The sequence below is a fragment of the Dyella sp. genome (assembly GCF_035685885.1).
Lineage (GTDB): Bacteria > Pseudomonadota > Gammaproteobacteria > Xanthomonadales > Rhodanobacteraceae > Dyella.
In genome coordinates this window covers 1-48,240 of sequence record NZ_DASRZX010000140.1, presented here as the reverse complement: position 1 = coordinate 48,240, position 48,240 = coordinate 1, and the positions used below count along the sequence as shown (strand labels likewise).

General features: G+C 65.7%; 43 protein-coding genes and 1 riboswitch. Of the genes, 5 read left to right on the top strand and 38 right to left on the bottom strand.

Translation table 11 applies throughout. The annotated features are described in order from the left end of the window. Positions 1-69: 69 nt before the first annotated feature. The 4 genes from VFG49_RS15725 to VFG49_RS15710 form a co-directional block, all read right to left on the bottom strand. Positions 70-4,203, bottom strand: a complete 4,134-nt coding sequence (locus VFG49_RS15725; RefSeq protein WP_324862200.1) for a hypothetical protein — start codon at positions 4,201-4,203, stop codon at positions 70-72. Between the two features lie 174 nt (positions 4,204-4,377). Beyond that, on the bottom strand, positions 4,378-5,034 hold the full coding sequence (locus tag VFG49_RS15720) for a hypothetical protein (protein ID WP_324862198.1): 657 nt from the start codon (positions 5,032-5,034) through the stop codon (positions 4,378-4,380). A 51-nt stretch (positions 5,035-5,085) separates the two neighbouring features. Further along, positions 5,086-5,628: a lipocalin family protein gene (locus tag VFG49_RS15715; RefSeq protein WP_414649155.1), complete on the bottom strand. Its 543-nt coding sequence runs from the start codon at positions 5,626-5,628 to the stop codon at positions 5,086-5,088. A 135-nt stretch (positions 5,629-5,763) separates the two neighbouring features. Continuing rightward, the gene (locus VFG49_RS15710; RefSeq protein ID WP_324862196.1) at positions 5,764-8,445 is read right to left on the bottom strand and encodes a M1 family metallopeptidase; all 2,682 of its coding nucleotides are present in this window, start codon (positions 8,443-8,445) and stop codon (positions 5,764-5,766) included. A gap of 691 nt (positions 8,446-9,136) precedes the next feature. Here VFG49_RS15710 and oxyR point away from each other — a divergent pair. Together oxyR and VFG49_RS15700 are read left to right on the top strand one after the other, a co-directional pair. Continuing rightward, entirely contained in the window at positions 9,137-10,081 is a 945-nt protein-coding gene (oxyR, locus tag VFG49_RS15705; RefSeq protein ID WP_324862194.1) for a DNA-binding transcriptional regulator OxyR, read from the top strand. Positions 10,082-10,087: 6 nt separating this feature from the next. Beyond that, entirely contained in the window at positions 10,088-10,687 is a 600-nt protein-coding gene (locus VFG49_RS15700; protein ID WP_324862192.1) for a hypothetical protein, read from the top strand. 292 nt (positions 10,688-10,979) lie between these two features. Here VFG49_RS15700 and msrA read toward each other — a convergent pair whose 3' ends face one another. The 23 genes from msrA to VFG49_RS15585 form a co-directional block, all read right to left on the bottom strand. Further along, positions 10,980-11,636 (bottom strand): peptide-methionine (S)-S-oxide reductase MsrA, encoded by a 657-nt coding sequence (msrA, locus tag VFG49_RS15695; protein ID WP_324862190.1) that lies wholly within the window; start codon positions 11,634-11,636, stop codon positions 10,980-10,982. A 75-nt stretch (positions 11,637-11,711) separates the two neighbouring features. Beyond that, positions 11,712-12,242, bottom strand: a complete 531-nt coding sequence (locus VFG49_RS15690) for an adenine phosphoribosyltransferase (RefSeq protein ID WP_414649153.1) — start codon at positions 12,240-12,242, stop codon at positions 11,712-11,714. A 68-nt stretch (positions 12,243-12,310) separates the two neighbouring features. Further along, entirely contained in the window at positions 12,311-12,586 is a 276-nt protein-coding gene (locus VFG49_RS15685) for a DUF2007 domain-containing protein (RefSeq protein WP_324862188.1), read from the bottom strand. 195 nt (positions 12,587-12,781) lie between these two features. Further along, the gene (locus tag VFG49_RS15680; RefSeq protein WP_324862186.1) at positions 12,782-13,228 is read right to left on the bottom strand and encodes an NfeD family protein; all 447 of its coding nucleotides are present in this window, start codon (positions 13,226-13,228) and stop codon (positions 12,782-12,784) included. A gap of 13 nt (positions 13,229-13,241) precedes the next feature. After that, positions 13,242-14,189, bottom strand: coding sequence for an SPFH domain-containing protein (locus VFG49_RS15675; RefSeq protein ID WP_324862184.1), 948 nt, complete (start codon positions 14,187-14,189; stop codon positions 13,242-13,244). Between the two features lie 67 nt (positions 14,190-14,256). After that, positions 14,257-15,639 carry a sensor histidine kinase gene (locus VFG49_RS15670; protein ID WP_324862182.1) on the bottom strand — a complete coding sequence of 461 codons (1,383 nt, stop codon included), beginning with the start codon at positions 15,637-15,639 and terminating at the stop codon, positions 14,257-14,259. Positions 15,640-15,666: 27 nt separating this feature from the next. Continuing rightward, on the bottom strand, positions 15,667-15,975 hold the full coding sequence (locus tag VFG49_RS15665) for a hypothetical protein (RefSeq protein ID WP_324862180.1): 309 nt from the start codon (positions 15,973-15,975) through the stop codon (positions 15,667-15,669). 444 nt (positions 15,976-16,419) lie between these two features. After that, positions 16,420-17,757, bottom strand: coding sequence for a sigma-54 dependent transcriptional regulator (locus VFG49_RS15660; protein ID WP_324862178.1), 1,338 nt, complete (start codon positions 17,755-17,757; stop codon positions 16,420-16,422). Between the two features lie 238 nt (positions 17,758-17,995). Then, positions 17,996-19,798 (bottom strand): DUF885 domain-containing protein, encoded by a 1,803-nt coding sequence (locus VFG49_RS15655; RefSeq protein WP_324862176.1) that lies wholly within the window; start codon positions 19,796-19,798, stop codon positions 17,996-17,998. A 269-nt stretch (positions 19,799-20,067) separates the two neighbouring features. Next, positions 20,068-21,279: an ABC transporter permease gene (locus VFG49_RS15650; protein WP_324862204.1), complete on the bottom strand. Its 1,212-nt coding sequence runs from the start codon at positions 21,277-21,279 to the stop codon at positions 20,068-20,070. A 10-nt stretch (positions 21,280-21,289) separates the two neighbouring features. Then, positions 21,290-22,612 carry an ABC transporter permease gene (locus VFG49_RS15645; protein WP_324862174.1) on the bottom strand — a complete coding sequence of 441 codons (1,323 nt, stop codon included), beginning with the start codon at positions 22,610-22,612 and terminating at the stop codon, positions 21,290-21,292. 42 nt (positions 22,613-22,654) lie between these two features. Continuing rightward, the gene (locus tag VFG49_RS15640) at positions 22,655-23,878 is read right to left on the bottom strand and encodes an ABC transporter permease (protein WP_324862172.1); all 1,224 of its coding nucleotides are present in this window, start codon (positions 23,876-23,878) and stop codon (positions 22,655-22,657) included. 2 nt (positions 23,879-23,880) lie between these two features. Next, positions 23,881-25,185 carry an ABC transporter permease gene (locus VFG49_RS15635; protein ID WP_324862170.1) on the bottom strand — a complete coding sequence of 435 codons (1,305 nt, stop codon included), beginning with the start codon at positions 25,183-25,185 and terminating at the stop codon, positions 23,881-23,883. 34 nt (positions 25,186-25,219) lie between these two features. Then, the gene (locus VFG49_RS15630) at positions 25,220-26,449 is read right to left on the bottom strand and encodes an ABC transporter permease (RefSeq protein WP_324862168.1); all 1,230 of its coding nucleotides are present in this window, start codon (positions 26,447-26,449) and stop codon (positions 25,220-25,222) included. Positions 26,450-26,459: 10 nt separating this feature from the next. Beyond that, positions 26,460-27,773 carry an ABC transporter permease gene (locus VFG49_RS15625; protein ID WP_324862202.1) on the bottom strand — a complete coding sequence of 438 codons (1,314 nt, stop codon included), beginning with the start codon at positions 27,771-27,773 and terminating at the stop codon, positions 26,460-26,462. Between the two features lie 72 nt (positions 27,774-27,845). Then, positions 27,846-29,081 (bottom strand): ABC transporter permease, encoded by a 1,236-nt coding sequence (locus VFG49_RS15620; protein WP_324862165.1) that lies wholly within the window; start codon positions 29,079-29,081, stop codon positions 27,846-27,848. Positions 29,082-29,091: 10 nt separating this feature from the next. After that, positions 29,092-30,405 carry an ABC transporter permease gene (locus VFG49_RS15615; RefSeq protein ID WP_324862163.1) on the bottom strand — a complete coding sequence of 438 codons (1,314 nt, stop codon included), beginning with the start codon at positions 30,403-30,405 and terminating at the stop codon, positions 29,092-29,094. Positions 30,406-30,469: 64 nt separating this feature from the next. Further along, a complete protein-coding gene (locus tag VFG49_RS15610) occupies positions 30,470-31,192 on the bottom strand; it encodes an ABC transporter ATP-binding protein (protein ID WP_130619520.1) in 723 nt (240 codons plus the stop codon). Positions 31,193-31,224: 32 nt separating this feature from the next. After that, a complete protein-coding gene (locus tag VFG49_RS15605; protein WP_324862158.1) occupies positions 31,225-32,496 on the bottom strand; it encodes an efflux RND transporter periplasmic adaptor subunit in 1,272 nt (423 codons plus the stop codon). A 179-nt stretch (positions 32,497-32,675) separates the two neighbouring features. Further along, complete coding sequence (locus tag VFG49_RS15600; protein ID WP_324862156.1) at positions 32,676-33,260, bottom strand: hypothetical protein; 585 nt, start codon at positions 33,258-33,260, stop codon at positions 32,676-32,678. A 136-nt stretch (positions 33,261-33,396) separates the two neighbouring features. Continuing rightward, the gene (gene hemP / locus VFG49_RS15595) at positions 33,397-33,618 is read right to left on the bottom strand and encodes a hemin uptake protein HemP (RefSeq protein ID WP_324862154.1); all 222 of its coding nucleotides are present in this window, start codon (positions 33,616-33,618) and stop codon (positions 33,397-33,399) included. A 90-nt stretch (positions 33,619-33,708) separates the two neighbouring features. Then, positions 33,709-34,602 (bottom strand): subclass B3 metallo-beta-lactamase, encoded by an 894-nt coding sequence (gene bla, locus VFG49_RS15590; RefSeq protein WP_324862152.1) that lies wholly within the window; start codon positions 34,600-34,602, stop codon positions 33,709-33,711. 345 nt (positions 34,603-34,947) lie between these two features. Beyond that, a complete protein-coding gene (locus tag VFG49_RS15585) occupies positions 34,948-35,916 on the bottom strand; it encodes an aldo/keto reductase (protein ID WP_324862150.1) in 969 nt (322 codons plus the stop codon). Positions 35,917-36,059: 143 nt separating this feature from the next. On the opposite strand from VFG49_RS15585, the gene ahr reads away from it, so the two are divergent. Together ahr and VFG49_RS15575 are read left to right on the top strand one after the other, a co-directional pair. Beyond that, positions 36,060-37,079: an NADPH-dependent aldehyde reductase Ahr gene (ahr, locus tag VFG49_RS15580; protein WP_324862148.1), complete on the top strand. Its 1,020-nt coding sequence runs from the start codon at positions 36,060-36,062 to the stop codon at positions 37,077-37,079. Positions 37,080-37,105: 26 nt separating this feature from the next. Further along, a complete protein-coding gene (locus VFG49_RS15575; RefSeq protein WP_324862146.1) occupies positions 37,106-37,363 on the top strand; it encodes a DUF6868 family protein in 258 nt (85 codons plus the stop codon). Positions 37,364-37,414: 51 nt separating this feature from the next. Here the strand turns inward: VFG49_RS15575 and VFG49_RS15570 are convergent, their stop codons facing one another. From VFG49_RS15570 to VFG49_RS15525, 10 genes are all read right to left on the bottom strand, one after another. Beyond that, the gene (locus tag VFG49_RS15570) at positions 37,415-37,984 is read right to left on the bottom strand and encodes a hypothetical protein (RefSeq protein ID WP_324862143.1); all 570 of its coding nucleotides are present in this window, start codon (positions 37,982-37,984) and stop codon (positions 37,415-37,417) included. A 440-nt stretch (positions 37,985-38,424) separates the two neighbouring features. Continuing rightward, positions 38,425-38,919, bottom strand: coding sequence for a phosphatidylglycerophosphatase A (locus tag VFG49_RS15565; protein ID WP_324862141.1), 495 nt, complete (start codon positions 38,917-38,919; stop codon positions 38,425-38,427). Then, positions 38,916-39,893, bottom strand: a complete 978-nt coding sequence (thiL, locus tag VFG49_RS15560) for a thiamine-phosphate kinase (RefSeq protein ID WP_324862139.1) — start codon at positions 39,891-39,893, stop codon at positions 38,916-38,918. The genes VFG49_RS15565 and thiL overlap by 4 nt, the downstream gene beginning before the upstream one ends. A 37-nt stretch (positions 39,894-39,930) precedes the next feature. Beyond that, positions 39,931-40,470: a GNAT family N-acetyltransferase gene (locus VFG49_RS15555; protein ID WP_324862137.1), complete on the bottom strand. Its 540-nt coding sequence runs from the start codon at positions 40,468-40,470 to the stop codon at positions 39,931-39,933. Beyond that, a complete protein-coding gene (gene nusB, locus VFG49_RS15550) occupies positions 40,470-40,916 on the bottom strand; it encodes a transcription antitermination factor NusB (protein ID WP_324862135.1) in 447 nt (148 codons plus the stop codon). The genes VFG49_RS15555 and nusB overlap by 1 nt, the downstream gene beginning before the upstream one ends. Continuing rightward, positions 40,916-41,377: a 6,7-dimethyl-8-ribityllumazine synthase gene (gene ribE, locus VFG49_RS15545; RefSeq protein ID WP_324862133.1), complete on the bottom strand. Its 462-nt coding sequence runs from the start codon at positions 41,375-41,377 to the stop codon at positions 40,916-40,918. Before ribE ends, nusB begins: the two co-directional genes overlap by 1 nt. A 342-nt stretch (positions 41,378-41,719) precedes the next feature. Then, positions 41,720-42,676, bottom strand: a complete 957-nt coding sequence (gene ldcA / locus VFG49_RS15540) for a muramoyltetrapeptide carboxypeptidase (protein WP_324862131.1) — start codon at positions 42,674-42,676, stop codon at positions 41,720-41,722. Between the two features lie 183 nt (positions 42,677-42,859). Then, positions 42,860-43,951: a bifunctional 3,4-dihydroxy-2-butanone-4-phosphate synthase/GTP cyclohydrolase II gene (ribBA, locus tag VFG49_RS15535; protein WP_324862129.1), complete on the bottom strand. Its 1,092-nt coding sequence runs from the start codon at positions 43,949-43,951 to the stop codon at positions 42,860-42,862. A gap of 141 nt (positions 43,952-44,092) precedes the next feature. Next, positions 44,093-44,734: a riboflavin synthase gene (locus VFG49_RS15530; RefSeq protein ID WP_324862126.1), complete on the bottom strand. Its 642-nt coding sequence runs from the start codon at positions 44,732-44,734 to the stop codon at positions 44,093-44,095. Between the two features lie 131 nt (positions 44,735-44,865). Beyond that, a riboswitch (FMN riboswitch) is annotated at positions 44,866-45,035 on the bottom strand. A gap of 94 nt (positions 45,036-45,129) precedes the next feature. Further along, entirely contained in the window at positions 45,130-46,041 is a 912-nt protein-coding gene (locus VFG49_RS15525; RefSeq protein WP_324862124.1) for a LysR family transcriptional regulator, read from the bottom strand. Positions 46,042-46,129: 88 nt separating this feature from the next. Here VFG49_RS15525 and VFG49_RS15520 point away from each other — a divergent pair, with 88 nt between their 5' ends. Further along, positions 46,130-47,140: an NAD(P)-dependent alcohol dehydrogenase gene (locus VFG49_RS15520; RefSeq protein WP_324862122.1), complete on the top strand. Its 1,011-nt coding sequence runs from the start codon at positions 46,130-46,132 to the stop codon at positions 47,138-47,140. Between the two features lie 22 nt (positions 47,141-47,162). Here the strand turns inward: VFG49_RS15520 and VFG49_RS15515 are convergent, their stop codons facing one another. Beyond that, a complete protein-coding gene (locus tag VFG49_RS15515; RefSeq protein ID WP_324862120.1) occupies positions 47,163-48,179 on the bottom strand; it encodes a Gfo/Idh/MocA family oxidoreductase in 1,017 nt (338 codons plus the stop codon). Positions 48,180-48,240: the final 61 nt, after the last annotated feature.

Sequence of the window (48,240 nt, the reverse complement as noted above, 5' to 3'; positions counted from 1 at the left end):
GTAGGAGCGCACCCAGTGCGCGACCGCAGCCCACAGAAAAACGCCACGGCTCTCACCGTGGCTTTTTTCTTATTCCGACACCCGCGGTACCGGCGGTGGCTCCACCATCAACTTGGGCTTGCGAGGCCGCCAGTAGCCGCCGTGACTCCATGCTTCGAAGCCCCAGCGCAACCACCCGATCAACGCATTCGCCAGCCATAGTGCCCATAGCAACATGGCGATCTTGTAGACCCAGATCGACACGCTCAGAACGCCTGCGCGTGGCAAGGCGTCGGTGGCCTGGTCGACAAACCATTGCAACCGCCACGCATACGAACCGTTGCCGTCCACGTGCATATCCGGAAGGCCGAGCAATCCCTTCGGCACTGCGGAAACAAGCACGGCCAACGCGGCGAGCGTCACCACAGCCAGCGCGGCCTGACACAGGTTGAAGCGCATGCGGAAACGGTCCGGTGCCACGTGGCGGGCACGCAGTCCCAACAGGATCAGCCACGCCACGACGAAGGCATAGGCTCCCCACGCAAAGGCGGAGAATCCCAGTCCAAGCAGAAGCCACTGATGGAAACGCAGCGGCGCGGGTGCGTAACGCGCGAGCAGCCACGCAGCGACCAGCAGAACGATCAGTTGCGACCAGTACAACACGGCGGGCCCAGCCGCCGGCCCCCAGGTCCACAACACCCAGCGATCCTCCGGCAAGTTGTTGACCAGCGCGATGTTGGCCGCCGGCGCAATCAGCGACAGCGAAGACGTGCGCGTGGCGAGCCCTACGCCGTGTGGTTCACGCAGGCGTATCACGTAGTGGTGCGTTCCCGGCCAGAGCGGCAGGCTGAGCTTGTTGTCACGGATGGCAAGATTGATCGGCGCGCCGTCGCGGCGGGCGTCGAGCAACTCCACGCCCACCGGAAGTGAAATGGCATGCTCACCTCCGCGCGTGCTGCGTGCTGCGAGGTCCAGCTCCGACTCCGTCACGCGATCGCCGGTGTGGCTGACGAGGGTCACCGAGTCGAAGGCAAGACTGTCGCCCGCTACCGCCTTGGGCTGGTTGATTGCAACCTGCAGGTTTTCGCCGGGCAGGGGCTGGAAGCTCAGGCCATCGTCGCTGACGGTGCCGGGCACGCCCTTGGTCTCCACGTGCCACATCGGTGCCGTCTGCAGCACCCACTGTTCCGCGCGACCATCCAGAGATGGTGCACTCAGTGCGAGCTTTTCCGTGCGATCCAGCCGGCTCGTCCAGGTGACCTCGTCCTGATCAGCAGTGAAGGTGATGCCGATGTGGCCGTCGTGCACGCGTGCGTCGTCACCCAGCGGATGCTCGCCCGGAAGCAGGGGAAGTTCGAGGCTGAAGCCGCCCTCCTTCGGTGCCACGCGTTCCACCGCGTTGCGCACCGTCCACTGCGTGCCCAGCTCCAAGGTGCGCGTAAGCCGCACATACGGTGGAAACGTCTGCGCGACGACGTCCACACCCTTGCCATCGGCGGCGGCGCGCACGCGATTCAGTGCAATGCTGTCGCCCAGCAGGCGGCCTTCATCGACGCCATCGGCCTTCCAACCGTCGCCGCTGAACACCACGCGTTGCGGATGCAGCGGAAAGCGCAAACTGGCCGTATCCGCTGAGGTCATGGCGTAGCGCAGCGCAACGCGGTGCACGCCACGATCCAGCTTCACCAGCAGGGTGTCGTTGATGCGCAGCAGTTCGGCGTCACGGCCGTCCACGGCGACCGACTGCAGCGACAACGCGTCATCCACCTGCGGCATCGGCACGCCGATGGGCGCGCCCGTATGGACGTCCAGATCAAGCATCAGTCGATCGCCACTCGCCTGCACCGACGCCTGCGCGGCAGTCGCGCAGTTCGGTGCGCATGGCGCCGCCTCGACAAGGCGTTGTCGATACTGCGCGAGCAGCTCGCTGCCGGGTGTGGACTGCGCCTGCGCGGTGTGCGGCATGAGCATCAACGCCAGAACGGCGACGGCTCCGCCCGCGCGCAGGCCGCGCCATGACGGCTGCCCTGGCTTCATCACATTCAACACGACTCTGGCCAGCAAGGCCGCCAGCATTGCGAGCATGACGACGCGAAGCAGTCGGACCAGCCATGACGGCGCAATTACCAGGCGCGCAGTCTGTTCACTCGTGATGGGACCCGACCAGCCCAGTTCGTAATCGTTATCGGTTTCCCATTGCGGGATGCCAGGTCCGGCCTGGACGAAGCTGTGCGCATCCATCTCCTGTCCGATGGTGTCGGCGGCGGTGATGCGGCTTCCGGTAACAGTGATCGCCCTCAATACCATCGCCGGTGCGGCCGGTGTTTCGGCCTTCTGTTCCGCCTGGGCTTCCTGTTTCAGCTCCGCCGCGCCCTCTTCCTGTGCTTCTGCTGAAGTTGGTAGTCCAGGTGGCGGTGGCGGTAACGGCGCCGGCAACGCATAGGTGTCAGCCTCTGCCATTGCGGGCGCGTTTGAAGAGGCGTCACGCGGTTGTTCCGGGACAAAGGGCGGCATGACCGATTGGCCGTCCTCCTCCAGCTCCGGATGCAGCGCGTAATTCATCTGCGCGCTGGCAAACGGCAGAGCCCACAGCACGGTGAGCGCGAGCAACACCCCGGCACCAGCGCGCGCGAAAACCCGCAGGCGTCCCTCGGGCAAGGCGCGCATCAGCAGCGCCAGTGCGAGTGCTGCGGCCAGCGTCCATCTCGGCGCGTCACCTTCGTGTTGCGACAAGACGAGGAAGCCGAGCGCGACCAGCGCCCACGGCCAACTCGCCAGCCGCCCCGCGAGCAAGGCAATGACCGCCACCACGAACAGATCGAGCAGGCTCCACCGCGCGATCCACGAATTGGGAGAGCGGTCCACGCCCGTCGCGCCGATGAGCCGGTAACCATGCGGCAGATGCAGCTTCACGTCGATGGCTTCCAGCGGTGTCTGCCAGCCACCACTGGGCATGACGCCGCGACCCGGAAAGCGCAGGACAGCCGAAAGTTTCACGGCCGTCTGGCGCAGCTCCAGCCCGGAGGGTGCCTTGTCACTGGAGGTGACCAGCAGCGGCTTACCGCCCTGCGATGCGGTAAGCAGTTGCCACGGCCCTGCGATGTCCAGCCGCTGGCTGCGACGCAGTGTGCCGGTAAGATGATCTAACGCGGTGAAACCCGTGCCGTCGAAATCCAGCCAGAGTTCACGGGCCAGCGTGAGTTGGTCGCCCTGCGCGTCCTCGCCGCCGCGCGTGCCTTGTTCGATGGTCAGGCCATCGCCGTCGTCGAGCACGTAGGCCGGTAGTTGTTCCCATTCGTCCGGCACATCGGCCTGCGAAGCATCGGTGGCGTGGCCCTGCACTCGCGTACCGCGCAATGCCGGGTCGTCCGCGTAACTCCAGATTTCCTGGCGTGGCCACGGCTCGGCGGGCAGGTGCAGCGCAATGCGCGAAAGCACCTCGGTGCCGCGCGCGCCCAAGGTCATCTCCCACTCACCCGGGCGAAGCTGGATGCGCAGGCGTCCGTCGCTTTCCAGGCGCGCCGGCAGATCGCCTTCCAGCGACACGGCGACGAACCCGACCGGCAAGGCCGGTCCCAGCAGAACTTCGCGCGCGCTGCCGGTGACGTTGATCTGCAGGCGTGTCTCCAGTTGCGGTGGCATGCCATCGGCCAGTCGCCGATACACACGCACCGACAGCGCGTCGGCGGCACGCTGGGCGGCGGCCGCTTCGCCCAGGGTGAGCTGGTCGTCGTGGCGCTCGATGCGCGTGACGGCGTTGCCGTCCAGCGTCAAGGTGACGAGGCCGATCGATTCGGGGACGCGCAGACGCGCGGGACGAGTGCTCCACGGCAACATGCCGCGCAAGGCGTACTCACCCGGTTCAAGCTGCAGGGCCGGGGCATTGCCGTGTTGCAGCACGGCGACAGGCTTGCCGTCGGCGCTGACCTGCTGCGGCCAGTACCGCGCATCACCCGGCAAGGGAACCCAGCTGCGTGCATCCACATGGACGGTGAAACTGAAATGCGCACCGTCCTTGCCCACGTCCAGCGCGAGGCGTCCGGGCCATGCGCAGGGCCGCTCGCCGGGCGAGCCCGCTCCCGTCGCCAGCATGGGACAGGCATGCGCAGGTACATCGTGCAGCACCCAATCCTTCCAGTCACGCAATGCCGGAGGAGCCTCCTGCGCCAGCACCGGCATGGCCAACAACACGAGCACACCTAACCATTCCCACGGACGACGCATGTCTTTCTCCCTGACTCCCCGGGTGGGCCGGCCCAGTGTAGGGGGACGGCGAAGGGCGCGACCAGCGCCTTCGAGCATGGAACGGGTCGCCTGCGTCGTTGGGGTTAACGGGGCGGGCCGTCGTTGCCCCGAGGCACTCGGGCGAGACGTGCGGCATGCGTTGCGCGGCCGCGCTCAGTGATGCGTGTCGTGTTCCTCGTCAAGGCTCGCATGGCTGCCGCCCATGCCGCCCATGCCGCCGCCGAGTCCGCCACCGCCGCTCTTGCCGCCGCCCTTTGCGTCGTCGCCCTTGCCGCGTGAGGCAGGCGTGCGGGAAGGCCCTTGCCGCGGAATGGCGAGGTGCGTGGGCACCGGCTCGAGATCCAGCACCTTGCGGATGAAGTCGCGCAGCGACACCACCAGGTCGGCGGTATGCGTGGGTCGTCCTTCGGCAAGTTCGGTGGCGGCCCTGGCGGCGAGAAGCACCTGCTCCTCCGTGCCGAGCAGGATGATATCCGACAGTGCGGCCTCTACCGCATCGCGCACGCGACGCGAACGGTCGGAGCTTTGCCGCGCATCAGCGCTCGCGGAAACACCGTCTTCGCGCTGGCGCAGGTCGCGCCGATGCGTCGGATCGACCGCGAGGTTGCCGGTGAACGAACCGCCCAGCGTCTTGTACGCGGCAATGAGGGTGCGAAGCCGCTCGTTGATCTGCCGGTTCTCGCGTTCGCGCCGCTGTTGCACGGTGTGCATGGCGAGCAGCCTCACCCCGACCATGATGAGCGTGATGAGCGCCAGGCCGAGCACCGTCGACAACATGGCGTGCCACGAGCTGAAGTCCAGGTTGCGCATCTGTCCGCTCCGGGTGCTGCACAGGGCCAGCGGGCCCACTGTAGCGCCTCGTCAATTCACCGTCCCGGTGACGATCAGCTTGTCGACGGCATAGCCGCGCATCGTGGCGTGCTCGCGCAGTTCGTCGTACAGCGCCCGGTCCATGCGCGGCGTGCGCGAAAGTATCCAGAGATATTTGCGGCTGGGACTGCCCACGACCGCCCAGCGATAGTCGGGATCAAGCTCGATGACCCAGTAGTCGGCCCAGACCAGGGGCAGCCAGGCCAGCCAGGCAGGCGCGAACCGCACCTGCAGCGCGCCTGGCCTGCCCTTTACCGGGCGCGCCACGCCTTCCGCCGAGTCGGCCACGTCATTGCGTGTGCGGCACACGTTGCGCACGCCGAAGGTACCGTCCGCGCGCACGGTGTAGTCCGCGGTGACGTGATCGACGCACTGACGCTGGAAGTACATCGGCAGGTGGGCGATCTCGTGCCAATGTCCGGCATAGCGCGCCGCGTCGAGTTGCGGCACGGGCTCGTTGGCCAGGCCACGCGACTGCGCAGGCATCGTGGCCGCGGCGCAGATCAACAGCCAACCTTGTTTCGTCCAGGACATGCCTCGTCTCCCAAACCGGCGGTAGCGCCCGTATAGGAGGAAGACAGTCGCCACCGTGTGATAGCGAGGCGAAAGACGCACGCACAAAAAACGCCGGGCGGTTCGCACCGCCCGGCGTTTCCGTTCATCAACGCATCAACGAAGGATTGCGGCGGCGTCCTGCTTCTGCACGAGCGAGTGGCACAGCACGGTAGACTCGGTGGTCTGCGCGAGGCCACGCTCGGCGCCGCTCACCTGCTTGGCGCGGTCCTTGAAGAACGCCTGCAGACGATCCGCTTCGTCCTGCGAGCAGCCACCGCCGCCGACGAGTTCCGGCAGGCGACCGCCGGAGAAGCTGCCCGTGCGCTCGACGATCTTGTCGTAGTTGGTGGTGGCCCACTGCCACGATTCGTCACGTGCCTTGCGGGTGTCGCGACCGCCGCGCAGCAGCATGCCCATCTCGCCCACCTTCACCTTCTTGTCGAGGGCGAAGTCACGGACCTGGTTGGACAACGCGGGATCGTTCACTTCGCTCAGGCCATCGAGCATGGCGTTGCGCAGCGCCGGATCGCTGGTCTGCGGCACTTCGGCAACCAGCGCGTCCACCGCCGGCTTGCCACGCTCCTGCACGGCCACGCCAAGAGCGGAACCAAGCAGATCCGAGTCGGCCGAGCCCAGATCGAGACGACCATCCGCCTTGCGCTTCAGTGCGGCATCGCCCTGCTTGAGCAGTTCGGCGCGCACTTCCGGCAGCTTCACCGTCAATGCGAGTTCGTCGGCCAGCGTGCTGCGCAGCAACGAATCGGTGTCGGCCTCGTTCGCCTTGCGGTGGTAGCCCAGCTGCTGCATGCGCGGCAGGTAGGCGGCCTTGGCCCATGCGGCGAGCTTGGCGCGCTGCGCGTCGGTCTGCGCGAGGTTGCGGTAGATCCAGTTGAAGCTGGTCAGCGGCGCGGTGGCCACTTCACGCGTCTTGGACGAAGTCAGCGGCTTGAGCGCGGCGAGCACGTCGCCGGCATCGAGGTCGCCGTGCTTGAAGCTGGCGTACACGGCATCGGCATAGGCGAGCTGCTCGGCATCGTCGAGCTTGTTGATCTGCTTGCCCAGGTTGGCCAGGTCGTTCTTGGCCATGGCGAAGCGGTAGTAGCCGCTGCCGTTGGCGTTCGGCAGCACCCAGGTACCCTTGCTCGCGCCTTCGAGCACCATGCTGCCCTCGGCCTTGTCGAACAGTTCGCAGCTCACCTTGGTGCCGTTGGCGGTGGCAAAGCGCACGCACATCGGCACGCCCCACACTTGGCTTGCGTCGCCCTTGCTGCCCACCGGCAGGTAACGGCTCTGCGTCAGGTGCAGCACGGTCTTGCCGTTCTCTTCCGTCAGCTTGGTCTGTACGTACGGCACGCCCGGCTGGTTGAGGAAGCTCTTGAACGCCTGCTTGAAGTCGTTGCCCTTGTCGGCAGCCTTGGCGATCGCGTCGATCAGGTCGTCGGCAGTGGCGTTGCCGTACTTGTGGTCCTGGATGTACGCGCGCATGCCCTTCTGGAAGACCGGCTCGCTCACATAGCCTTCGAACATGCCGAGCACGGCCGCACCCTTCTGGTAGGTGATGCCGTCGAACGCGGTTTCGATGTCGCCGTTGCCGGTGATCGGCTGGCGGATCTTGCGCGTGGTGACCAGGCTGTCGCCGTTCATCGCGCCCTGCGCGCCACGCACGCGATCGAGGTCGGCGCGGTATTCCGGATGCACCTTCTGCGTCACCTTCTGCTGCATCCAGGTGGCGAAGGCTTCGTTGAGCCACAGGTCGTCCCACCAGGCCAGCGTCACGGTGTCGCCGGTCCACTGGTGTGCCAGCTCATGCGCGGTGACGTTGAACGAACCGCGCACGTAGTTGGCCGGGGAATCCGGATCGAGCAGCAGCAGCCAGTCGCGGAAGGTGACCAGGCCCGGGTTTTCCATCGCGCCCGCGGAGAAGTCCGGCGCGGCGAGCAGGTCGAGCTTGTCCCACGGATAGCCGAAGCCGTAGTAGTCCTCCAGCGTGTGGATGATGCTCGGCGTCTCGCCCAGCACATGCTGCATGCGGTGACCTTCGCCCTGCGCAGCGATGCCGCGAAGTTCCAGGTTGCCTTCGCGTTGCGCGGTGGCCGAGATGTCCGGACCCTTCACCACGTCCCACGGACCCACGCCAAAGGCGACCAGGTAGGTCGGCAGCGGCTTGGTGGTGGAGAAGGTCAGCGTCTTCCAGCCGTCGGCGGCCTTCTCTTCCTTCACCTGTTTGGTGTTGGCTACGCCGACTTCATCGTTGGGGATGGTCAGGCGGATGTCGAACGGCGTCTTGAAACCGGGCTCGTCGAAGCCGGGGAACGCGAAGCGCGCGCTGATCGGTTCCATCTGCGTCATCGCATACGGCTGGCCCTTGTGGCTGACCTTGTAGAGGCCCTGCAGCTGCTGGTTGAGCGGCGCGCTGTACTCGAACGCCAGCGTCACTTCCTGCGGCTTGAGCGTGCTGCCGAAGTCGATGCGAACGACGCCTTCCTGCGGCGCCACTTCCACGTACTTCGCGGCGTGCTTCTTGCCGGCGGCGTCGGTCACCGTCACCTTGCTCACCTTCAGCTCGCGGCCGTGCAACCACAAATGGTCCGACGCCTGGTCCAGCTTCACCTTGATGGTGGTGGTGCCGGAGAAATCCTGCTGGCGCGGGTCGACCTTGAAGTCGAGGTGGTACGACTCAGGCACGGCCCAGCCCGGCAATCTGCCATGCGGCTGATCATCGGCGGCCGGCGCGGCCAGGGCGGAGGCGCAGCCGAGGGCGAGCGCGGTGAATACGAGTGGACGGACAAGACGCATGCGGAAGAGCTCCCCTAGGGACGGACAAACCTTCACGCTAGGCGGAGCCATGACGAACGACCCAGTGCCAGAAGACATGGTTGCCAGGTCCCGGCGGCGGGGACGGGACCGTCGTCACCGCAGGCCAAGATCTTGCGGCAGATGCGCGGAGGCTTGCTATCTGACGACAACCCGCACCACGAGCGCGATTCATGAAGAATCCCGGCCACCTTCCTCAACGCAGGAGCGCCACTTCGGCGCGCGTGGCCGTACTTGAGGATGACGCCGTCCTGCGCGAGGACATCCTCGTCCCGGGGCTGCGCGATTTCGGCTTCGACATCATCTCCGCGGGCACGGCCGCCGAGCTGTACCGGCACATGACATCGAAGTGTGGCGGCCACGCTGCACAGCCTTTCGCGTCGCCTGCGCGGCCCGGGCGAAGGGGTCACGATGTTCGCCCGGGTGAACGACATGCGCGGCCGCTGGCACCGGGACACCGACGGCTGGCACCTACTACATCCGCGTAGTGGGCATGGCCGACTTCAGCAAGCTCACCGTGCTGGGCAGCTTCGTCGCCCCGTAAGCCAGCCTCGTGAAGTAAGCCCGAGGCTTCGCGCCGGGGCTTTTCGGCGTTGCGGCCAGAACTATTGTTATGCCCGATGGAAGCCACCACAATCATAGATATCGCCTATGAAATGCGTGGACGTCCGGCATGAACCTGCGTGACCTGCATTACCTCGTGGCCCTGGCCGAGCATCGCCATTTCGGGCGCGCTGCCGAGGCAAGCTTCGTAAGCCAGCCCACGCTGTCCACGCAGATCAAGAAGCTGGAGGAAGAACTGGGCGTGGCATTGGTGGAACGCACGCCGCGCAAGGTGCTACTCACCGAGACCGGCCGCGAGATCGCTCGTCGCGCCCGCGGCGTGCTGTCGGAAATCGACGAGATCAAGGCGATCGCCCAACGCACGCGCGACCCGGAATCAGGCACGCTACGCCTGGGCATTTTTCCCACGCTCGGCCCCTATCTGCTGCCTCATCTCGTGCCGCTGGTGCGCAAGCATTTCCCGCGGCTGGAGCTGCTGCTGGTGGAGGAGAAGACCGAGCAGGTGATCCGCATGCTGCGCGAGGGTTCGCTGGACGTGGGCATCCTCGCCCTGCCGCTGCATGAAGACAGCCTGCATGCGGAATTCCTGTTCGAGGAACCTTTCGTGCTCGCCGTGCCGGAAGAGCATCCGCTCGCGCACAAGCACAAGCGGCTCAAGCTCGACGACCTGGAAGACGAGAGCCTGTTGCTGCTGGAAGACGGTCACTGCATGCGCGACCAGGCGCTGGAGGTGTGCCAGCTCGCGGGCGCAGGCGAACGTTCCGGCTTTCGCGCCACCAGCCTGGAAACGCTGCGCCAGATGGTGGCGGCAAACGTGGGCATCACGCTGCTGCCGACGCTGGCGATCAAGCCACCGGTCGCGCGCACCGACAATGTGCACCTGCTCGAATTCGCTGGTCGCCCGCCGAGCCGGCGCATCGCATTGGTGTGGCGCAAGAGCTCGTCGATGGGCACCTTCCTCAAACGCTTCTCCGAGGTCATCAGCGACCTCCCTGCCGATCTTCTGCGACCCGACGTCACCGACGGCAAAGTCGCCAAGCACACCGGACGCTGACACCCCATGCAACGTTTCCTGCTGATCGGCGTCATGCTGATCGTGATGCTGGGTGCCGCGCACTGGTTCCGGCATCGACCGCTCGCGCCCGCGGCTGGCGTGCTCGCGATCGACGCCCCGCAGCAGGTGGATCTCGGCGACGGCACCGCGCTGCAGCGCGGCGATGTCACGTTGCGCACGCGCGCCCACTTTGAAGTGACCGCGCGCGTGCTGTCCCGCGAGGATTATCGCTTCGACGCAGGCGCCAGCCTTGCGCCCGTAGACCTCGCGTTGGGCTGGGGCCGCATGTCCGACAGCGAGGTGCTTGCGCAAATCACGGTCAGCCAGGGCAACCGCTTCTACTACTGGCACGTGGACCACTTCCCGATCCCGCGCCGCGAGATCGAGACCTCCAGCGCCAACATGCACATGATCCCCGCCGACGATGGCGTACGCCGTGCGCTCGAACGCGTGCGCAAGGGCGAAGTGGTGCATCTGGAAGGCTTCCTGGTCGACGCCAGTCGCCCCGATGGCTGGCGCTGGCGCACATCGATGTCACGCGACGACACCGGCAACGGCGCCTGCGAGCTGGTTTACGTGGAAAGCCTTGCACCCGTGGATCAGTAACGCCGACTTTTTTCTGCAGGAACGCACCCAGTGCGCGAACAAGTCTGCGATGCGTGGCAAGCTTGATCGCGCACTGGGTGCGCTCCTACAAGAGGCGTTAACGCCTTCTTGCTCGCAACGAGTCAACGGAATCAACGAGGCGCCGCGGTCGCGTACAGGGTGCGCTCCCACATCTCATGCTCTTGGGTCGCTCAACCTTTCTTTTGTAGGAGCGCACCCTGTGCGCGACGCTCTCCCAGACAAGAACGGCGACGCCCTGGCGCCGCCGTTCGGCCTATCCAAACGGAAGTTCTCAGCCCGCGGCCGCCACGCCTATCGGGCAACTCACGCCTGTCCCGCCCAGGCCGCAATAGCCGTCCGGATGCTTGGACAGGTACTGCTGATGCTCGTCCTCGGCGAAATAGAACGGACCGGCAAGTGCGATTTCCGTAGTGATCGGGCCGTAACCGGCGCGCTTGAGTTCGTCCTGGAAGCGCCTGGCCGAAGCTTCAGCCTGGGCCAACTCGCCGGGGTTTTCCATGTAGATGGCCGAGCGATACTGCGTGCCGGTGTCGTTGCCCTGCCGCATGCCCTGCGTGGGATCGTGGTTTTCCCAGAACACGCGCAACAGCGTATCCAGGTCTACTTTCGAGGGGTCGTACACCACGCGCACCACTTCGGCGTGGCCGGTCTGGCCCGAGCAGACTTCGCGGTAGCTCGGGTTGGGCGTATAACCGCCCGCATAACCGACCGCCGTGGTCAGCACCCCGGGGATCGTCCAGAACTTGCGTTCCGCACCCCAGAAGCAGCCCATGCCTACGGTGAGCACGGCGGCATCCGGATAGGCGTCCGGCTGCAGCGATGTGCCCAGCACATGATGCGGGGCCGATGGCAGGATCGGCCGGTCGCGACCCGGCAAGGCGTCCTCGCGATGAGGCATCCGTTGTTTGTACGCGCCAACACCCAGCATGGGAAACCCTCCGTCAGGTTCGATACGCCCTAGATGGCGTTCATGCACCGGCAAATCAACAAAGCGGCGCGGGCCTCAGTAACGGACCAGCGCGTGCAGCGGAACGTCGTCGTGCCAACGCGCCCGGCCCTGCAACGCAGCCAGTTCGATCACCACGCTGGCGCCGACCAGCCGCGCACCCAGCTTTTCCACCAGCGCACGCGCGGCCGCGACCGTGCCACCGGTAGCCAGCACGTCGTCGACGATCAATACCCTTTCGTTCGAATGCAGCGCATCGTTACGTGCCTCCAGTCGATCCACGCCATATTCCAGCTGGTAATCGACGGAGACCACCGGCGGCGGCAGCTTGCCGGGCTTGCGCAGCGGCACGAAGCCGGCGTGCAGCTTCTGCGCCAGCGCCGCGCCAAAAATGAAGCCGCGCGATTCGATGCCGCATACCGCCTGCACGCCGCTGCCCTGCCAGGGTTCGGCCAGCGCGTCGATGCAACGCGCGAAGCCGCCGGCATCGGCGAGCAGCGGGGTGATGTCGCGAAAAACCACGCCCGGCTTCGGGAAATCCGGCACGGCGCGGATCAGCGAATGAATCTGTTGCAGGGAAATATCCAAGGACGGCTCCGATGTCCACGCGCAGGGCGCTTTTCACCGCTCAGAATACCGCCCTCGCCGCGAAGGATTCAGCAGAACTGCGGTTGCGAGCCGTCAAGATCCTCATCGGGATCGATCGCCAGCCGCGCCTCGACCAGCACGCGCTCCACCTCGCGCACCACCTGCTCGGCTGCTGCCAGGCTCGCCTCGGGCACCAGCACGGCGACATAGTCCAGCGCAGGCAGCTGGCCCACCGCGCCGGTCAGGTACTCGCCGGAAATGAAGGCCGGGATCTCGGCGCGCTCCAGCGCATCCTTCACCAGATGGGCGTCGATGAGGCTTTCGGCTCGGTAGGCGATGCGCATGGGCTCACGCTAGCGCTGGAAGGACTGGCGGGCAAGTTGTTGTGGAGCGTGTGTTGGGCAGGTGAAGGACACCGCATTCGTGGAATGCGGACTTTGTGGGAGCGCACCCTGTGCGCGACGATCCCGCGGAGCGTAACCGTCCAGGGTGGCTGTCGCGCACAGGGTGCGCTCCCACAGCGATGGCGAATGACCGCCCTATTCCGCCGCCCGCACGAGCAAGGTGATGCCATCCACGCCGATCACCTCGACCGTGCTGCCCGCCGGCAGATCGGGGCCGCGCACCAGCCACAGGCCGTCGCCCACCTTGGCCCTGCCGCGGCCGTTGACGATGGCCTCGGCCAGCACGTAGCGCTGGCCGATTTGCTGTTCGCCACGGCGATTGAGGCGTGCATCGCCGGGTTCGTCACGCGTCAGTTTCGGACGCAGCCAATACCAGTAGGCCGCACAGGAGAGGAAGGCCAGCGCAGCGAATGCGATGGCCTGGGTCAGCATGGACAAGCCGGGAGCGACCAGCACCAGCACGCCCGTGATCGCGGCGGCGATGCCGATCCAAAGCATGAAGTAACCCGGCAGGACCACCTCGATGGCAATCAGCACGAGGGCGATGATCCACCACCAGTAGTGCAACGCGACCTGTTCCATGCGACGCCTCCGCTCAGCGCACCGGTGGCGGCACGCGGCGCGTGTCGCTCTGTTGCTGGCCCAGGGATTCCTTGGCGAGCTCCGCAATGCCCGCCAGCGAACCGAGGATGCCGGTGGCTTCCATCGGCAACAGCAGCATCTTCTGGTTGGGCGAGTTGGCCATTTCCTTCAACGCCTCGACGTATTTGTTGGCTACGAAGTAGTTCAGCGCATTGACGTTGCCGTTGGCGATGGCCTCGGACACCATGGAAGTCGCCTTGGCTTCGGCCTCCGCCGAGCGTTCGCGCGCTTCAGCCGCACGAAAGGCCGCTTCCTTCTCGCCCTCCGCGGCCAGGATCACCGACTGCTTCTCGCCTTCGGCCTTGAGGATCGCCGCCTGGCGAAAACCTTCGGCCTCGAGGATGTTGGCGCGCTTCTCGCGCTCGGCCTTCATCTGCCGGGCCATCGAATCGACCAGGTCGCGCGGCGGCGCGATGTCCTTGATCTCGATGCGGTTGACCTTGACGCCCCACGGATGGGTGGCTTCGTCGACCACCTTCAGCAGCTTGGCGTTGATGGCATCGCGCTGGCTCAGCGATTCGTCCAGGTCCATCGAGCCGAGCACGGTGCGTATATTGGTCATGATCAGCGCGAGCGCCGCCTGCTCCAGGTTCGCCACTTCATAGGCGGCCTTGGCGGCATCCAGCACCTGGTAGAACACCACGCCATCCACCCGCACCACCGCGTTGTCCTTGGTGATGACGTCCTGCGAAGGGACATCGAGCACCTGCTCCATCATGTTCATCTTGCGACCGATGCTGTAGATGAAGGGAACGAGGAAATGCAGGCCGGGCGAAAGGGTGCGGGTGTAGCGGCCAAAGCGCTCCACCGTCCATTCGTAACCCTGCGGCACGATGCGCACCAGCTTGGCGAGCACGATGACTGCCACCACCACTACGACCAACGCAAAAAGCTGACCCACGAGGTTGTCTCCCGATCCATGAAAACTTTCCGGAGTATAGGCGAGCGCCTGTTCCGGTTTGGATGACCTAACGCGGCCCCAAAGGCAGCATGAGGCTGACGCGCAAACCACCCTCTTCGCGGTTGGCCAACGCAATGCGGCCGCCGTGCGCCTCCACGATCTCGCGCGCCAGCGCCAGGCCAAGGCCCGTGCCTGACCGCTTGGTGGAATAGAACGGCAGCAGCGCCTGCGCCAGCACCGTTTCGCTCATGCCGGGGCCGTGGTCGGCCACTTCGATGCGCATGTCGCGCCCGATCGGCGTCAGCGAGACGGTGACTTCATCATCCGCGCTGCCGGACTCGTGTGCGTTCTTGATCAGGTTGATCAGTACCTGCTCGATCTGTCCCGCATCGAACCAGCCCGGTTGTTCCGGCAGCGAACCACGCAACTGGAATTTGCAATGCAGCGACAGGCTGTCGAGGAACGGCTTCCACGCAATGGCCACCGGTTGCGGCGCCGGCAACTTGGCGAAGCTGGCATAGCCGGCGATGAAACCATGCAGGTGCCTGGCGCGTTCGCCGATGGTCGCGAACACGCCGGGCAGGCGGCTGGTGTCGCCGCGGCGCGCCAGCTCCGAACCCGAATGCGCCAGCGAGGAAATCGGCGCGAGCGAATTGTTGAGCTCGTGGCTGATCACGCGGATCACGCGCTTCCATGTCGCCACTTCCTGGCGTGACAGTTCGCGCGTCATGCGGCGAAACAGCTGCAGCCGGTGCGGTCGGCCCTGCAGGCGGAAACTGCGCTGCGAAAGATGGAAGGTTTCTTCGCCGCCATCCATCTCCACGGTGAGCAGCGCGTCTTCGCCGCCCTCGACCGCGCGGCGCAGTGCCTCGGGGCTGCCACTGAGCAACTCCACGAAATTCAGCCCGTGCAGCGTGCGGCCTTCGTTGAACAGATGGCGCGCGGCGATGTTGGCGTAGGTCACGCGTCCGATGGCATCGGTAAGCACCAGGGCTACCGGCGTGTTCTGCACCACGGTGTCGAGCAGCAGCTCGCGTTGCGCCAGGTTCTGGCGCTGTTCGCGCAGGGTCTGGCCCAGCGCGTTGTGCATGCGGATCAACTCGCCCAACTCATCACGGCGCGTGGCGGCGATGGAGAAGCTGAAATCGCCATCGCGATAGCTCGCCACCGCGCCTTCCAGCGCTCGCAGCAGCTTGGTGATCGGCGCCATCACGTAGTGGCCCAGCCACAGCGACATGGGCAGCAGGAACGCGACGGAAATGAGCAGCGCGGCATAAAAACCAAAGTGGGCCGGTGCGCCAAAATTGATGCCGAGGTCATGCTTCATCCACACCAGCAGCTGCGGCAACGGCCACTCGGTAACGCCGGCATAGATCAGCGCACCCGACACGCCGGCCACGCCCAGCAGCAGGACCATGCGCGACTCAAGCGATCTCAGGCCGCGCAGCATCAGTGAACTCCCTGGACTCAAGCCGCATCAATGGCACGCACCGGCTCCCATCGGCACGCAATTGACGTGAGGCCCGTGGCCATTGTTGATGATCACCCGAATCGGCGACTGGTCCGGCGGCGCCTTGTCGGGCGCGGCCTCGCCGCTGAAATTGAAGCGCTGGGCCTTGTCGGCAGCGGTGCTGAGCGCATTGTGGTAGGCACTGCCCGCGGTAGCGGCAGGCGCGGGCTTGGGCACGCTCCAGCGATCGTTCGGCGCCGACGTCGGCACCACGCCCTGCGCGGCCGCAGTGGCACACAGCAGACCGGTGATGAGCAACAGCGGGCGATAGCGCATGACGGTTCCCATCGGCACGGCCGACATCATCCCTCGGCCGAGGGCACGGCGGCAATCATGACGGATGGGAGGCAGGCTGCTCCGAGGATGGCGGCGGTGTCAGATAGCGCTCCCATGCAGCGGTACAGCGCTGGAGCGACTGCTGCCCTCACCTTAGCTTCTGCAGGAACGCACCCAGTGCGCGATAGCCGACGGAGCGGAGAAGCCGTCGCGAAAGCCGGGCATGCCAATGCCGCAGCGTTGCGGTCGCGCACTGGGTGCGCTCCTACGACGAGCGACGACGTTCCATCAGGCGATACAACGCCTAAGCGAATGGCGCAGTTCTCTCCAGTGCGCGATAGCCGAGGGAGCGGAGAAGCTATCGCGACAACCGGTCCCACAGTTGAACCGCAGCGCCGCTGTCGCGCACTGGGTGTGCTCCTGCGACGAGCGAGTGAATGGGTACTAGGCCTGGGCCAGGCCGTAGCGTTCCATGCGGCGGTATAGCGCCTGGCGCGAGAGGCCCAGCGCTTGCGCTGCGCGGCTGACGACGCCGCCTGCGTGTTCCAGCGCCGCTTCGACGGATTCGCGACTGGGCTCATCCAGGTTGCGCGCGGCGGCGGGTGCCAGTTGCGGCAGGTTGAGCTGTTCGGGCGTGATGCGGCCATCGCTGGTGAGCAGGGCGGCACGTTCGATGGCGTTCTTCAGCTCGCGCACGTTGCCCGGCCATGCATAGGCCAGCAACGATTCGCGCGCGGCGTCGGTGAGTTCGGCGCGATGACCAAGGAAATGATCGGCCAGGGGCAGGATGTCATCGACGCGTTCGGACAGCGGCGGCAGGTTCACTTCGATGACGTTGAGGCGGTAATAAAGGTCTTCGCGGAAGGTGCCTGCGCGGATCATCGCCTTGAGGTCGGCGTTGGTCGCGCTGAGCACGCGTACCTTCACATGGCGCGTGCGGCCCGAACCCAGGCGCTCGAACTGGCCCGTCTCCAGCACGCGCAGCAACTTCACCTGGCCCGACAGCGACAGGTTGCCGATTTCGTCGAGGAACAGCGTGCCGCCATCGGCGAGTTCGAAGCGGCCTTCGCGTGCCTTGTTGGCGCCCGTGTACGCGCCCGCTTCGGCGCCGAACAGTTCGGCTTCGATCAGTTCGCCGGGCAGTGCGCCGCAATTGACGGCAATGAAGGCGCCTCGCTTCACGGCGGAGTTGGCATGCACGATGGCGGCGATGCGCTCCTTGCCGGCGCCGTTGGGGCCCGTGATGAGCACGGGTACATCCGAGCGCGCCACCTGGCAGGCAAGGTCCAGCGTGCGGGCCATGGCTTCGGAGGCGAATACCAGGCCGTCGAGCTCGTAGCGGCGTTGCAGGTCTTCACGACGCTTGCGACGTTCGTTGCGCGCGCGCGTCACTTCGCGCGTGGATTCGGAAAGCTCCAGCAGGTTCTCCACCGTGGCCAGCAGCTTGGCGTCATCCCACGGCTTGGCGAGATAGTCGGCGGCGCCGGCCTTCACCAGTTCCACCGCGGTTTCCAGGTGGGTCCAGGCGGTGAGCAGGATTACCGGCAGGTCGGCGTGCCGCTGGCGCAGGGCCCGGAACAGCGCGATGCCTTCCTCGCCCGACGTCGTGTCGGCGGTGAAGTTCATGTCCTGGATGACCACATCGATCCGCTCGGTTTCCAGCGCGGCCAGGCCCTGTTCGGGCGTGAGCGCGATCAGCGGGCGGATTTCGTGCAGGGACAGCGCCAGCGAGAGTGCCTCGCCCACGGCCGGGTTGTCGTCGATGATCAGTACGGTTCGCATTCGTCGCTTGCACATGTAGACGTGGATGCAGCTCCACGCCAAAAGGTTGACACGTTCGGCGCGATTCGTCGCCCGATGGCTCGTCATCCTCGCGCAAGCGGGGATCCAGCGCCTTTGGCATGGCCGTAAAAGTCACTGGACTCCCGTATTCGCGGGAATGATGGCCTGGGGTCGCCCTGTCGCCATGCTCCGGAAAACCACGCTCTCCCCGGTCGTCGCCGGGAAGAGCGGCCTGGGCTTACTGCTTCGCCGGGTGCGCCGGCGCCTTGCCCGCCTTCACCGCGGCGATCCAGGCATCGGTACGCGCTTCCAGCACGTCCAGTGGCAGCGCGCCGCCACCCAGGATCTCGTCGTGGAAGGAACGGATGTCGAACTTGTCGCCCAGCTCCTTTTTGGCGCGCTCACGCAGCTCCAGGATCTTCAGCTGGCCCATCTTGTAGGCCAGCGCCTGGCCCGGCCAGGTGATGTAGCGGTCGGTTTCGGCCTGCACGTCGGGCTCGTCCTCGCTGGAGTGCTGGTGGAAGAAGTCCACCATCTGCTGGCGCGACCAGTGCTTATAGTGCACGCCGGTGTCGAGCACGAGGCGGTCCGCGCGCAGCAGTTCGTCGGACAGGCGGCCGTAGTCGGACAGCGGATCCTTGTAGAAGCCGATGTCCTTGCCCAGACGCTCGGCATACAGCGCCCAGCCTTCGATGTAGGCGTTGTAGCCCGCCTGCTGGCGGAACGGCGGCAGGCCCGGCAGCGTCTGCGCGATCGAGATCTGCATGTGATGGCCCGGCACGCCTTCGTGATAGGCGGTGGACTCGATGGTCAGCACGCTGCGATTGGCGAAATCACCGGTGTTGACGAACACCTTGCCCGGGCGCGAACCATCCGGCGTGCCCTGCTGGTATTCGGCGGCAGCCGCTTCCTTCTCGCGGAAGGCTTCCACCGGCACCACTTCCACCTTGGTCTTGGGCAGCAGGCCGAACAGCTTGGGCAGCTCCGGCTGCATGCCGGCGATGTAGGTGCGATAGCGGTTGAGGATGTCCTCGCGCGACGTCGCGTGCGTTTTCGGATTGGTCTCCAGCGATTTGCGGAAGCTGGCCAGATCCTTGAAGCCCTGCGACTTGGCGATCGCGGTCATCTCGTCCTCGATGCGCTTCACCTCGGACAAGCCGATCTCGTGGATGCGCTCCGGGCTCTCCTTGGTGGTGGTCATCTGCTCCGCCTGGAAGCGGTAGATCGCGTCGCCGTTGGGCAGCTGCCACACGCCGGGCTCGCTGCGACCGTGCGGCGCATAGTCCTTCGCCACGAACTGGCTGAGCTTCTGGTAGGCCGGACGCACCTGTTGGTCGATCGTCGCAAGGATGGCGTCATGCAGGCGCTTCTGGTCGGCCGCGGATACCGTCTTCGGGAAGTGCTTCAGCGGCTCGGCGAACACGTTGTCCATGCCGGCGGGCTTGGCGATGCTGTCGATCTGCATCACCACCTTCTCCAGCAGGTACTTGGGCGGCATCATGCCGTCCTTCAGGCCCTGCCGCGCCACGTCGGTGACCTGATCCAACAGCTTGGGCATGGCCTTCAGGCGGGCCAGGTAATCGTCGTATTCCTTGGTGTTGTCGAACGGGATCGAGCTGACGAAACCGGCCAAGCGCAGGTGCACGCCGCTCATCTGCTCCAGCGGCATCTCGTCGATCTTCAGCTCGTGCGCCTTCAGCGCGTCCTGCAGCTGGCGAACCATTAGCTGCTGGTTGAGCTTGTCCTCATCGGACAAACCGGTGGTGGAGATGGCCTGAAAGCGGGCGAGGAAGTCCTTGGTCTTGGCGTATTCGGCCTGCTGGTTGGCCAGCGAGGCGTCGCTCCAACGGTCGTTGTAACGCAGATCACCCAGGATCGTGGCGAACTCGGGCGAGGTTTCCAGCGTGTGCTGCCACTGCTCGGCAAGCAGCGCATTGAGCGCCTTCACGTTCGGAGCCTCTTCCGCCGTGGCGGCAGAGGCTGATGCCACACAGGCCAACGACAGCAGGCCTGATACGAGCATTCGCGGTCCGATCTTCATGGATTGATCCTTAGAGCCTGTTTAATGTCTCCGCGTGGCCCGCGCCGGGAGCTGTTTGCGCGCAGACCAAGGAAGAACGATGGAGTGTACGTCCGTACACGACTGAGTGATGACGCCGGGCTGTGGGCAAACAGACCCGGCCCGACAGGGTTGTCCATCAACGCGGGCTACGTGGAGACATTAAGCAGGCTCTTTAGGGTGGAGAGGGGCCTATTCTGCACGGGTCCGGGCGCGCTGCCCGTGCCGGACCGCATGGATGGCCGTTCAGGCTAGACCGATCGGGTCGCCACCACCGGGGGAACGGCCGCCGCGCGCAAAGCCGGGCCCAGCACGGCCAGCTGGCCCAGCAGCCACAACGCCACGGCGCTGGCCGGCAGATAGGACAGCGGCAGCCGGGGCAGTTCGTAGAACTTCATCAGCATCAGGTTGAGCACCACGGCCAGCAGCATGCCCACACCGATGCCGCCGCTGACGATAAGGAAGTTCTCGGTCTGGAAATAGTGCAAGATGTCGCGCCGCGTCGCGCCAATGGCGCGGCGGATCCCGATCTGCTTGCGCCGCTGCTGTACCCAGAAGCTGGCCAGGCCAACGATACCCAGCGCGGTCACCATCAGCAGCGCGACGATGACGCCCACCAGCATGCCGGCCATGATCCGGCTGGGTCGAAAGAAATCGCTGCGCAGTTCGGACACCCTGCGGCTTTGCGCAAGGTCGAGCACGGCCTCCGGCGCTGCCTTCTGCGCGGCTTCGCGGGCATCGCGCAACACGCGCGGGAGGTCGGCGGGCGCAGCGCGTATCGCGTAGGTGCCATTCAATACCTTGCCCGGCGCCATCGGGGCGAACACCGACCATTCGGCGGCACCGCTGCCGCGCGTCCCACCGGGGTCGGGCCGCACCAGATGTGCCAGCACCCCGACCACGCGGAAGTGGAATTTGTCGGTGACCCAGAATTCCTTGCCCAAGGCGGATTGCCCTGGCCACAACTTGTCGGCCAGCGTGCGGCTGATCCACACCGGCGTATCGGCCGGTACCCAGACATCACCCGTGCGGAAATCCTCGGGCTGGAAAGGCTGGCCTTCGGCGAGATGCAAGCCGAGCGTTTCGGCTGCGCCGGGGCCACCAAGATAGAAATGCGGCACGGCAACGTAATGCTCGCGATCGATGCTGACGCCGTTGTCACCGGCGCGCTCGCCAAACGGCACCGTGTTGACGGCAGCCACCGATTGAACGCCAGGAACCGCGCGAAGCGCAGCCATCAACCGCGCATTGAGGTCGGTGCTGTTGCAGTCGTCACAGTCGAGCTTGATCAGGGCGAGCGAGGATTCGTCCACGCCGCTTTCGATATGCATCAGGCCGATGCGCGAGGCAATCAGGAAACAGGCGTTGCACAGCACGGCGCAGGCCAGCGCGACTTCCAGCGCGATAAGCAGGGTGGCCGTGCGATGACGACGCAGTGCGGCAAGGATCGGGGCAAAGTCCATCATCGTTGCCTCACAGGGTCTTCAATTGCCAGGCCGGCGCTACCCGGCAGGCTCGCCACGCGGGAAGCACGCCAGCCAGCACACTGGCACCAACGGCAAGCACGAAAGTGAGCAGGAACATCGGCACGTCCAGTCGCGCGAGGTCCGCGTAAGCGACCGGTTGCTGGCGCACAAGCCACAGGCCCAGCAGCGTCAGCAGGAGGCCACACAGGCCACCGATCAACCCGATCACCACCGATTCCACCATGCATTGCGCGAACACCGCGGCACGGCTTGCACCCAGTGCGCGTCGCACGCCGATCTCGCCACTGCGGCGCAGGAACTTCGCCAGCAGCAGGCCGACCGTGTTGAACAGGCAGATGGTGAGGAATGCAAACGACAGCCAGGTCTGCAGGCGCACGTCAGACGGCACGACGCCATTGAAATCCAGCCACTCCATCAGGCTGCGCATGCGCGTGTTGCCTGCATGCGTGAAACGCCCCAGCGTCTTCTGCTGCGCCGCATAGTCGGCGACGAAACGACGGTAGTCAGCGGCCTTGGCCGCGCTGTCGAGCTGCACCCACAAGCCCAGCCATACGCAAGGCGCATCCTGCAGATGGCCCGTGCGCGCAGGCAGGCTCCAGCAGGTGAACTGCCAGAAACTGCCGTCGTTGATATCCAGGCCGGTGAAGAACGGCGTGATGACGTCTTCCGGCTTGCCATAGAAATCGGCCGTATCGCCATTGGAGAAGCGACCGCCCGCGACCATGTAGAACTGCGGCGACGGACGCCACGGCTTGAGCACGCCGACGATGCGCACGTCGCTGTTGCGCAGTCGCAGCGTGCGGCCCACGCTGTTGGCGCCGCCGAACAGTTTCTGGTTGAGGTCGGCGGTGATCACCGCGACGCGTGCGCGCGATGCGTCGTCCTGCGCACTCCACGCGCCACCATATTGGAACGGCACGTCGAACATGGGAAAGAAGTCCGCCGTGGTGGACAGCATCATCGACATGATCGGTGGCGCGCCGCTGGCGGGATCGCTGAGTTTCAGCCTGCTGTCCACCACGATGGCCTGGCGGTCGGCGCGATGCGCGCTCCACAGGTCCACCGCCGACTGGTAGTCGAGCTTGTCATAAGGTTCCTTGTCATCCGAACGCTTGGGCTCGGCGTCTACCTGCGGGTAGTAGATGTGCTGACTGCGGCCCGGCAGGGGATCGCCGGAAAGCAGGTGGGTCACCGTCAGCGTGGTCATGCTAGCGCCGATGCCCACGGCGATGGCCAGTACCATCAGTGCCGTGAGCATCATGTTGCGACGCAGGCTGAGAAACGCCAGGTCAAGGTAATAGGCGAACATCCACTGCGCTCCTTGTCTTTCCCGCTCCGTCCGCTTCAGGGATCACACCGACCGTGTAGCCACCACCGGCGGCACCGCGGCCGCGCGCATCGCCGGGCCCAGCACGGCCAATTGCCCGATGACCCAAAGCGACAATGCACCTACCGGGAAATAGATCATCGGCAAGCGCGGCAGTTCGTAGTGCACCATCAGCAGCAGGTTGATGCCGTACGCCAGCACCATGCCGACCACGATGCCGATCGTGGCGAGCAGGAAGTTCTCGGTCTGGAAGTAATGCAGGATGTTGCGGCGCGTGGCACCCAACGCGCGGCGCACGCCGATCTGCCGGCGACGCTGCGCCACCCAGAAGCTGCCCAGGCCGACGATGCCCAGCGCCGTCACCACCAGCAACGCGATGCAAACGCCTACCAGCAGGCCGGCCATGGCGCGATCGTTCTGGAAGAATTCGTGACGCATGTCATCGAGGATGTGCTTCTTCAGCACCACGCGATGCGGGTTGATCTCCTTGAGCTTGGCCACTGCGGCGGCCAGCACCCGCTCGCGATCCTGCGGCGTATTGGTGCGGATCACGTACTGCCCCTGCGCCAGGCGTATCGGGAAAATCATGCTGTAGCTCTTGGCCGCGTCGTCCCAGATCGACGGCCGCACCAGTTCCTTCACGATGCCCACCACGGTCAACGGGTACTCGGACAGCCATATCTGCTTGCCCAGCGCCTGCTGTCCCGGCCACAGCCGGTTGGCGAGGTTCTGCGTGATGATCACGAACTTCGGAATCGCCTTGGCGTCCTTCGCGGCCGCGCCGCGCACCACGTCATCGAAGTCCATGTATTCCTCCGGCCGCAGGTCGCGACCGGCAATCAGCTGCAGACCCAGTGCGTTCACCACGTTCTCGCCGTAATAGGTGGTGGCATTGAGCGTGGACACGCGCTGTTTGGGATCGAGCTTGATGCCGCTGTTCCACGAGGAGTTGCCGAACGGCACCTCGTTGAGCGAGGCCACTTCCTTCACGCCGGGAAGCTGGCGAAGCGCGGCGACATCTTCGAGCATGCGCGCCTTCTGATCCTTGCTGGCGCCGATGTCGGCCAGCGCGACGTGCAGCAGGCGATGTTCATCGACGCCGCTTGCCATGTTCATGCGGTCGAGGCGCTGGTTGATGATGAACACCGCGTTGCACACGATGGCGCAGGTGAGCGCGATTTCGATGATCACCAGGAAAGCGGTGATCTTGTGCCGGCGCAGCGTGGAGAGAATGGGCAGGATATCCATGATTACTGGCTCTTCAGTTGCAGCGCCGGAGTGATCTGGCAGGCACGCCAGGCCGGCAACAGGCCGGCCAGCAGGCTGGAGCCCACCGCCAGCAGGAAGGTGATCAGCAGCATCGAGAAGTCCAGATGCGCCAGCGCGGCGTAGTCGGAGGGTTGCAGGCGCACCAGCCATAGGCCCGCGAAGGCCAGCAGCAATCCGCCGATGCCGCCGGCCAGGCCGATGACACCCGATTCCACCAGCAACTGGGAAAACACTTCGCGCTTGGAAGCGCCCAGCGCGCGTCGCACGCCGAGTTCACCCGAGCGGCGCAGGAATTTCGCCAGCATCAGGCCCACCGTGTTGACCAGGCACACCAGCAGGAAGCCAAACGCCAGCCAGGTCTGCAGGCGCACGTCGCCGGGCACCACCTTGTTGATGTCCAGCCATTCCATCAACCCCGGCAGGCGCACGTTCACCGGGCGCTCGAAGCGGCCCAGCGATTTTTGCTCCTGCGAGTAGTGGGTGAGGAATTCCTTGTACGCGGCGGCCTTGGCCGTGCTGTCCAGCTGCACCCAGAACTGCAGCCACACGCAGGGTTGCGTTTCGACATGCTCGTCGTCGCCGCCGCCGGTGCCCCAGCAGTCGGTCGAGCCGTTGTGATCGAAGCGGACATCGCGCGACGTGGACAACGGCACGAACACATCTTCGCCGGCCGAGTAGTTGCCCATGTTGACGTCGTAGAAGTGCGGATTGGGACGCCAGCTGTCGAGTACGCCCACCACACGGAAAGCGGTGTCCTTCATGCGCAGCGTCTGGCCGGTGCTGTCCTTGCCGCCGAACAGCTTGTCGTTGAGCGTGCGCGAGATCACCACCACGCGCGCCTTGCTTTCATCGTCCGATGCATTCCAGGCACGGCCGTAGAGGAACGGCACCTTGAACATCGGGAAGAAGTCGCTCGTCGTGTAGCGCGCGTCGCTGTAGAACGGATCGAGGCTCGATTGCGTCGGCTGCACCGGCACCGCGCCACCGGTCATCAGTGCCTGCCGGTCCGCGCGCTTGGCGCGCAGCAGGTTCTGGCCGTCGATCCAGGTCATCTGCCGCGGCGGCTCCTTGCCGGGCTCGTAGCCGTCCATGTCCTGCGGATCGATCTGCGGATAGAACAGCGTGTTGCTGGTGCCGGGCAGCGGATCACCCGACAGCACGTGCAGCACCGTCAGCGTGGTCATGCTGGCGCCGATGCCCAGCGCGATGGCCAGCACCATCAGTGCCGTGAGCATCTTGTTGCGCCTCAGGCTACGCAGCGCCAGGTCCAGGTAGTAGCTGAACATTTCGGTTTCCCCTCTTCCCTAGTCTTCCACGCGGTCACACCGACCGCGTGGCCTCCACCGGCGGCACGCGCGAGGCGCGCATGGCCGGCGCCAGCACGGCGCCCTGCCCCAGCAACAGCAGGATCACCACGCCAGCCAGCAGATACGTCAGCGACAGGCGGTGCATCTCGAAACGCGTGACCAGCCACAGGTTGATGGCGACGGCGAGCAGTGCACCCACCACCACGCCGCCGCAGCTGATCAGGAAATTCTCGGTGAGGAAATAATTGAGGATGTCCTGTCGCGTGGCACCCAGCGCACGCCGCACGCCGATCTGCTTGCGGCGCTGGCCTACCCAGAAGCTGGTGAGGCCCACGATGCCGGCCGCGGTGATCGCCAGCAGCACCATGCAGATCACTCCCATCAGGATGGCCATGCCGCGGTCCCGTTCATAGGCGCGCGAGCGGACCTCGCTGAAACTGAGCACGCCATCTTCGTCATTGATGACGCGGCGGGGATTGTGTTCGAACAAGGCCTTGGGCGCGGCGCGCATCGCCGCTTCCAGCTGCCCTGGCCGCGCACGCACGAGGTACCAGCCGCCCAGCGAGATGGCCAGCCGCTTGGGCACGATCACCGAGCGATAGGCGAACGAGGCCGCCCAGCGGTCCACGCTCTGCGACTGCAGCAACTGCACCACGCCAACGATGGTGGTGGGGCCGCCGACCAGATAGATCGTCTTGCCTACCGCATCGCCCTGCGGGAACAACTTGTCGGCCAGCGCCTTGGTCACGATCACCGCCGGCGGGCTGAGGCGGTCGCGCACGTTCATCGGCGTGATCTCCTCGGCGCGGAAGTTGCGCCCCGCGACAAGATTGAGCCCCAGCGTGTCGATGAAATGATCATCGGCGAAATAGATCGTCGCGCCCGTGGTGTCCTGCTGCTGCTCAGGCTTGAGCTTCACGCCGTCGTCCCAGCCACCACCGCGCAGCGGATAGGAGTTGCTCGGCGTGGCGTCCTGCACGCTGGACAGCGAGCGCAGCACGCTCAGGTCTTCGCGCATCTTCGCGTCGACCTGCTCGCCCGTGGCCGCACCCACCCATTCGTTCTGGATAACGAAGAGGCTGGCTTCGTCCACGCCGCTCGGTTCGGAGAGGTGCGAAAGGCGCTGCTGGATGATGAACAGCGCGTTGCAAACGATGGCGAGCGTCAAGGCGATCTGCATCGCGATCAGGAACGTGCCCGCCTTGTGCCGGCGCAACGCGGAGAGAATCGGCTTGATCTGCACGGTCGTCTCCTCAGTTGGACTTCAGCTGCCACGCAGGCTGGACCTGCGCCGCACGCCACGTGGGATAGAACGCAGCCAGCACGGTGGCCGTCACCGCCAGCAACAGGGTCAGCGCCACCAGCGAGAGGTCCAGGTGCGCGAGGCGCGCGATCTGCGGTTCGAACACGAGCCCGACGCCGAACATGCCCGCCCCGGTAAGCACCAGGCCCAGCACGCCACCGGCAAGACCGACCATCGCCGCCTCCGCTAGGAACTGCCGGTAGATGTCCGCACGCGATGCACCCAGCGCACGACGCACGCCGATTTCCGGAGCCCTCCTCATGAACTTCGCCAGCAGCAGGCCGATCGTGTTGACCAGGCAGATCACCAGGAAACCCAGCGCGAGCGACAGCGAAATGCGACTTTCCGGCGGCACCGCGTGTTCGTGGTCAAGCCAGGCGTGCACGTCGCGCAGGCGGTTGTTCGGCGCCCAGTTGAAACGGCCCGCCTTGCGCTGCTCTTCGGCATAGCCGTCCAGGAACTGGCGATAGGCTTGCACCTGGTCGGCGGTGTTGAGTTCCACCCACGGGCTGATCCACACGCACTCGCCGCGCAGCCAGCTGTCAAAATCGTCGCCGCGCTTGCCGTCGCTGCCGCAGTTGTTGTTGCCGTAGGTATCGATGCGCTGGTCGATGGCATAGGTGAACGGGATGTACACCTGCGGCGCATCGGCATACGCATTGCCGCTGAACATGTCGAAGAAACGAGGCTTGGGATCCCAGTTCTCGCTCACGCCGACGATACGGTACTGGCGATCTTCCAGCGTAATGCGTCGACCCACGCTGTTCTCGCCACCGAACAGCTTCTGGTTGAGCGTGCGGCTGATCACCGCCACGGGCTCGCGCGCGTTGTCCTGCTCCGCGTTCCAGCCGTTGCCGTACCGGAACGGCACGTCGAACATCGGGAAGAAGTCGCCATAGGTTGCATAACCCATCGCCTTGAACGGCATGCGATGCGCGTCATCGGGCATCACCGACAGGCCGACCTGGAACAGCAGCGTCTGCCTTGGCGCCTTGTGCGCGCGCATCAGCGCCATGGCGTCGGTGTAGTTGAGCGCATCGGGCGGCTCGCCCTCGCGGTTGTACTGCGGGCCGCGGTTGTCGATCTGCGGTGCAAACAACTGCGAGGACTTCTGCGGTATCGGGTCACCCGATACCGCACGGAACACGGCGTACGTCACCATCGACGCCGCCACGCCAAACCCGATCGACATGATCATCAGCGCCGTCAGCAGCGGGTTGCGCCGCAGGCTGGCCGTGCCAAGTCGCAGGTTGTGGACAAACATGCCGCTCATGAATACCTCGTTCCGCTTGCGGACTCTGCCGGTGACATTCTTCCGTGACCTATCGATGCCGCCTTACACCGAGCGCGTCGCTTCCACCGGCGGCACGCGTGAGGCGCGCACGGCCGGAGCGAGCACGGCGCCCTGCCCCAACAGCAGCAGCACCACCACGCCGACCAGCACGTAAAGCAGGGAAAGCCGCGCCATTTCGAACTGGGTGACCAGCCACAGGTTCATGCCCACGGCCATCAGTGCACCTATCACGACGCCGGCCGTGCCGATCAGCAGGTTTTCGGTGAGGAAGTAGCTGAGGATGTCGCGTTGCGTGGCACCCAGCGCACGTCGCACGCCGATCTGCTTGCGGCGCTGGCCCACCCAGAAGCTGGTGAGGCCCACGATGCCCGCCGCCGTGATCGCCAGCAGCACCAGGCACACCACGCCCATCAGGATCGCCATGCCGCGATCGCCCTTGGTCGCCACATCGCGCACCATGGCGTAGCTGCGCACGCCACGCTCCGAAGGAATCACGCGCATGCGATTGACCTTGGTGAGTGCCGCCGGCGCCGACTTCATCACGTCCTGCAACTGGCCCGGCTTGGTGCGGATCAGGTAGTTGGTGTAAGAGCCGGTGAGCAGGAATGGCTCGAGCACGGCGTTCTCGAAGAAGTTGTCCGCCCAGGTACCGTTCCACGGCACGATCAGCTGGGCCACGATGCCGATGATGGTGCTGGGCTTCTTGCTGTCGCCCAGGTAGATCGGCTTGCCCAGCGCGGAACCGTCCGGATACATCTTGTCGGCCATCGCCTTGCTGACGATCACCACCGCCGGATCGCCCACGGCCTGCGGATCGGCATCGCTGATTTCGTCGGCGCGGAAATTGCGGCCGGCGATCAGGCGTGCGCCCATCGTCGCCAGTGCATGGTCATCCACGAAATACAGCGTGGTGTGACCCTTGGGCTTTTTGTCATCCGCATTGAGACGCACGCCGGTAGACCAGCCGCCGCCGCGCAGCGGGTAGGAGTTCACCGAGATGGCGTCCTGCACGCCCGGCAGCTGGCGCAACGCCTGGACGTCCGCACGGGACAGCGTACCGCCGCCCTTGAAGTCGTCCACGCCGACGAAGCGGTTCTGGATCGCCATAAGGTCGGTCTCGACCATCCCGCTGGGACGCGAGATGCGTTCGATACGCTGCTGGATGATGAACAACGCGTTGCACACGATCGCCAGCGTCAGCGCGATCTGCATGGCGATGAGGATGGTGCCGGCCTTGTGTCGCTTGAGCGCGGCGAGAATGGGCTTGATCTGCAGCATGGTCATCGCCTCAATTGGATTTCAGCTGCCAGGCCGGCTGCACCTGCGCCGCCCGCCACGTGGGATAGAAGGCCGCCAGCACGGTGGCGAGGATGGCCACCAGCAAGGTCAGCGCCATCAGCGACATGTCGAGCGTCGCCAGCTTGGCGATGTCAGGCTCGAACACCAGCGATACGCCGAGCACGCCCAGGCCGGTCAGCAGCAGGCCCAGCACGCCACCGGCCAGGCCGATGGAACCTGCCTCGATCAGGAACTGCAGGTAGATTTCCTTGCGCGACGCACCCAGTGCCCGGCGCACGCCGATCTCCGCCGAGCGCTTGAGGAACTTGGCAAGCAGCAGGCCCACCGTGTTCACCAGGCAGATCAGCAGGAAGCCCAGCGACACCAGCAGCGACACCTTGGCCTCCTGAGGCACAACCTTCTGGTAGTCCAGCCACTCCATCACGTTGCGCAGGCGCGTGTTCGGCGCCCACTTGAATCGGCCGGCGCGCTGCTGCTCGGCCGAGTAACCGTTGAGGTACTGGCGATAGGCGTCCGCATCAGCGGTGGTCGGCAGTTCCACCCAGAAGCCCGTCCACACGCACTCGGAGTGAATCCAGGCATCCCAGCCGTTACCCGCGTCACGATTGCAGTTGTTGTTGCCGTTGGTACTGATCTTCAGTTCCACCGCGCGCGTGAAGGGAACGAACACTTCCGTGGGATCGTCGAAACCATTGGTGTTCACGGCGTCGAAGAACAACGGTTCGGGATGCCACTTGTCCATCACGCCGGTGATGCGATAGCTGCGTCCGTTGAGGTTGATCTCACGGCCAACGCTGTTGGCACCACGAAACAGCTTGTCGTTGAGCTCGCGGCCGATCACCGCCACCGCCGAGTGCGCATCATCGTCTGCCGCGTTCCAGCCACCGCCGTAGATGAAGGGAATGTCGAACATCGCGAATGCATCGGCGTAGACGCCGTAGCTGTTCTCGCGGAACGGCAGCATGTTCACGTCGTCGGGCACGATTGAAAGACCGATGGGATACAGCGCGGTCTGCCGTTTGCCACGCTTGTCGCGCATCAGGTTGATGGCGTCGGTATAGCTCATCGCGCTCGGCGGCTCGCCCTTGTTCTCGGCGGCGTCCTCCGGACCCCAGTTGTCGATCTGCGGAACGTACAGCCGCGACGACTTGTTGGGGATGGGGTTGTTCGACGTGGCGCGGAACACCGAATAGGTGGTCATCGATGCGGCCACGCCGAAACCGATCGCCATCACCATCAGCGCGGTCAGCAACGGGTTTTTGCGCAGGCTGCGCAGGCCAAGCTGGAGGTAGTAGGCAAACATGGTCGTCCGCTCAGGGGGCGATGTCGGCCTCCCGCCGAAAGCGGGAGGTGTCCTTGGGTGGTCGTCAGGCCGGCGAGTTGGCGCGTGCCGCATGCACCGCCTGGTGGAAACGCGGGTCTTCCGCGAGGTCCACGACCTGGCCGTCGATGATGTGCACGTTGCGCTGTGCGCGGGCGGCGAGTTCCGGATCGTGCGTCACCATCACGATGGTGGCGCCCTCACGATGGATTTCCTCGAGCAGCTCCATCACGCCACGCGCCATCTGCGTGTCCAGGTTGCCGGTCGGTTCGTCCGCCAGCAGCAGGCGCGGCGAGCCGGCCAGCGCACGGGCAATGGCCACGCGCTGCTGCTGGCCGCCGGAGAGTTCGGCCGGGTAGTGCTTGGCACGCGATGCCAGACCCACGCGCTCCAGTGCGTTCATGATGCGGTCCTTGCGCTCCGGACCCTTCATGCCGCGATAGCGCAGCGGCACTTCGACGTTGTCGTAGACATTGAGGTCGGGAATGAGGTTGAACGCCTGGAAGATGAAGCCGATCTTCTCGTTGCGGATCTTCGAACGCTCGTTGTCGTTGAGGTTGCTCACCTCCACGCCGTCCAGGTGGTACTGGCCGCCGGTGAAGGTTTCAAGCAGGCCGGCGATGGTGAGGAAGGTGGTCTTGCCCGAGCCGGACGGACCGGTGACGGCCACGAACTCGCCTTCGTTCACGTTGATGTTGAAATCACGCAGCGCGTAGGTCTCCACCACTTCAGTGCGGTAGACCTTGGACAGGTGGGTCATCTTGAGCATGGTTGCGTCCTTCGGTGGTTCGGTGGTGGTGGTTAGTTGCTGATGGCGACGCGCTGGGCGCCCTTGAAGCTGTCGGTACCGGAGATCACGATGTTGTCGCCTTCCTTCAGGCCATCGAGGATCTCCACCTTGTCGATGCTGCTGACGCCGACGCGGATGGGATGCTTCTCGGCAACGCCGTCGCGCACGATGTAGGCGTAGCTGCCGCCCGATTCGTCGACGAAGGAGCCGCGCTGCACGGTGAGCACGTTGTCGCGCTTGTCGAGCAGGATGCGCACCGACAGGCGCTGGTTCTGGCGCAGCTGCTTGGGCGTGGCGCCGTCGAAGCGCAGGCGCGCGGCCACTTCGCCATTCACCACTTCCGGCGAGATGGCGCTGACCAGGCCCTTCCACACGCTGCCGTTGCCGCTGATCTCGCCGGCCATGCCGATGCCCAGATCGCGCGCGAAGCTTTCCGGCACCTTCATTTCCACTTCCAGCGCGGTCAGGTCGATCACGCTGAGCAGCTGGGCATCCTTGGCGACGGTGGCGCGTTCGGCGATGAACAACTGGCCGACCTGGCCATCCACCGGCGACTTCACGTTGAGGTCGTCCACCTGGCGCTGCAGGTCCTTCACCAGCAGCACCTGGCGATCATGCGCGAGCTTCTTGGACTGGATGTCGAAGTTGAGGCTGTCGGTGTTGGTGGACAGGTCAGCCTTGGCGTGCTCCAGCGTGATGCGCGCCTTCTCCAGCGAGTCCTTGGACTTGTCGACGTCCATGCTGGGCACCGCGCCCTGGGCAAACGCCTTCTGGTAACGGGCCAGATCGCGCTGCGCGCCCTGCTGGTCGATGCTGGCGTTGTCGTAGGCCTTCTGCAGTTCGCCGCGCGTCTTGCGGGCATCGATCTGCGCACGCAGGTAATCCACCTGCATCGCGTCGGCCGCGCTCTGTTCCTGCGCGAGCTTGTTGGTGAGCTCGGGGCTGTCGATCACGGCGAGCACCTGGCCCTTCTTCACCGCATCGCCCGCGTGCACCTTGAGCGTCACCGCGCCGCCATACGTGGCATACATGGTGGGGCTGACGGCGGCCACGATCTTGCCTTCGGCCGCGATGTCACGGACGAAGGGTCCACGCTGCACGGTGGCGAAGGCGAGGCGCGAGGAGCTCACCGAAGCGTCGGCGGAGAACAGGCGGCCGATGCGCGGGCCGAACAGCGCCAGCAGCGCGAGTACGGCAACACCGCCGCCGATCAGCATCATGCGGCGCCTGGGATTGGATTTGACCTCGACCAGACGGTCTTGCGCGGAAGTGTCACGAATCATCGATGGGTCCCTGGCCGCGGACAATGCGGCCCCTGGTTCCTGTCAGCAATTGGCGTGCCAACTGGAAATCGATGACTTACTGCGGTCTTTTCAGTGAGTTAGAAAGCCACCCGCACGACGGACAGCTGTCCGCGGACACCGTCACGGACAGACGGACAAGCGTCCGCGGACGGCGGGACTCAACCCAGCGCCGGTTCCAGCTCCACGGCGGACGAGCGCGCAACCTCGCGGGCAATGTGCCGCCCCAACGAGGACAAGTGGCCAAGTGGCAGCGTATCCAGCACGGCCATCGCACCGAGGGAGCGCGTGCTGAAACACACCAGTTCGGCACTGGCCGCGCGGCAGGCCACGTGACGCGGGCACAGCGGCGCAGCCGGCAAGGGCTCGCCTTGCGACAGCAGTGCATCCCAGGCCAGATAGTCGGTGTCGGGCAGCAGGTGCAGGCGCGCGCAGAACTCGCCGTTCGCATCCACGCAATCGACCCACTCGCGGGGGCCATCGGCGCCGATCATGCTCGATACGATCAATCCTTCGGTACGCAGCAGCGGCGCCAGCTCGCAGCGTGCGGCCAACCAGCCCGCGGGCAACGGCCAGGGCTCGGCATCGGTGCAGCGCGCGGGCAGGTACAGCACGCTGCCGAGCCATGGCAGGCGCGCGGCCAAGGCGCTGCCGGACATCGGCACCAGACAGCGGCTGATGGACCAGTGGGCCGCTTCGTAATTCGGTTGGATCGTGGCGAAGGCGTGCGCGAGCCAGGCAAACATCGTCAATCTCCTGCGTGGGAGGCGACCCGGCTGGCGTTCCGCGGAACGGCGTGGCGATAGGCCTGAGCAACGAGCCCGGTAACCCGGGCGGGGAGAACAGGCATCCATGCCCATGAAGCGCTCCTCGGTGAGGCGATTACTTGGTGAGGATCAGCTTGTCGTTGCGCGTGAGGCGCAGGTGGTACTCGTTGCCCTGGTGCTGGATCACCAGCTCGCGCTCGCCGTTGAGCAGCGATTGGCTGGACACGCGGCGGGCCGGTGCCTCAGTCGAGGGCGCGGGCGCCTTGAGGGTCAGCAGGCGAAACGCGCGAACCGGCGCCGGGGCGCCGTGCGGCAGGGTCAGGACGCTGGTCGTCATGGTGGAACTCCGCAGTGGGAAGTGGCACATGAATGATAATAATTCTCATTTAAGTGTCAACCCATTGAAGGCCCCTATGCGACGTCCTGTTCAGTGCCCGCCCTTGCCGCTCGGCTGCACGCCCTTTTCCTTGGCCAGCCGCGCCTCCAGCTTGGCCCGCCCTGCTTGGGCATAGGCACGGCAGGCGTGGCCGTCGATCACGGGGTCGGGCTTGGCGCCGGCGTCGCGCAGCGCCACGCGTTCGAGGAAATCGCTCTGGCCCGGATGGGGCGACAGCAGGATGTCGCAAGGCAACGACGCGATCGTGTCGATGCTTCGCCGATAGGCTTCCAGGCGTTCCGGATGCGCCGGGTCGCCGAACCGGTAGCCATCGGCCGCGAAGGCACCGAGGCTGTCCGCGTACACCATGTTCATGCAGCGCCCCGCTTCGCACGCGCGCCAGGTCCACGTCGTGGCACCCGGCGTGTGGCCCGGCGTGTAATGCGCCGTAATCGCCACGTCGCCCACCTGCACGACACCGTGGTCGGCAACGACGATGACTTGCGCAACAGGAGGAAACAGCGGTGCTTCCCCGTATTGGGGATCGGCCGGGTCCTTGCCGCCCAGCATCAGCGCCTTGGCGCCCGCGCTGCTTGCTTCCACGCGGGCACCGCTGTCGCGCGCGAGTTCGGCGATGGCGCCGGCATGGTCCGAATGCGCGTGCGAGTTGAGGATCAGCTTCACATCGGTGATGCGAAAACCCAATGACGCGATGTTCGCTTCGATCTGCCTCGCGTTCTGCGGCAGCGTGCCGTCGATCAGCACCAATCCCTGCCCCGTGTCGACCAGAACGGAACTGAGGCCACGCGTGCCGACGTAATACGTATTGCCGTAGATGCGGAACGGCTTCTGCGGCTGCGTCCATTCGGGATCTTCCGCATGCGCGCAGGAGAAGGCCGAAACGGCGAGGGCGGCGGCAAGCGCCATGCGGAGTGAGGGCTTCATGCGTGAGGGTTCCTTGATGGGTCCCGGCACCGTGCCTTTCCGGGCCGGCGGGTTGCGGGCAGTAGATGGCAATCCGGGGGCGGGTTGCAGGCAATGCGAGGCGGATGGGGATGGCGCGCTTCGTGATGTGTCGGTGGCGAGTCGCGCACAGGGCGCGCTCCCACAGGAACTCGCCGATGCCGCCGCCCTTCGCGCACTGGGTGCGCTCCTACAAAAAAGTACCGGTCGCCGCGCTCGCGAAATGCCCAAGGGGTAGGAGCGCACTCAGTGCGCGACCGCAGCGTTAGGACATCGCCACTCCGCCGGCCTTTCGCCCATCGCCCCCACTCGCAAGATAGGCAACGATCAACCCAGCGCTTGCTCGATCCGCTTCAACACCTCGGCGTCCAGGCGCGGCAGCACGTCCAGCGCATCCAGATTGTGTTTGAGCTGGTCGAGCTTGCTTGCCCCCAGCATCACCGTCGAGACATGTGGATTCACCAGGCACCACGCCACGGCCAGCTGCGCCATCGACACGCCCAGGTCCGATGCGATCGGTGTGAGCCGCCGTACTTTGTCGATGCGCGCACCGCCCTGCTCCAGGATCGCTTCGCGCAGCCATTCATAGCCCGGCTGCGCAAGGCGCGCGTCGGCGGGCATGCCGTCGTTGTATTTGCCGGTGAGCAAGCCCGAAGCCAGCGGTGACCAGATGGTCGTGCCCATGCCGTAGGCGCTGTACAGCGGGGCGTATTCCTGTTCGACCCGCTCGCGGTGCAGCAGGTTGTACTGGGGCTGCTCCATCGTTGGCGCGATCATGTAGTTTTCGCGAGCGACGCGATGCGCTTCCACGATCGCTGCCGCCGGCCATTCGCTGGTGCCCCAATACAGCACCTTGCCCTGGCGCACCAGCATGTCCATGGCCGCGACGGTTTCCTCGATCGGCGTGTCCGGATCGGGACGATGGCAGAAGTAAAGATCCAGATGTTCCACGCGTAGCCGCTGCAAGGCCTGGTGACAGGCCTCCACCACGTGCTTGCGCGAGAGGCCGCGCTGCGTGGGCAGCGGATCGTCCACGGCGCCGAAATACACCTTGCTCGACACGCAATAGCTGTCGCGAGGAAAGCGCAGGTCCGCCAGCACATCGCCCATCAGCGTCTCTGCCACGCCGTGGTTGTACGTCTCGGCGTTGTCGAAGAAGTTGACGCCCCGATCGTGCGCCATCGCCAGCAGATCGCGCGCCAGCGAGCGGCCCACCTGGCGGCCGAAGGTCACCCACGCACCGAACGACAGCGCCGACAACTGCAGGCCGGATTTTCCAAGACGTCGATATTGCATGGGTGCACTCCTGGCGAAGGGGATGGAACAGCATGCAAGAGCAGGCGCGCGGCGTCCATCGGCAGCATCTATACGCCATGCGCACGCCATGGAGATTAGGCTGCCCGGTCGCCGACGCATGCACATTCACGGGAGCCAGAACTATGTCGCAGATGCAGGGTTGGGCAGCCACTGAGGCGGGCAAGCCGCTGTCGCTACAGACCTTCGATCTCGGGGCGCTCGGTGCCGAAGAGGTGGAAGTCGCGGTCGACTATTGCGGCATCTGCCATTCGGACCTCTCCATGATCAAAAACGAATGGGGCATGTCACGCTTTCCGTTCGTGCCGGGGCATGAGGTGATCGGGCGCGTCACGGCTTTGGGCGAACATGCCAAGGGCCTGGCGATGGGACAGCGCGTGGGCATCGGCTGGACGGCTTCCAGTTGCATGCACTGCAAGCAATGTCTCTCCGGCCATCAAAACCTCTGCCCGGAAGGCCTCGCGACGATCGGCGGCGGACACCAGGGCGGTTTCGCCGACAAGGTGCGCTCGCACTGGGCGTGGGCGGTGCCGCTGCCCGAAGGCATTGACCTGGCCAGCGCGGGTCCGCTGTTGTGCGGCGGCATCACCGTGCTCAAGCCCTTCCTGTCCTACCGCGTCAGCCCCGGCGCCCGCGTGGGCGTGGTGGGCATCGGCGGCCTCGGCCACATGGCGCTCAAGTTCGCGCGGGCATGGGGATGCGAAGTCACGGCGTTTACCTCCAACGCGGCGAAGGCCGACGAAGCGCGCGCGTTCGGCGCGCACAACATCGTTTCCAGCCGCGACGCTTCCGCGATCAAGGCGATCGCCGGCTCGCTCGACATGCTGCTGGTTACGGTGAACGTGCCGCTGGACTGGAACGCGCTGCTGGGCACGCTGGCGCCGATGGGCCGCATGCATGTGGTGGGCGCCGTGCTTGAGCCGATTCCGGTGCCGATCTTCACCTTGATGATGGGCGAGCGTGAAGTCTCAAGTTCGCCCACCGGCTCGCCCGTCGACATCGCCACGCTGCTCGATTTCGCCACGCGACATGACATCCGCCCGCAGGTGGAAATGTTCCCGATGGACCAGGTGAACGAGGCGCTCAGGCATCTCGCCGATGGCAACGCGCGCTATCGCATCGTGCTGGAAGCCAAGGCAAGCTGAGCGCACCACCTGCGAAGGAGCCACCGATGACTGTCCAATCGCTGCGCGCGGTGCTGGGCTGGGCTGGGCTGGGCTGGGCTGCGATCTTCAACCTGGCGCTGGTCACCGTGTGGTTTGCGCTGTTCCGCCTGCTGCACGGTCCGATGTACGCACTGCACCGGCGCTGGTTCCGCCTGTCGGAGGAAACCTTCGACGCGATCCACTACGCGGGCATGGCCTGGTACAAGACTTCGACCTGGATGTTCTTCATCCTGCCCTACTGCGCGTTGCGACTGGCCAGCTGACCGTTTTCGCCGATGCGGGGACGCCGCTGCATCCCCGCGTCCTTTAGCGCTTCATGGCAGCAAATGGACGTCCATCCGCTTGTCGATGCCGTCGTCGGCACCCGGTCGGCCCACGTCGCGCAAGCGGTCGCTGGTGCCCCATTGCTTGAGCGCGGCCAGCACGGCGTCATCCTGCCCGTCCTTGCGCACGTAGATGTCCAGGTAGCGATAGTCATCACAACCGGTATCGCAATGGAAACTGGAAAAGCCCAGCGCTTCGATCTTGCCGTACTCGTCCACCACGATGGCGGCGGCGTTGCCCGTGCAATCGCGTGCCGGGCATGCCGAATACAGGTAGCGCCCGTTCCCGAGCAGCACCACGTTGTACTGTTGCCCACTGAAGGCCGAGAGCGCCTGCGCACTGAGCGAGCGCTTTGAGCTGAAATAGCTGGCTTTTTCGTCGCCGACGAAATGCCCCAGCGCCGTGGTGAAGCCCGAGGCGCGCGAAAGCTCGCTTGCGCTGGAACAGGTCGATGGATCGATCAGACGGCACGGCCCGGCCGGCTTGTCAGCCGCCCATACCGACGCCGAAAGGCTCCAAGCGAGCGCGATCAGACATGCCAACCCGAAAAGTTTGCGCATGACACACCCCCTGATGGTCAAACCCCCTGCACGCCGGCGCCAGGCCGGCTTCCCCTGCCCCGCTACCGTCAGATGCGCTTACGCTGGCGCGCTGCGGTGATGCAGGGCCGGAATGCGTCCGCCAAATTGCCGTACAGACGCCCCTGTTGCAGCTGCCGGCAAAGCTTCACGCGGCACTGCAGCATTAGTAGATGCCTACATAGACGGGGTTTCCATAGGAATTTTTGTCGGTGCCGCAGGCATGCAGCAGCCAGAAATGTGCGTTTTCACATATTCATCACGGGTGGCGCCATCGCCCACCCGGCCTGCAAACAGACTGACAATTCCGCTTCAGTGCGTTTTTCGCGATCTCACTGGCCACCATGGACGGCCAAACATGGGCACGGCAAATGGACGGCCAAACAGTCGCTTCGCGCGAAACGCGCTCCTGCAAGGACTCGCTACAGCCGCAGCAGCAACGCCAGCACGAGCGCGGCGAACACGCCGGCGACCACGTCATCGACCATCACGCCCATGCCGCCCTTCAGCTGCCGGTCCAGCCAGCGAATGGGCCAGGGCTTCCACACGTCGAACAGGCGAAACAGCGCAAAGCCGAGCACCACGCTCCACCACGGTGCCCACAGCGCGGGCATGAGTGCGATCCACAATCCGACGAATTCGTCCCACACGATGCTGCGGTGATCGTCCACACCCACAGCGCGTCCCGCGATGCCGCATGCCCACACGCCCACGACGAAAGCGACCGCGATGGCAAACACATGGAGCTGAAGCGGCAACGAGCGCAGCAGCAGCCAGGGCAGGATCGCCGCCAGCGAGCCGAACGTGCCCTGCGCGACGGGTGCCAGCCCAGAGCCGAAACCGCAGGCGATCCAGCCGGCGGGCGTGGCCAGCAGGAGCCGACGCTGATCGGGCGTGAGTGTCTTCTTGTCGCTCATGCGAAGTGGTCCCAGCCGTGATGGTTCGTTTCCAGCCATTGGCCCTGTTCGTCGCGCACGCGCACGCGATCGCCCTCGACCATGCGCCCGATGCGCGTGGCGCCGCAGCCCATCCGCGCGAGGTCACCCTGCACTTCGGCGACCTGCGAAGACGGCACCGTGAAGCAAAGCTCGTAGTCGTCGCCGCCGGACAGCGCGAAGTCGCGCGTCACGACATCGTCGAACGCGCCCAGCAGCATCGACGAGCGCGGCAGCAGCGAGGCGTCGATCTCGGCGCCCAGCGCGCTGGCCTCGCAGATATGCCCGAGGTCGGCGACCAGGCCATCGGACACATCGATGCACGCCGTGGCACGGCCACGCAGGGCCAACCCCGCCTGCAGGCGCGGCGTGGGGCGATGGAGACGTTCGATCAGATACGCCGCGCGACCGTCGCCTTCTGCCACGCGAGCACCTGACTGCAGTAGTCGCAGACCGGCCGCTGCGTCGCCCAGCGTGCCGGTTACCAGCACCACGTCGCCCGCGCGGGCGCCGGCACGCGTGAGCGCCTTGTCGGGCGGCACGAAACCATGCACCGCCACGCTCACCGAAAGGGGTCCACGCGTGGTGTCGCCGCCGATAAGGGCCAGCCGGTGAGGCTGCGCGAGCTGCGCGAAGCCTTCGGCAAAGCCGTCGATGAATTGCTGCGCCTGCTCCGCCGGCTGGCGCGGCAGCGTGAGTGCCAGCAGTGCCCAGGCCGGGCTGGCGCCCATCGCGGCGAGGTCGGAGAGATTTACTGCCAACGATTTCCAGCCGATGTCAGCCGGATCGGTGCCCTGCGGGAAATGCACGCCTTCGACCATGGTGTCGATGGCGATGGCCAATTCCTGACCGGCCGGTGGTGCCACCAGCGCGGCGTCATCGCCAATCCCCAGACGCACGTCTTCGCGGCCTTGCGCGGTGCGTTCGCGGATGCGGTCGATCAGGCGAAATTCCATGGATGCGGCCCGAGTGCGTGAAGGGTCGCCGCCGATGCTACCGGCTGAACACGACAGTGGGGCCGCCGTGGTAGGTCGATTCCTGCCAGCGCTTGAAGCCGGCCTTCTCGGCCACGCGGATCGATGGCTGGTTGGCAGGATCGATGATGCACACCGCGCGCATGCCGGGTCGATGCTGCTCGGCCCAGTGGATGGCGGCGACCACCGCTTCGCTCGCGTAGCCCTTGCCATGCGCGTGCGACGCCAGCACCCAGCCAAATTCCAGCATGCCTTCCAGCGACGGTTGCAGGTCGCGCTTGAAGTCGGCGAAACCGATGTCGCCGATGTAGCGCCCCGTGGACTTCTCTTCCACGGCCCAATAGCCGTAGCCCAGCACGCTCCATAGGCCCATGTACTGCAGGAAGCGGCGCCAGATTTCCTCGCCGGTCAGCGGGCGGCCACCGATGAAGCGAGTCACTTCGGGATCGGACCAGATCGCCACGCGCTCGGCGTGGTCTTCGGCACGATGCGCCCGCAGGCGCAGGCGCTCGGTGTCGAGGACGGGAACGACGGGAGACTGCCGCTCCACGCCGTCCATCAGCCGCGCTTTTCCGTGGAGCGCAGCGCGTTGGCCAGCTTGTCCAGCACGCCGTTGACGTAGCTGTGGCCATGGTCGGCGCCGAAACGCTTGGTGACCTCGATGGCCTCGTTGATGATCACGCGGTAGGGCACGTCCGGGCGGTACTTCAGCTCGTAGGTGGCCAGGCGCAGTGCCGCGCGCTCGATCGGATCGATCTGCTCGACCTCGCGGTCGACGTACGGCTTGATGGCCTCGTCGATGGCGGCGGCATGGCGCTCGATGCCGTGCAGCAGGTCTTCGAAGTACTCGAGGTCGGCCACTTCCATGTCTTGCTCGTGGCGGAACTGATCGATCACCGCATTCATGCGGCTACCACCGATCTGCCAGGCATACAGCGCCTGCAGCGCGCGGCGACGGGCGCGGGACCGTGCAGCGAGATCGATGCCTTCGGGACGTTGGTTCATCACAGCTTTCCGTACAGGTTGACCATCTCGAGCGCCGCCAGTGCCGCGTCCGCGCCCTTGTTGCCGGCCTTGGTGCCGGAACGCTCGATGGCCTGTTCGATGGTGTCGGTGGTCAGTACGCCGAACGCCACCGGCACGCCGGAGCCGTAGGCAGCCTGGGCCAGGCCCTTGGCGCATTCGCCGGCCACGTAGTCGAAATGCGGGGTGGAACCGCGGATCACCGCGCCCAGCGCGATCACCGCGGCGTATTTGCCGGAGTTCGCCACCTTGTGCGCAGCCAGGGCGATTTCCCAGGCGCCCGGCACCCGGATCAGCTCGATGGCGTCGTCCTTCACGCCGTGGCGCACCAGCACATCACGCGCGCCAGCCACCAGGGGCTCGACGACGAAGCCGTTGAAACGGCCGGCGACGATGGCAAAACGGCCTTTGGGCGTGGCGAAATCGCCTTCGATGATCTTCATGAATCGGGGTTTCCTGTGGGCTCGGTGGCCCATGCGGGCCGGCTATTTTACGGGAATTAAGGCAACACTGACCAAGTATCGTCGCCGTCACCAGCCCTGTCTGTTCGCAGGCCACAGGGCCGTCGACGAAGGCAGCCTGACTGGCTGTCGAGACGGCGGACCGAAGGCCTGCGGGCAGACAGGGCTGGCCCCGCATGCTGAATCAAGGAATGGGTGATGCCTGGAAGGCCCGCAAGCTGCGCCGCGCGGCTTGGCAAGACGGCCAGCCTTCCCGGCGCCACGCGACACAGCTTGCAGGCCTTCCAGGCACCATGACGGCAACGATACTTGGTCAGTGTTGCCTTAAGGCAACGTGCCCGGATCGGGCCGGGAAACCGCCCCGGACAGGTGCGGATGCCCGCTGATGGTGAGGCTGGCCTGCCCGTCAGCCACGCGCAGCCGCGCGGGAACGCCGAACGGCAGGGTGAACTTGTCCGCCTCGTGCCCGAACGGCAGATCGCGGACCACCGGGATATGAGCCACCCGGCTGATGTGGTCCAGCACGGCGGCCACGTCGTAACCGTTGTCGTAACTGTGCGGGCGGCAGTTGGTGAAGTGGCCGAGAACCAGGGCGCGTTGGCGGTCCAGCACGCCGGACAGATGCAATTGGTACAGCAGGCGCTCGATGCGGAACGGCGGCTCGCCCACGTCTTCCACGAACAGGATGCCGCCGTCGATCCTGGGGAAATACGGCGTGCCGATCAGGCTGCACAGCATGGCAAGGTTGCCACCCCATAGCGGGCCTTCGACATCCAGCATGGTTTCGGTGGTGGTGGCCCAGCGCGCCGTGGCCTCGGGCTGGGTGACGGCCTGCCAGAAATGCTCCCACATCAACCCGTTGAGCGTGGGCGCGCCGAAGTCGGGTCCCAGCATGGGGCCACCGAACGTGGTCAGCCCGGCCTTGGCATGCAGCGCCATCTGGATGACGGTGAAATCACTGTGCCCGACCAGCAGCGTGGACGTGCCCGCGAGTCGCTCGCGCAGGGCGCCGTAGTGGATGTGTTCCAGCAGTCGCGTGGCGCCATAGCCGCCGCGCACCGCCAGCACGATGTCAGGCAGGGACGGATGGATGGCCAGATGATTGAGGTCCACCAGGCGTTCTGCATCGCTGCCGGCAAAGCGGTGCTCGACCCGGTCCAGCACGTCGAGGCCTTCGATCGCACACCCGGCCGCCCGCAGCCGCGCCACGCCGCGCGTCATGGCGTCGCGATCATGTGGGTAGCCCGAGGGTGCGATGAGGCGGAGCGTCGTGGAGGTCATGGCTGGCCGATGGTGGTGAAAGCCCGAGTATGCCGGTGGCGTTGTGGCGCGGAAGTGGCGAGGCGGTGCAAAGCCCCTTCCTTTTGTGGGAGCGCACCCTGTGCGCGACCGCGGAGCCTCCATCTCGCCGCTGTGCCCGTCAGTCGCGCACAGCGTGCACTCCCACAGGGGACGCTTTTGCGTTCAGACGTGCTCAACCACTTCCAACCCAAACCCACCCAGACCCACCATCTTGCGCGGCGTACCCAGCACGCGCAGTCGGTGAATGCCCAGGTCGGCCAGGATCTGAGCGCCCAGGCCCAGCTGGCGCCATTCCTGCTGCTGCGCCTCCTCCGGCTCCTGCGCCAGCGGCTGGCGGTTGAGGCGGCGCAGCAGCGCATCGGCGGTGTCTTCGCCCGAGAGCACCAGCAGGGCACCGCGATCCTCATCGGCGATGCGGCGCAGCGCGGAGGTCACCGTCAGGCCCAGGTCATCGCGCTGCAGATGCAGCACGTCCGACAACGTGTTGCGCACGTGCACGCGCGTGAGCACCGGCGCACCGTCATCCACCTTGCCGCGCAGCAGCGCGAAATGCAGGCCGTGGCGGATCGCGTCGCGGTAGGCCACGAGGCGGAACGGGCCGAACTCGGTCTGCACGTCTTCCTCGTACACGCGCTGCACCGTTTTTTCGGTTTCGAGGCGGTAGCGGATCAGGTCGGCGATGGTGCCGATCTTGAGGCCGTGCTTCTTCGCGAATACTTCCAGCTCGGGGCGGCGCGCCATCGAGCCGTCCTCGTGCAGGATCTCGATCAGCACCGCCGACGGCTCCAGCCCCGCCAGCGCGGCAAGATCGCAGCCTGCCTCGGTGTGGCCGGCGCGCGTGAGCACGCCGCCCGGCTGTGCGGTAAGCGGGAAGATATGGCCCGGCTGGGACAGATCCTGCGGCTTCGCATCCGACTTCACCGCGACCTGGATGGTGCGTGCACGGTCATGCGCCGAGATGCCGGTGGTGACGCCTTCGGCCGCCTCGATCGAGACGGTGAAGTTGGTGTGGTATGGCGACGTGTTGTCCACCACCATCGGGCGCAGGCCGAGCTGGCGCGTGCGCTGCTCGGTGAGCGTGAGGCAGACCAGGCCGCGCGCCTCGCGCACCATGAAGTTGATGTCCTCGGGGCGCACCATCTGGGCGGCCATGATGAGGTCGCCTTCGTTCTCGCGGTCCTCGTCGTCGAGGATGACGACCATGCGGCCGGCGCGGATGTCTTCGAGGATCTCGGGGATGGTGTTGAAGCTCATGGATCGGATTCCGTGTGTTTGATCCTTCTCCCCTCGGGAGAAGGGGCCCGAAGGGCGGATGAGGGGGCGGTCGGGGCGGTGCGTTCAAGATTGCGCACGCCCCGCACCCTCTCCCCGCCTCTTTCCGGGAAGGCGAGGGAGTTAAGCGAAGCCGTGCTGCTTGAGAAACGCCTCATCCAGTCTCGGCGCATCGCCACTGGCGATAAGCCGCTCGATATAGCGCGCCACCACGTCCACTTCGATATTCACCGCATCACCCGCCCTGCGTGCGTGGAATGCCGTGTGTTCCACCGTATGGGGGATAAGGTTCACGCCGAAGCGATGCCCGTTCACCTCATTGACGGTGAGGCTGGTGCCGTCGATGCAGATCGAGCCCTTGGCCGCGATATAGCGCGAGAGATTCGCCGGCACCTCGAACGTCCAGCGCTGCGAGCGCCCGTCGGGCGTCACGGCGACCACTTTGCCCACGCCGTCGACATGGCCGGAGACGAGATGGCCACCCAAACGGTCGGCCAGGCGCAACGCCTTTTCCAGGTTCACCGGATCGCCGGCCTTCAGCTTGCCCAGCGTGGTGAGCGACAGCGTTTCGTTGGAGACATCCGCGCTGAAACCGCGCGGCTCCAGGGTCACGGCAGTGAGGCACACGCCGGACACGGCGATGCTGTCGCCCAGCTGCACATCGGCGAGATCGAGGTCGGCCGTATCGACGTTCAGACGCACGTCACCGCCGCGCGGCTCGAGCCGCGCGATGCGGCCCACGCTCTGGATGATCCCGGTAAACATCAGCGCACCTCCCGAATGGAGGCCGCGGTGGAACAATAACGATGCTTGGACATGAAACGTTTCCCGCGTGAATAGCTGCGAAAAACGCCCCAAGGCGTCTGGCAGGCACACGCCCGCGAAGGCGTGCGCCATACCGTCTTCTCTCATCCGGACTTTCTGGAGGCCATCGCTGGCTTCCAACCGTCGGCTCCGGCATTGGACCGGATCTGCTGACCTTCCGATGACACCGGAAGCGCTCGCGGGCTCGTACCCGAAGGCACCTACCGCCGGTGGGGAATCGCACCCCGCCCTGAAGACGTCGTTTGTGGTTTTTGCCGGCGGACCGGCGTGCGCAGTCTACCATCAACCCTGCCCGCGCTCGCCGCGCCAGTGTCCATCGGGGAGAACAACGCGTCTCAGGCACCGCCCAGGTGGGTCGCCAGGAAATCGATGAGGCGGCGCACGGCCGGTGCGCGATCGGCGCCTGGCAGCCACACCAGGTGGATGGGGGAAAGGCTCAGTTGCCAGTCGGGCAACACTTCGACCAATTCGCCGGAGGCGAGCAACGGATCGCCCATGTAGTCGCCCTGGACGCCGATGCCAACGCCGGCCAGTACGGCGTCGCGGATCGCCTTGGAATCGTTGCACTGGAGCACCGGTTCGACGCGCACCGAGCGCCGTCGGCGTTGCTGCGTGAACTGCCAGAGCGTGCCGGTGCGCAGCCCACTGAATGCCAGGCAACGATGCGACTTGAGGTCGGCGGGGTCGTTCAGCGGTGGCGCGTGCTCCAGGTAACCCGGTGTGGCGCACAAGTAACGACGCATGTTGCCCACCCGCCGCGCCACCAGCTGCGATGATTCGAGCCGGCCGGCGCGCACGGCAAGATCGACCTTCGCCGCAACCAGGTCGACATAGGCATCGTCGTAGGTCGCCTCGATGCGCACAGAAGGATGTTCAGCCATGAAGCGGCCCAACAGCGGCGCCACTCGGTGGATGCCGTAATTACGCGGCAGGTGCACACACAGGCGCCCCTGCAGCTCGCCCTCCTGTGGTCGCAGTTCCACGGCCAGCTCCCCCAAGACCGCCTCCAATCGCTGGCAATGGGCCAGCAGTTGCTCGCCGCGCGCGGTGAGCACGACGCGCCGCGTCGTACGCAGGAAAAGCCTCGCGCCCACGACGGTTTCCAGCGCGGCGATGCGCCGGCTCAGCACCGAAGGCGTGCAACCGGTCTCGCGTGCCGCCAACGAAAAATTGAGCAACCGCGCCGATGCGGCGAAGGCCCGCAGCTCCCGGACCCGTGTCGGCGTCAGTTCGAATGATTTATTCATTATTTGAATAAATGAAGTGCAATGACAATGGATTATCACGCAGGCGAGGCAGGGCCACCATGCCGCCCATCTTCCGCGGAGCCACGCCATGCGCGCCTATCAACTCACTTCTTTCGGCCTGGACCACCTGCAACGCACCGAACTTCCTGACCCGCAGCCGGGCCCCGGTCAGGTACGGGTGCAACTGAAGGCCGCCTCGCTCAACTACCGCGACCTGCTGCTGGCCCGTGGCGAGCTGTATCGCGGCGTAGACCTGCCCCTGGTGCCAGTGTCCGACGGCGCAGGCACCGTGGTCGCCGTGGGCGCAGGCGTGCAGCGCTTCAAGCCCGGCGACCGCATCACCACGCTGTACAAAGCGCGCTGGGTCGCCGGCGCCATGCGGCCCGAGTGGGTCGGCGCGGAGCCGGGCGGCCCCGACCATGGCGTAATGCGCGACCTCGCCTGCTTCGACGCCTATGCGCTGGCCCATGCGCCGGCCGGCCTCGACCATCGCCAGGCGGCCACCCTGCCCATCGCGGCGCTCACCGCATGGCAGGCACTGGAGCTGGCCCGGTTCACCAGCGGCCAATCGGTGCTGATCCTCGGTACCGGCGGCGTGTCGCTGTTTGCGTTACAGCTGGCCAAGCTGCGCGGCGCCAGGGCGATCGTGCTCTCCTCCAGCGATGAAAAGCTCGAGCGAGCCCGCGACCTGGGCGCCGACGTGGTCATCAACTACCGCACGCATCCGCAGTGGAGCCCGCTGGTGCGTGACGCCACCGGCGGCAGGGGTGTCGACCTGGTGGTGGAGACAGTGGGGGCTGCCACCTTGCCGCAATCGATCGACGCCGCGGCGATGCACGGTTTCATCGCCGTGGTCGGGTTCATGGGAGGCGACGATGCACAGATACGCCTGACCCAGGCGATCCTCAAGCGCCTGCGCATCGAGGGCCTTTCCGTGGCGCCGCTGGAACAGCACGAACGCATGGTCGCGGCGGTGGAACTGGGCCACCTGCAGCCAGTGATCGACCGGGTCTACGGCTTCGACCAGTTGCGCGAAGCGCTGGAGTTCATGGCCTCAGGCCAGCACTTCGGCAAGATCGTGATCGACTTCGAACGTTGATCGTCCCGGCGGCGCCTGAACCTCAGGCGCCGATCGGCTGGCCGGTCTCCCGGCGGTAGTCGCGCAGCACCTGGTCCATCACCCAGCTGGTGCGCGCGCCGGTTTCCGCGGTGGAGGGGCATGCCCCCTTCTCGCCGGTGAGCTCGGCCACGATGGTTTCGATCAGCGGTTGCTGGATGTGCAGCGGGTTCTCGACATGGTGCTCGTGCGTACCGCGGGCATTCTCGACCGTGATTGGCCCGTTGCCGAACGTGGCGAACGCGATGCGCCCTTCGTCGCCGACCACCTCGATCTGGTCGTGGTGCCTGTAGCTGCCGAAATTCCACAAGCCCGTGCCCAATACGCCGTTGCCGAGAGCGAACGACATCGCCACCGTATCCTCCGGCGGATAAGCGCCCAGCTGATTGCTCGCATGGCCACTCACCGAGACGATCGGACCGAACAGCCAGTCGATGATGTCCAGCGTATGGCAGCCGATGTCCATGAACACGCCGCCGCCGGACATGTCTGGCTGCACGTGCCAGGGCAGGTTCCTGGGGTCGTGGTAGCGCGGATGGTGCGGCTCGTGCAGCACGGTGTTGACGATGCGCGGCTTGCCGATCGCCTGCTGGCCGAAAATCAATTCGCGCACCTTCTGGAAGCGCGGCAGCGCGCGGCGGTAGTACGCCACGAACACCGGCACGTTCGCCTGGCGCCCTGCCTGGATGATCGCCTCGCATTCGGCGTGATCCATCGCCATCGGCTTTTCCACGTACACCGGCTTGCCCGCAGCGATGGCCATCAGCGCGTACTGCTTGTGCGTGGACGGCGGCGTGGCGACATACACCGCATTGACCTCGGGATCGCCGATCAGCTTCGCCGCGTCGTCGTACCAGCGCGGCACGCCGTGACGCTCGGCATAATCGCGCGCCTTGTCGCCGTCACGACGCATCACCGCCACCAGCGCGGAATGGGGCGTCTTGCTGAAGCCCGGACCACTCTTTACCTCGGTGACGTTGCCGCAACCGATGATGCCCCAGCGGATCGCTGCCGTTGTCATGTGGTCTTGAACTCCTTCTGCAGGAACTGCTGGTGATAGGCGTGGAATACGTTCACCTCCG

Bases quoted from the DNA above. Each gene is read 5' to 3' on its own strand.
- VFG49_RS15720 (WP_324862198.1), bottom strand. From the start codon at position 5,034: ATGCGCAACCTGGACTTCAGCTCGTGGCACGCCATGTTGTCGACGGTG.
- VFG49_RS15655 (WP_324862176.1), bottom strand. From the start codon at position 19,798: ATGAAGATCGGACCGCGAATGCTCGTATCAGGCCTGCTGTCGTTGGCC.
- VFG49_RS15685 (WP_324862188.1), bottom strand. From the start codon at position 12,586: ATGCGCATCGCCTACCGAGCCGAAAGCCTCATCGACGCCCATCTGGTG.
- VFG49_RS15635 (WP_324862170.1), bottom strand. From the start codon at position 25,185: ATGTTCAGCTACTACCTGGACCTGGCGCTGCGTAGCCTGAGGCGCAAC.
- VFG49_RS15570 (WP_324862143.1), bottom strand. From the start codon at position 37,984: ATGCGCAAACTTTTCGGGTTGGCATGTCTGATCGCGCTCGCTTGGAGC.
- ldcA (WP_324862131.1), bottom strand. From the start codon at position 42,676: ATGACCTCCACGACGCTCCGCCTCATCGCACCCTCGGGCTACCCACAT.
- bla (WP_324862152.1), bottom strand. From the start codon at position 34,602: ATGAAGCCCTCACTCCGCATGGCGCTTGCCGCCGCCCTCGCCGTTTCG.
- VFG49_RS15515 (WP_324862120.1), bottom strand. From the start codon at position 48,179: ATGACAACGGCAGCGATCCGCTGGGGCATCATCGGTTGCGGCAACGTC.
- VFG49_RS15625 (WP_324862202.1), bottom strand. From the start codon at position 27,773: ATGTTTGTCCACAACCTGCGACTTGGCACGGCCAGCCTGCGGCGCAAC.
- VFG49_RS15715 (WP_414649155.1), bottom strand. From the start codon at position 5,628: ATGTCCTGGACGAAACAAGGTTGGCTGTTGATCTGCGCCGCGGCCACG.
- msrA (WP_324862190.1), bottom strand. From the start codon at position 11,636: ATGCTGGGTGTTGGCGCGTACAAACAACGGATGCCTCATCGCGAGGAC.
- VFG49_RS15665 (WP_324862180.1), bottom strand. From the start codon at position 15,975: ATGCGCTATCGCCCGCTGTTGCTCATCACCGGTCTGCTGTGTGCCACT.
- VFG49_RS15725 (WP_324862200.1), bottom strand. From the start codon at position 4,203: ATGCGTCGTCCGTGGGAATGGTTAGGTGTGCTCGTGTTGTTGGCCATG.
- VFG49_RS15615 (WP_324862163.1), bottom strand. From the start codon at position 30,405: ATGTTTGCCTACTACCTCCAGCTTGGCCTGCGCAGCCTGCGCAAAAAC.
- VFG49_RS15650 (WP_324862204.1), bottom strand. From the start codon at position 21,279: ATGGACTTTGCCCCGATCCTTGCCGCACTGCGTCGTCATCGCACGGCC.
- VFG49_RS15610 (WP_130619520.1), bottom strand. From the start codon at position 31,192: ATGCTCAAGATGACCCACCTGTCCAAGGTCTACCGCACTGAAGTGGTG.
- VFG49_RS15520 (WP_324862122.1), top strand. From the start codon at position 46,130: ATGCGCGCCTATCAACTCACTTCTTTCGGCCTGGACCACCTGCAACGC.
- ribE (WP_324862133.1), bottom strand. From the start codon at position 41,377: ATGAAGATCATCGAAGGCGATTTCGCCACGCCCAAAGGCCGTTTTGCC.
- VFG49_RS15525 (WP_324862124.1), bottom strand. From the start codon at position 46,041: ATGAATAAATCATTCGAACTGACGCCGACACGGGTCCGGGAGCTGCGG.
- VFG49_RS15605 (WP_324862158.1), bottom strand. From the start codon at position 32,496: ATGATTCGTGACACTTCCGCGCAAGACCGTCTGGTCGAGGTCAAATCC.
- thiL (WP_324862139.1), bottom strand. From the start codon at position 39,893: ATGGAATTTCGCCTGATCGACCGCATCCGCGAACGCACCGCGCAAGGC.
- ahr (WP_324862148.1), top strand. From the start codon at position 36,060: ATGTCGCAGATGCAGGGTTGGGCAGCCACTGAGGCGGGCAAGCCGCTG.
- VFG49_RS15555 (WP_324862137.1), bottom strand. From the start codon at position 40,470: ATGGACGGCGTGGAGCGGCAGTCTCCCGTCGTTCCCGTCCTCGACACC.
- oxyR (WP_324862194.1), top strand. From the start codon at position 9,137: ATGAACCTGCGTGACCTGCATTACCTCGTGGCCCTGGCCGAGCATCGC.
- VFG49_RS15645 (WP_324862174.1), bottom strand. From the start codon at position 22,612: ATGTTCGCCTATTACCTTGACCTGGCGTTTCTCAGCCTGCGTCGCAAC.
- ribBA (WP_324862129.1), bottom strand. From the start codon at position 43,951: ATGAGCTTCAACACCATCCCCGAGATCCTCGAAGACATCCGCGCCGGC.
- VFG49_RS15565 (WP_324862141.1), bottom strand. From the start codon at position 38,919: ATGAGCGACAAGAAGACACTCACGCCCGATCAGCGTCGGCTCCTGCTG.
- VFG49_RS15700 (WP_324862192.1), top strand. From the start codon at position 10,088: ATGCAACGTTTCCTGCTGATCGGCGTCATGCTGATCGTGATGCTGGGT.
- VFG49_RS15640 (WP_324862172.1), bottom strand. From the start codon at position 23,878: ATGGATATCCTGCCCATTCTCTCCACGCTGCGCCGGCACAAGATCACC.
- VFG49_RS15710 (WP_324862196.1), bottom strand. From the start codon at position 8,445: ATGCGTCTTGTCCGTCCACTCGTATTCACCGCGCTCGCCCTCGGCTGC.
- VFG49_RS15670 (WP_324862182.1), bottom strand. From the start codon at position 15,639: ATGCTGCGCGGCCTGAGATCGCTTGAGTCGCGCATGGTCCTGCTGCTG.
- hemP (WP_324862154.1), bottom strand. From the start codon at position 33,618: ATGACGACCAGCGTCCTGACCCTGCCGCACGGCGCCCCGGCGCCGGTT.
- VFG49_RS15660 (WP_324862178.1), bottom strand. From the start codon at position 17,757: ATGCGAACCGTACTGATCATCGACGACAACCCGGCCGTGGGCGAGGCA.
- VFG49_RS15620 (WP_324862165.1), bottom strand. From the start codon at position 29,081: ATGCTGCAGATCAAGCCCATTCTCGCCGCGCTCAAGCGACACAAGGCC.
- VFG49_RS15575 (WP_324862146.1), top strand. From the start codon at position 37,106: ATGACTGTCCAATCGCTGCGCGCGGTGCTGGGCTGGGCTGGGCTGGGC.
- VFG49_RS15600 (WP_324862156.1), bottom strand. From the start codon at position 33,260: ATGTTTGCCTGGCTCGCGCACGCCTTCGCCACGATCCAACCGAATTAC.
- VFG49_RS15680 (WP_324862186.1), bottom strand. From the start codon at position 13,228: ATGGAACAGGTCGCGTTGCACTACTGGTGGTGGATCATCGCCCTCGTG.
- VFG49_RS15585 (WP_324862150.1), bottom strand. From the start codon at position 35,916: ATGCAATATCGACGTCTTGGAAAATCCGGCCTGCAGTTGTCGGCGCTG.
- VFG49_RS15530 (WP_324862126.1), bottom strand. From the start codon at position 44,734: ATGTTTACCGGGATCATCCAGAGCGTGGGCCGCATCGCGCGGCTCGAG.
- nusB (WP_324862135.1), bottom strand. From the start codon at position 40,916: ATGAACCAACGTCCCGAAGGCATCGATCTCGCTGCACGGTCCCGCGCC.